The organism is Streptomyces sp. NPDC008150 (assembly GCF_042956945.1).
Taxonomy (GTDB): Bacteria; Actinomycetota; Actinomycetes; order Streptomycetales; family Streptomycetaceae; genus Streptomyces.
Window position 1 is genome coordinate 177,014 of the sequence record NZ_JBIBHJ010000010.1, and the last position, 55,610, is coordinate 232,623.

The following is a 55,610-nucleotide window of genomic DNA, read 5'->3' on the forward strand; positions in this document are numbered from 1 at the left end:
GGCCCTGCCGCCCCACGCTGCCGCGGCCCGCGAAACCCACACCCCCGAGGCGGCCGGGGTGTACGAGGCAGCCACCCGCGCCGTACGGCGCGCCACCGACTTCCTGCTCTCCAGGCAGGACGCCGAGGGCTGGTGGAAGGGCGATCTCGAAACCAACGTCACGATGGACGCGGAAGACCTGCTCCTGCGTCAGTTCATCGGCATCCATGACGAGGCCACCACCCGTGCCGCCGCGCTCTTCATCCGCGGCGAGCAGCGCGAGGACGGCACCTGGGCCAACTTCTACAACGGCCCCGGGGACCTGTCCGCCACCATCGAGGCGTACGTGGCGCTCCGACTGGCGGGCGACGCGCCGGACGAACCCCACATGGCCAGGGCGTCCGCGTGGATCAGGGACGAGGGCGGTATCGTCGCCGCCCGCGTCTTCACCAGGATCTGGCTGGCCCTGTTCGGCTGGTGGAAGTGGGAGGACCTGCCGGAACTCCCGCCGGAGATCATCTACTTCCCGACGTGGATGCCGCTGAACATCTACGACTTCGGGTGCTGGGCCCGGCAGACCGTCGTACCGCTGACGATCGTCTCGGCGATCCGCCCGGTGCGTCCCGCGCCGTTCCCGCTCGACGAACTGCACACCGACCCCGACAACCCCAACCCCGCCAAGCCCTTTGCCCCGGTGGCCAGTTGGGACGGCGCGTTCCAGCGCATCGACCGGGCGCTGCACGCGTTCCGCAAGGTGGTGCCGGGCAAGCTGCGCCGGTCCGCGATGAACTCGGCCGCACGCTGGATCATCGAACGCCAGGAGAACGACGGCTGCTGGGGCGGCATCCAGCCACCCGCCGTCTACTCGGTCATCGCCCTGCACCTGCTCGGCTACGACCTCGAACACCCGGTCATGCGCGCGGGACTTGAGTCCCTCGACCGGTTCGCCGTGTGGCGCGAGGACGGTGCCCGGATGATCGAGGCGTGCCAGTCGCCGGTGTGGGACACCTGCCTCGCCACCATCGCGCTCGCCGACGCGGGCGTGCCCGCCGACCACCCCCAACTGGTCAAGGCCGCCGACTGGATGCTCGGGGAGGAGATCGTCCGGCCCGGTGACTGGTCGGTGCGCAGACCCGAACTCCCGCCGGGCGGCTGGGCGTTCGAGTTCCACAACGACAACTACCCCGACATCGACGACACCGCCGAGGTCGCCCTCGCACTGCGCCGGGTCAAGCACCACGACCCGGAGCGGATCGAGAAGGCCATCGGACGGGGCGTGCGCTGGAACCTCGGCATGCAGTCCAAGAACGGCGGCTGGGGCGCCTTCGACGTCGACAACACCAGCCCGTTCCCCAACCGCCTGCCGTTCTGCGACTTCGGCGAGGTGATCGACCCGCCGTCCGCGGACGTCACCGCGCACGTCGTGGAGATGCTGGCGATCGAGGGCCTGGCCGACGACCCGCGCACCCGGCGCGGGGTCGACTGGCTCCTCGCCGAACAGGAGCCCGACGGCTCGTGGTTCGGACGCTGGGGCGTCAACTATGTCTACGGCACCGGTGCCGTGGTACCCGCACTGGTTGCGGCCGGACTGCCCGGCTCGCACCCCGCGGTGCGCCGCGCCGTCACCTGGCTGGAGAACGTCCAGAACAGCGACGGCGGCTGGGGCGAGGACCTGCGCTCCTACCAGGACGCCGCGAACTGGAGCGGGCGCGGTGCCTCGACCGCCTCGCAGACCGGCTGGGCGCTGCTGGCGCTGCTCGCGGCCGGCGACCGGGAGTCGAAGGCCGTCGAGCGCGCCGTCGAGTGGCTGGCCGAGACCCAGCGGGAGGACGGCTCGTGGGACGAGCCCTACTTCACCGGCACCGGTTTTCCCTGGGACTTCTCCATCAACTACAACCTCTACCGACAGGTCTTTCCCCTTACCGCTCTCGGCCGTTACGTGCACGGCGACCCGTTCGCCGAGCCCGCGGGACGCCGGTGAGCACCCGGCCCGCCGCGGCTCCGCTGCTGATCGCCTGCGCGCTCGGCATCGAGCACGCCGCCCTGCGTCTGGGCGACCGCGGCGGTGCGGCGGGACCGGTCACGGTCCTGCGGACCGGGATGGGGCCCGAGGCGGCGGAACGCGCCGTCGGCCGGGCCCTGGCCGATCCGGTGCTGGACGGCGCCGCCGTCCTCGCCACCGGGTTCTGCGCGGGACTGGCGCCCGGCATGCACCCCGGTGACCTGGTGGTCGCCGAGGAGACCCGGGACCCGCGCGGCACCACGCCGTGCGTGGGGACCGAGCTGCTGGTCAAGGAACTGACACGCGCCCTTCCGGGCCGTGCCGTGCACACGGGGCCGATGACCGGCTCCGACCACGTCGTCCGCGGACCCGAACGGTCCGCCCTGCGGGCCACCGGCGCCCTCGCGGTCGACATGGAGTCGGCGGCCACGCTGCTCGGCGCCGTCCGCACGGGCCCGCGCCCGGTTGCGGCCGTCCGGGTGGTCGTGGACGCTCCAGAACACGAACTCGTCCGGATCGGCACGGTGCGCGGTGGAATATCAGCTTTTCGCGTACTCCGTTCCGTACTGCCCGCTTTTTTTGAATGGCACCGAAATGTGCTTCTCCCCAGGAGGTGAGCCCCATGGCCATGCCGCTGCGTCAGACCATCAAGGTCGCTACGTACTTGGCTGAACAGAAGCTCCGCAAGCGCGACAAGTTCCCCCTCATCGTGGAGCTCGAGCCCCTCTTCGCCTGCAACCTGAAGTGTGAGGGATGCGGCAAGATCCAGCACCCGGCCGGGGTGCTCAAGCAGCGCATGCCGGTGGCGCAGGCCGTCGGAGCGGTCCTGGAGTCCGGTGCCCCGATGGTGTCCATCGCCGGTGGAGAACCGTTGATGCACCCGCAGATCCACGAGATCGTGCGGCAGTTGGTGGCCAAGCGCAAGTACGTCTTCCTGTGCACGAACGCCATGCTGCTGCGCAAGAAGATGGACAAGTTCACGCCCTCGCCGTACTTCGCCTTCGCCGTGCACATCGACGGTCTGCGCGAGCGTCACGACGAGTCCGTGGCGAAGGAGGGTGTCTTCGACGAGGCGGTCGAGGCCATCAAGGAGGCGAAGCGGCGCGGCTTCCGCGTCACCACCAACTCCACCTTCTTCAACACCGACACCCCCCAGACGATCATCGAGGTGCTCAACTACCTCAATGACGACCTGAAGGTGGACGAGATGATGATCTCGCCCGCCTACGCCTACGAGAAGGCGCCCGACCAGGAGCACTTCCTCGGCGTCGAGCAGACCCGCGAACTCTTCAAGAAGGCGTTCTCGGGCGGCAACCGGGCCAAGTGGCGCCTCAACCACTCGCCCCTGTTCCTCGACTTCCTGGAGGGCAAGGCCGACTTCCCGTGCACGGCCTGGGCGATCCCGAACTACTCGCTCTTCGGCTGGCAGCGCCCCTGCTACCTGATGAGCGACGGCTACGTGCCGACCTACCGGGAGCTCATCGAGGAGACCGACTGGGACAAGTACGGCCGCGGCAAGGACCCGCGCTGCGCCAACTGCATGGCGCACTGCGGCTACGAGCCCACCGCCGTCCTCGCCACCATGGGTTCCCTCAAGGAGTCCCTGCGCGCCATGCGCGAGACGGTCGCCGGGGGCTGACGCACCGACCGCCGGCGCCCCGGGCACTCCCCGGGGCGCCGGCGGGCCGCGAAGAGCGGTGCGCCGGGTGCCACGGGGCACCCGTGGTGAAGTCGGGACGAGACACGGCACGAACCGAGAGGGGGCCGGCGTGACCATCTTGGAGACCATTCGGGGACCACGCGACCTGAAAGCGTTGTCCGAGGCGGAACTCGGTGAACTCGCCGAGGAAATACGGGAGTTCCTGGTGCAGGCGGTCGCCAGGACCGGCGGCCACCTCGGCCCCAACCTGGGCGTGGTGGAACTCGCCGTCGCCCTGCACCGGGTGTTCGACTCCCCGGTGGACCGCATCCTGTGGGACACCGGCCACCAGAGCTACGTGCACAAGCTGCTGACGGGCCGTCAGGACTTCTCCAAACTCCGCAGCAAGGGCGGCCTCTCCGGCTACCCCTCGCGCGCGGAGTCCGAGCACGACGTCATCGAGAACAGCCACGCCTCCACGGTGCTCGGCTGGGCCGACGGCCTCGCCAAGGCCAACGAGGTGCGCGGCCTCGACGGCCACGTCGTCGCCGTCATCGGTGACGGGGCGCTCACCGGCGGCATGGCCTGGGAGGCGCTGAACAACATCGCCGCCGCCAAGGACCGCCCGCTCGTCATCGTCGTCAACGACAACGAACGCTCCTACTCGCCCACCATCGGCGGCCTCGCCGCGCACCTGTCGGTGCTGCGCACCACCGACGGCTACGAGAAGGTGCTCGCCTGGGGCAAGGACGTCCTCCAGCGCACCCCCGTCGTCGGCGGCACCCTCTACGACTCCCTGCACGGCGCCAAGAAGGGCTTCAAGGACGCCTTCGCGCCGCAGGGCATGTTCGAGGACCTCGGCCTCAAGTACGTCGGCCCCGTCGACGGCCACGACATCGCCGCCGTCGAGGCCGCGCTGCGCGGCGCCAAGCGCTTCCACGGGCCCGTCCTCATCCACTGCATCACCGAGAAGGGCCGCGGCTACGAGCCCGCCCTCGCCCACGACGAGGACCGCTTCCACACCGTCGGCGCCATGGACCCGCTCACCTGCGAGCCCCTCACCCCCGCCGGCGGACCGTCCTGGACCTCCGTGTTCGGCGACGAGATCGTCAGGATCGGCGAGGAGCGCGACGACGTCGTGGCCATCACCGCCGCGATGCTGCACCCCGTCGGACTCGGGCCCTTCGCCGAACGGTTCCCCGGGCGGGTGTGGGACGTCGGCATCGCGGAGCAGCACGCCACCGTATCCGCGGCCGGCCTCGCCACCGGCGGACTGCACCCCGTCGTCGCCGTGTACGCCACGTTCCTCAACCGCGCCTTCGACCAGCTCCTCATGGACGTCGCCCTGCACAGGTGCGGAGTCACCTTCGTCCTCGACCGGGCCGGCGTCACCGGCGTCGACGGCGCCTCGCACAACGGCATGTGGGACATGTCCGTGCTCCAGGTCGTGCCCGGCCTGCGCATCGCCGCCCCGCGCGACGCCGCCCAGCTGCGCGCGCAGCTCCGAGAGGCCGTCGACGTCGACGACGCCCCCACCCTCGTCCGCTTCCCCAAGGAGTCGGTCGGCCCCGAGATCCCCGCCGTCGACCGGATCGGCGGCCTCGACGTGCTGCGCCGCGGCGGCGCGCACCCCGACGTGCTGCTCGTCGCCGTCGGCGTCATGGCGCCCGTCTGCCTCCAGGCCGCCGAGCTGCTCGAAGCGCGCGGCATCGGCTGCACGGTCGTCGACCCCCGCTGGGTCAAGCCCGTCGACCCGGCGCTCGCGCCGCTCGCGGCGGACCACCGGCTGGTGGCCGTCGTGGAGGACAACAGCCGCGCGGCCGGCGTCGGCAGTGCCGTCGCACTGGCCCTCGGCGACGCCGAGGTCGACGTCCCCGTCAGGCGGTTCGGCATCCCCGAGCAGTTCCTGGAGCACGCGCGGCGTGGCGAACTGCTCGCGGACATCGGTCTCACCCCCGTCGAGGTGGCCGGCCGGATCAGCGCAAGTCTCGCAGGCAAGGAGAAACCCGAATGACCAAGGAGTTCGACCTCGGTGCGGTCCTGTCCGAGCGCGGAGCCGAGCGCTACGAACTGCACACCAAGTACCTGAACCACCAACTCCCGCGCATGCTCCACACCATCGGCTTCGACCGGGTCTACGAGCGGGCCGAGGGCGCGTACTTCTGGGACGCGGACGGCAACGACTACCTCGACATGCTCGCGGGCTTCGGCGTGATGGGCATCGGTCGCCACCACCCCGTCGTCCGCAAGGCGCTGCACGACGTCCTCGACGCCGGCCTCGCCGACCTCACCCGCTTCGACTGCCAGCCGCTGCCCGGCCTGCTCGCCGAGAAGCTGCTCACCCACAGTCCGCACCTGGACCGGGTGTTCTTCGGCAACAGCGGCACCGAGGCCGTCGAGACGGCCCTCAAGTTCGCCCGGTACGCCACCGGGAGGCCGAGGATCCTCTACTGCGAGCACGCCTTCCACGGGCTGACCACCGGCTCCCTCTCCGTCAACGGCGAGGACGGCTTCCGCGACGGCTTCGCACCGCTGCTGCCCGACACCGCCGTCCCCCTCGGTGATGTCGACGCGCTGGCACGGGAGTTGAAGAAGGGCGACGTCGCCGCCCTCGTCGTCGAGCCGATCCAGGGCAAGGGCGTGTACGAGGCGCCGCCCGGATACCTGCGCGCCGCCCAGGAGTTGCTGCACAAGCACAAGGCGCTGCTCATCGCGGACGAGGTGCAGACCGGCCTGGGCCGCACCGGCGACTTCTACGCCTACCAGCACGAGGAGGGCGTCGAACCCGACCTGGTGTGCGTGGCGAAGGCGCTGTCCGGCGGTTACGTGCCGGTCGGCGCGACCCTCGGCAAGGACTGGATCTTCAAGAAGGTCTACTCCTCCATGGACCGGGTGCTGGTGCACTCGGCGAGCTTCGGCGCCAACGCGCAGGCCATGGCGGCCGGCCTCGCCGTGCTGTCGGTCATGGAGAACGAGCAGATCGTCGCCAACGCCCGTGCCACCGGCGAGGTTTTGAAGAACAGGCTGGCCGCGCTCACCGACAAGTACGAACTCCTCGCCGACGTGCGCGGTCGCGGCCTGATGATCGGCATCGAGTTCGGCAGGCCCAAGTCGCTCAAGCTGCGCGGCCGTTGGACCATGCTCCAGGCCGCCCGCAAGGGCCTGTTCGCGCAGATGGTCGTCGTGCCGCTGCTCCAGCGGCACCGGATCCTCACCCAGGTCTCCGGCGACCACCTCGAAGTGATCAAGCTGATCCCGCCGCTGACCATCGGCGAGCGCGAGGTCGACCGGTTCGTCGACGCGTTCACCGCCGTGATGGACGACGCACACAGCGGCGGTGGACTCATGTGGGACTTCGGCAGGACACTGGTCAAGCAGGCGGTCGCGAACCGCTAGCCGACCCGGCTCCCGACAGTTTTTGCCTCTGAGGCAACAAATTTGCCTCAGAGGCAACGCCTGCGGCTCAATGGAGGCATGAGCTCCTCCGAGCACCCCGAACAGTCCGAGCGGCCCGAGCCCCCGGATCCGCCCGCGGACGGCACCGCAGGCGACCTCCCCGCCGTCGCGCCCCAGCTCCGGGCGCTGCGCCGGCGCGCCGCCCTCACGCTGGAGGCCGCCGCCCGCGCCGCCGGGCTCTCGCCGGCCCACCTCTCCCGCCTGGAGACCGGCCGCCGCCAGCCGTCGCTGCCCATGCTGCTCGCGCTGGCCCGCGTGTACGGAACCACCGTCTCCGAACTGCTCGGCGAGACCGTCGCCGACCGCGACTCCGTCGTGCGCGCCGCCGCCATGGAACCCACCCGGGCGGGCGGCTGGACGTACTGGCAGGCGGGCGCCCACGGCCGCGCCATGCAGGCGCTGCGGGTCCACGTCCCGCACGGCTCCCAGGGCGACATCGTGCGCGTCCATCCCGGCGAGGAGTGGCTGTACGTCCTCACCGGGCGGCTCCGGCTGCGGCTCGGCGACACCACGCACCTGCTCGCACCGGGGGACAGCTCCCACTTCGACTCGCTGACCCCGCACCGCATCGCCGCGGAGGACGCCGACGGGGTCGACCTCCTCTTCGTCCACACCCTGCTCCAGAGCCCCACCGCCGCCCTGTGCCTCGGCCCGGCCGCGGGGCACTCCCTCCCCGGAGAGACGTCATGACCGACATGGAAGAGAAGTTCCCCCGCGCCCTGTGGATCCGCCTGCTCATCTACATCGCGGTCGGCCACTTCTTCGCCGGGTTCATCTACCTGCTGTTCTCGGTCGGCGCGAAGTGACGGCGGAACCGGACCGCGGTACTCAGTCCAGCAGCCGCTCGCGCAGCCGCTCCCGGGCCGCCGCGTCCAGGCCGAGGCCCTCCTCCAGGTAGGCGTCGGTGCCGCCCCACGTCCGCTCCACCGTCTCCAGCGCCGCCGTCAGGTACTCGGCGCGCGCGTCGAACAGCGGGCTCAGCAGCTCCATCACCTCGGGCGAGTAGGCATCGGCGGACGTGCCGCTGCGGCGCACCTTGTAGCGCCTGTGCTTGGCGTTCGACTCCAGGTAGTCGGCGAGGATCGCGTCCCGCTCGACCCCGACCGCCAGCAGGGTCACCGCGACGGACAGGCCCGCGCGGTCCTTGCCCGCCGCGCAGTGCATCAGCACCGGCACGCTGTCCTCGGCGATCGCGCGCAGCACCCGGGAGTGCTCGGCCGTGCGGGTCGTCACGATCTCGCGGTAGGACGCGATCATGCGGTTCTCCGCCTTGCCGTCGCCCAGCAGCGAGCGGAGCTGGTCGACGTCGCCCTCGCGGATCATCTTCCAGAACCCGGAGCCGTCCGCCGGGTCGCTCAGCGGCAGGTTCACGTTGCGCACGCCCGGCAGCTCGACGTCCGGGCCCTCCAGGCGGCGGTCGGCCTCGTTGCGGAAGTCGAAGATCGTGTGCAGCCCCAGGGAGCCGAGGAACACCGCGTCCTCCCCGGTCGCGTGCGCCAGGTGACCGCTGCGGAACAGCACGCCGCGGCGCACCGTGCGTCCGTCCGTGGTGGGCAGTCCGCCCACGTCGCGGAAGTTGCGGACGCCTGTCAGCTCGGGTTCGGTCGACGGCACTCGCTGCGTCACGGGGACTCCCTCCATACGGCCCCGGCGGCGCGGCTCCACGTGTCGCCGACGGTGGCGCTCCGACCCTACGACACGGCCCGCCGCCCGCGGGACGGCCCGATTTCCGCACCGGTGCGCGACATCGCCGATGTGTCCGCAATGGTGCATTCGCCCCGAATGAGGCGCAGATAAAGAGGGGTTCACCGGGTCCTGGTGAGGAGCGTCATATTCGTGACCGTCCGTGGCGGGTTCCGCTCTCGGAATTCCGTTGAGTTCCGCGGCAATTGGAAATGCCGCATCCGGCGAAATTGCACACAGGGTCACCGGAATTCCGGGCAAAGGATCAAGAAAGGGCCATGGCGGACAAGGTCGTGCTTGTTTCCGTACGTTCGGTTCGCCTACGTTCACCTCCGATCCGGACGGACGCCCAATCCTGCCGCCGCCCGGAACTCCACACACCCACCCGTGCACGGCAGGAGCGGGGGACCCACAGGCACGACCGCCTGTTCCGGTTCCCGGAACGGCTCGGGGTGAAGCCGCTCTCTCGCGGCCGGGCATCTCCAGCCCGAACCCGACAGCTCGCCCCGCAGGCGCCGGAGAGGAAACAGCCATGCCCGCACAGGGTAAGCACCGCCGTTCGAAGGCCCAGCGCCTCACCCGCACCATCGCCGTCGCCGGCACCACCGGCGGCATGGCGCTCGCCCTGCCGCTGATCGGCGCCGCCGGAGCGCACGCGGCGACGCAGCAGAGCGCCCCCGCGCAGCAGTCCGCCGCGCACGGCGCCACGACCTACACGGTGAAGTCCGGCGACTGGCTCGCGCGGATCGCCGAGCAGCACCACGTCGACGGCGGCTGGAAGAAGCTCTACCAGGACAACCGCGCGGCCGTCGGCTCCGACCCATCGCTGATCCACGCCGGCCTGAAGCTCACGCTCGGCACCGGTTCCGCGACGGCGGGCGCCTCCACCACGGCGACGACCTCCTCGTCGACGGAGTCCAACTCCGCGGCCCAGAAGGCCACTTCCGGCTCGTCCGACGCCACCGCGGCCACGACCTCCACCGACTCCGGCGCGCATGCCGACTCGGCCTCCACGTCCACGGGCTACACCCTCCCCGTGACCGGAGCCACCATCGGCACCGGCTACCACGTCGCCGGCAGCATGTGGTCCAGCGGCTACCACACCGGTGTCGACTTCGTCGTCCCGACCGGCACCAGCGTCAAGGCCATCGCGGCCGGCACGGTCGTCTCCGCCGGCTACGACGGCGCGTACGGCAACGAGGTCGTCATCAAGCACGCCGACGGCAAGTACTCCCAGTACGCCCACATGTCGCAGCTCTCCGTCTCCACGGGGCAGACCGTGACCGAGGGGCAGCAGATCGGCCTGTCGGGCGCCACGGGCAACGTGACCGGCCCGCACATGCACTTCGAGATCCGGACCACGCCGTACTACGGCTCGGACGTCGACCCGGTCGCCTACCTGAGCGAGCACGGGGTCACCGTCGGCTGACGCCGCCGCGGACCGCAGAGGGCCGGACCCCGATCCCGGGGTCCGGCCCTCGGTGCGTCCGCCTTAAGGCAGTGCCCGCGAAGTGTTCGTCCCCGGTGCGCAAATCGTCGCTTCAACGCCCTTGGTGCGAAGGTTATTTCCGAGTTGGGAAACTGTTTACGAGTGGCTTATCTCACCGTTCGTCAACCCCTTCCTACGGTCGCGTAAGTCACATCGGGAGGTGAATCATGGTGCGACGTGGCAAACGATTCGAAGAGTGACAGCAGAGCGGTGATCGGGTCGTACGTGGCGGTGGGGGACAGCTTCACCGAGGGCGTCGGCGACCCCGGTCCCGACGGTTCGTACGTCGGCTGGGCCGACCGGTTCGCGGTGGTGCTCGCCGACCGGCGCCCCGAGGGCGACTTCAAGTACACGAACCTCGCGGTGCGCGGCAAACTGCTCGACCAGATCGTGGCGGACCAGGTGCCGCGGGCCGTCGAACTGGCCCCCGACCTCGTCACGTTCTGCGCGGGCGGCAACGACATCATCCGGCCCGGCACCGACCCGGACGAGGTGGCCGAGCGGTTCGAGGACGCCGTGGCGAAGCTGACCGCCGCCATCGGCACGGTCGTGGTGACGACTGGCTTCGACACCCGCGGTGTCCCGGTGCTCAAGCACCTGCGCGGCAAGATCGCCACGTACAACGGTCACGTCCGCGCGGTGGCCGACCGCTACGGCTGCCCCGTGCTCGACCTCTGGTCGCTCAAGGCGCTCCAGGACCGGCGGGCGTGGGGCGACGACCGGCTCCACCTCTCGCCCGAGGGGCACACCCGGGTGGCGCTGCGGGCCGGCCGGCTCCTCGGCATCGACCTCCCCGCCGACCCCGAGCAGCCCTGGCCGCCGCTGCCGCCGCGCGGCACGCTCGACATCCGCCGCGACGACGTGCAGTGGGCGCGCGAGTTCCTGGTGCCGTGGATCGGCCGCCGGCTGCGCGGGGAGTCCTCCGGGGACCACGTGACGGCCAAGGGCACGCTGTCGCCCGACGACATCAAGACGTGGATCACCAAGGTCGCCTGACGCCGCCGCGGTCTCCCGCCGGACCGTCCCCGTCGTGCCCGCCGCGTCCGCGCGGGCCGCGCACGGTGGGGGACGGCCCGGCGGGAGACCGCGCCCGTGCCGTAGCGTGCCGGTCGAGGGCCGGGCGACCCCTGGGCCGCCCGGCCATAATGGAATACCTGACCGATTCGACCTGGAGGCACCGTGGCCGGTTCCCGTTCATCGAGCTCCGGGCTCCGCGCGCTGCAGCCCGCAGCCTTCGGCGTGGACCCCAGCGGTGAGCGCCTGGCGCGCATCCGCAGATCCCCCCATTTCAAGGACGGCGTCTTCCAGAACCCCGGAGGACCCTCCAGCCTCGGCCCGACCGGGTCGAAGCTCGACCTCGCGAAGACCTACTTCGACCGGGACCTGAAGGCGCGCCGCGCCCCCCGCAGCACCGTCCCCGTGCACCCCACCACCCTCGCGGACCTGGAGAAGCCTCCGGTGAGCGGACTGCGGGTGACCTGGATGGGGCACTCCAGCGTCCTCGTGGAGATCGACGGGCAACGGGTGCTCTTCGACCCGGTGTGGGGCGAGCGGTGCTCCCCGTTCGCGTTCGCCGGCCCCAAGCGGCTGCACCCCGTCCCGGTGCCGCTGGCCTCCCTGGGACCCGTCGACGTCGTCGTGATCTCGCACGACCACTACGACCACCTCGACACCCCGACGATCCGTGAACTGGCGGGCACCGACACCCTGTTCGCGGTGCCGCTCGGTGTCGGCGCGCACCTGGAGCACTGGGGCGTGCCCGCCGACCGGCTGCGCGAACTCGACTGGCACGAGACGACCGAGGTCGGCGGACTCACCCTGACCGCGACGCCCGCGCGCCACTTCTGCGGACGCGGACTGCGCAACACCCAGCACACCCTGTGGGCGTCCTGGGTCGTCGCGGGCCCCGAGCACCGCGTTTACCACAGCGGCGACACCGGCTACTTCGAGGGCTTCCGGGACATCGGCGCCGCGCACGGGCCGTTCGACGCGACGATGATCCAGGTCGGCGCGTACTCCGAGTTCTGGCCCGACATCCACATGACCCCCGACGAGGGCGTCCGCACGCACGTCGACCTCCAGGGCGGCGACGCCGGGGCCGGCGTGCTGCTGCCGATCCACTGGGGGACCTTCAGCCTGGCGCCGCACGCGTGGGAGGAGCCGGGGGAGTGGATGCTCAGGGCGACCCGGGAGGCGGGCGTCACCCTGGCCGCACCCGAGCCCGGGGAGCCGTTCGAACCGGCCGTCGCACCGCCGTCGGCACCCTGGTGGCGCAGCGCGGCGGAGGCGCCCGCCGGCGGCTGGCCGGAGGTGCCGTTGCTGGTGGAGGCGGCCGTCGTGTCCGCGGTGGAGACGGCCGGCGCGCGTTCCGGCGGCGAGGACCCGGGTCCGGTGTCCTCCCGGGGCTCCGAGGAGAGCAGCACCCAGACGGCCGACCAGTAATACGCACCGCACCGCGTCGCCCCGTCCCGCGCCCAACCGCGCGGGACGGGGCGACGCGCGTTTTCGACGTCCGGTGCACGCCCGCGCACGACGTCCCGCGCACGGCATCCCGCGCACGACGCCCGGCGTTCGCAAGTGACCGCGTGTGATCGAAAACGCCTGAGCGGGTTGCGAGTTGGAGCGGTTGACCGAGACGTGCCCTCGCGCTGACGTACGAACTCTCATACCAGAGCGGGACGCTGTGCGGGGGAGTTCGTCAACTGCACATCGCACCTGACACGTCGGCGACTACTGTGAGTCGCCGTTGGTCCACAGAGGGCAGATTTTTCCGCTCCCGCGACCGGCGGCGCGCGATCGTCCGGACACGACGCGCGGACCGTGCTCGCAGCGAGGTTCACCGTTCACACCGAGGGGGTGTCGTCATGGACCGCACCGGGTCCGAACTCCCCGACGGCGCACGCCCCCCGGCGGACGGCGAACCGCCGCGCCGCGCGAAGGCGGCGCGGTCCGGACCCCGTCCGAAGGCGCGCCCCGGGCCGTCCCCACGGCCCCGCCCCGCACGACCCTCCCGCCCCGACGCACCAGCCTCCCGTACGAGGACACCGATGTCCCAGCTCCGCGCACCGGCCGCCCGCGCAGACCGCCGTGAGGGCGGACGGCACGGCCGGCCGGTCGACCGCAACGCCCCCGCGCTGCCCGAGGCCCATGTACGCCCCCAGCTTCTGCGGCTCGCGGTGCTGCCGCCCGTCGCGGTCGCCCTGGCCGCCGCGGCCGCCGTCCTCTTCATGGCCCGCTCCACCGGAGTGCGGCCGGGTCTCACCCTGTCCGCCGTGCTGGCCGGCGCCGTCTCCGTGACGCTCGCGGCCGTCGCGATCGCGGCGGTGGCCGCCGACCGGGCCGCCCGCTCCGTGCGCGACCGGGTCGACGCGCTGCGCTCCGGCAGCGTCCGCGGCGAGGCCGACCTGCGCACCCTCCTCGACGCGCTGCGCCAGGGCGAGGCGCCGCCCCGGCGCAAGGCGCGCGGCGGCGGCCCGCCGAGCGACGCCGACGACTTCGAGCTGCTCGCGGCCGACCTGGCGCGCGAGCGCGAGGGCGCCGTCACCGCCGTCGTCCAGGCCGCCCGGCTCTCCACCCGCGCGGGCCACGAACAGAAGGTCGAGGTCTTCGTCAACCTCGCCCGGCGGCTCCAGTCCCTGGTCCACCGCGAGATCGCCATCCTCGACGAGCTGGAGAACCGGATCGAGGACCCGGACCTCCTCAAGGGCCTGTTCCACGTCGACCACCTCGCCACCCGCATCCGCCGGCACGCCGAGAACCTCGCCGTGCTCGGCGGCGCGGTCTCCCGCCGCCAGTGGAGCAACCCGGTGCCGATGACCGAGGTGCTGCGGTCCGCCATCGCCGAGGTCGAGCAGTACTCCAGGGTCAAACTCGTCCCGCCCCTCGACGGCACCCTGCGCGGCCACGCGGTCGCCGACGTCATGCACCTGCTCGCCGAACTGGTCGAGAACGCCACGGTGTTCTCCGCCCCGAACACCCAGGTCCTGCTCCGCGCCAACGTGGTGACCGCCGGACTCGCCGTCGAGGTCGAGGACCGCGGACTGGGCATGCCGGTGGACGAGCAGCACAGCATGAACCAACTCCTCGCCGACCCCGACCAGGTGAACGTCGCGGGCCTGCTCGCGGACGGCCGCATCGGTCTCTACGTGGTCTCCCAGCTCGCCCGGCGGCACGGCATCAACGTCCGGCTCCAGAGCAACATCTACGGCGGCGTGCAGGCGGTGCTGGTCCTGCCTCCGGCGGTCCTCGGTGCCGGGGTGCCCGACGGGGCGGCGGCCGCACCCGCGGTCGGCGCGGACGACTCCCCGGCCGCGCTGCCCCCTGCCGCGCCCGCGCTCCAACGGGGTTCCGCCGTACCGCAGTTGCCGCCCGCCGCCGCCGACCGCGGCACCGGGGAGGACCGCCTCGCGCCGCCCCGGCGGACGGCACCGGCCGCCGCCGCGCCGCCGTCCCGGCCCGCCGCGGCACCCCCTGCCGAGCGGGGCCCGGCCACGGCTCCCGCCGCCCCCGCGGCCTCGGCGCCGCACGGCGGCGAGCCCTTCCCGGCGTCCCGGGACGGCGCCGCCCCCGCACCGCTGCCGCGGCGCAACTCCCAGGAGGGGCGGCACAATCCGGCCGACGCCGTGCCCGGCATCCGGCCCGACGACCGGGCCGCCGTCGCCGAACGGGCGGGCGAGGCGCCCGTACCGCGCGCGGAGGCCCTGCGCGGGACGATGCACAGGCCCCATCTGCCCCGGCGCCGCGCCCTTGAGCACCTCGCCCCGCAACTGCTCGAAGCCCCCGCCCCGCGCCCGGACGACGATGTGCCCGCCCTGCACGACCCGGGGCTCGTGGCCGCCTTCAGGCGCGGAGTCGGACTCGCGGAGACGCAGCAGGACCTGGAGAGGGCGGAGACGGAGGCCGAGGCCCCGGCGGCGGCCCCCGAACCCCTGCCGGTCCGGGTACCGGAGGCGCCCCGGCCACCGGCAGCCGTCCGCGACTCCGACGTGCGCGGGCGCGACGCGGTGGAGGAGGCGCCGGAGCCCCCGGCGCCGGTGCCCGTTGCCGCCCACCCGCTCGACGCCCCCGGTGGCTCCGCGCTCGCGGCCCTCCGGGCGGGCCGGCCCTGGCGCTCCAACCTCCAGCACCTGCCCGGCAGTTCACGCCCGTCTGTACCGGTCCCCGGCGAACCGCCCACCGTGCAGGCGCCCGTGTCCGCGTCCGTACCGGCCGAGGCGTACGACGGCCGCGGACCTGCCGCGTACCGCGCCGGCACCGGCCGCGGCGAACCCGCCCCGGCGGCACCGGAGTCGGCCGTCCGGCCGGAGAGGGCCGCCCGCCCCGACGCGGACGCCCGGAGCGACGGGAGCACCCCCGCCGGATGACCCCAGCCGCCCAGATGTCCGCCATCCGCCCGTCCACCCCCACAACCTGCGCCCGCCGCGCAGGACTTCGTACCCCAAGGAGTCGATCGACCATGGCGAGCGACGCGCCGACCGGCCGTGCATCCGACCTCGACTGGCTGCTCAGCGGCCTGGTGCAGCGCGTGCCCCACACCAGCAGCGCGGTGCTCCTGTCCTGCGACGGCCTGGTCAAGTCCGTCCACGGGCTTGACGCCGACAGCGCCGACCACATGGCGGCCCTGGCCTCCGGCCTCTACTCCCTGGGCCGCAGCGCCGGCATCCGCTTCGGCGACGGCGGCGACGTACGGCAGGTCGTCGTCGAACTGGACTCGACGCTGCTGTTCGTCACCACCGCCGGATCCGGCACCTGTCTCGCCGTGCTCGCCGAGCGCGAGGCGGACGCGGCGGTGCTCGGCTACGAAATGGCCATGCTGGTCAAGAGCGTTCGCCCCTACCTGGTGACCGCGCCCCGGCAGCAGGCCGTCGAACCCTCGGCGACGAGGCATTGAGCGTGGCGACGGCCGGCGACGGGCCGTGGCTCGACGACGCGGCCGGCCGCCTGGTCCGTCCGTACACCGTGAGCAACGGCCGGACCCGTCCGAGCACCGCGCTCGACCTCATGTCGCAGGTGATGGCGACCGGACGCGCACCGCGCGGCTACCTGGGTCCGGAGCACGCGCAGGCACTCGCCCTGTGCCGCGGCCCCCTCCCGGTGGCCGAGATCGCCGCCCATCTCCGGCTGCCGGCGGCGGTCACCAAGGTGCTGCTGTCGGACCTCGTCGACTGCGGGGCGCTGACCGCGAGGCCCCCCGCCCGCTACCACAACCCCACTGACCGGTCTCTGCTGGAGGCAGTGCTCGATGGATTACGACGACAGCTGTGACCCCTTCCCCACCGCCCTGAAGATCCTGGTGGCGGGCGGGTTCGGGGTGGGCAAGACGACCTTCGTGGGCGCGGTGAGCGAGATCGCGCCGCTGAGCACGGAGGAACTGCTCACCACGGTCAGCGCCGGCACGGACAGTCTCGACGGCATCGAGAACAAGGTCGAGACCACCGTGGCCATGGACTTCGGCCGCATCACCCTCGACCCGGAACACGTGCTCTACCTCTTCGGCACGCCCGGCCAGGAACGGTTCTGGTTCATGTGGGACGAGCTGTCCGAGGGCGCGCTCGGCGCCGTCATCCTCGCCGACACGCGCCGCCTGGAGGACTGCTTCGCCGCCGTCGACTTCTTCGAGCAGCGCGGCCTCGGATTCATCATCGCCGTCAACGAGTTCGACGGCGCCCACCGCTACGCGCCCGACGAGGTCCGCGCCGCGATCGACCTGCCGCCGGAGATCCCCGTCGTGCGGTGCGACGCGCGGATCTCCAGCTCCAGCGTGCAGACCCTGCTGACCCTCGTCCGCCACCTCATCGCCCACGCCCCGGCTCCCGCACCCAGCCACGGTGTGTCCCGGTGAGCCGCGAGCCCCGGCCCGCGGGCCCGCCCGCGAGGTCCGCCCCCGGCGAGGGAGCCCGCCCATGAGCTACGACCCGCCGCGTCCGGTCGGCCGTCTGCTGCTCACGCCCGACGACAAGGACGCGCCCGAACGCACCCTGCGGCTGCGCCGGATGGGGCTCGGCGAGCGGCCCGACCCCGACCTCGACGCGTTCGCCGACCGCCTCGCCGATCTCATCGGCGCGCCCTACGCGATGGTCAACTTCATCGACGTGGCAGGACAGTTCTTCGCCGGGCTGCATGCCCCGCCCCGTGCGCGCCACTCCTCCGAACGGCCGGTGCCCCGGCCCGAGTTCGGCCGCGCGATGGCCCGCGACCACGGCTTCTGCCCCCATGTGGTCGTCCGCCGGCGGGCGTTGGCGCTGGAGGACGTGCGCGACTTCCCGCGCTTCGCGGGCAACCCGGTCGTCGACGAGTTCGGCATCCGCTGCTACCTCGGTGCGCCCCTGATCGACAGTACGGGGATGACGCTCGGCACGGTGTGCGTCGCGGACGTGCGCCCGCGGCCCTGGGGCCCGGAGGACCTGGACACCATCAAGGCCGCCGCCGCCGACCTCTCCGTGCGCCTGGAGCGGCGGCACGCCGACGGGTTCGCGCTGTAGGGGGCCGGACCGCGGTCGGGGCGCCGCACGGGGACGCCCCGTGCCGGTGCCGCACGGGCGCTCCCCGGCACGACCGTTCCGGGCGTGTGAAGCAGAGCTGCTGCGCCGCTTAAGAAAACCTCGATGGACCCGGCGGCCCGGGTAGGGCAGATTGCTCCTGATCCCACCCCTGTCCCGGTCCGGGCGATTTCGTCATGCCCAGGACCCGGACCGCACGTACAGGAGCCGTCGTTGAAGGCGCTGGTCAAGCAGCACGCCGAGCCCGGACTCGACCTCGTCGACGTCCCGGAGCCCGAGGTCGGTCCCGGTGACGTCCTGATCAAGGTGCTGAGGACCGGCATCTGCGGCACCGACCTGCACATCCGTGCCTGGGACGGGTGGGCGCGGCAGGCCGTCCGGACCCCGCTCGTGGTCGGCCACGAGTTCGCCGGCGAGGTCGTGGCCACCGGCCGGGACGTCACCGAGATCTCCGTCGGCGACCGGGTCAGCGGCGAGGGGCACCTGGTGTGCGGCAAGTGCCGCAACTGCCTGGCCGGCCGCCGGCACCTGTGCCGTTCCACGGTCGGCCTCGGCGTCGGCCGCGATGGCGCGTTCGCCGAGTACGTGGCGCTGCCCGCCGGCAACGTGTGGGTGCACCGCGTGCCCGTCGACCTCGACGTCGCCGCGATCTTCGACCCGTTCGGCAACGCCGTGCACACCGCCCTGTCCTTCCCGCTCGTCGGCGAGGACGTGCTGATCACGGGCGCGGGCCCGATCGGCCTGATGGCGGCGGCGGTCGCCCGGCACGCCGGTGCGCGGCACGTCATGATCACCGACGTCAGCGAGGAACGCCTCGAACTGGCCCGGAAGATCGGCGTGAGCCTCGCGCTCGACGTGTCCGCGGCCACGATCGCCGACGGCCAGCGCTCCCTGGGCCTGCGCGAGGGCTTCGACGTCGGTCTGGAGATGTCCGGCCGGCCGGAGGCGATGCGGGACATGCTCGCCAACATGACGCACGGCGGCCGGATCGCGATGCTCGGCCTGCCCGCCGAGGAGTTCGCCGTCGACTGGTCCCGGATCGTCACCTCGATGATCACGGTCAAGGGCATCTACGGCCGGGAGATGTTCGAGACCTGGTACGCGATGTCGGTCCTGCTCGAAGGCGGCCTCGACCTCGCCCCCGTCATCACGGGACGGTACGACCACCGCGACCACGAGGCGGCGTTCGCGGACGCGGCCAGTGGCCGCAGCGGCAAGATCGTCCTCGACTGGACGGCCGCGGCCTGACGGCCCACGCCGCCGTCCGACGGATCCCGACCCCCGACGGATCCCGACCCCAGGGGTCGTTCCGTCTCCCCGACTTCTTTTCTGCGCGAGCCATTTCGAGGAGCCCCTCATGTTCGACTCCGTGCGCGACGACATCCGCGCCACCCTCGACGAGATCCGGGCCGCCGGACTGCACAAGCCCGAGCGCGTCATCGGCACACCGCAGTCCGCGACCGTGCGCGTCAGCTCGGGGGGCCGGCCCGGCGAGGTCCTCAACTTCTGCGCCAACAACTACCTCGGCCTCGCCGACCACCCCGACGTGGTCGCCGCCGCCCACGAGGCACTGGACCGCTGGGGCTACGGCATGGCGTCCGTGCGGTTCATCTGCGGAACGCAGGAGGTGCACAAGGAACTGGAGGCCCGGCTCTCGGCGTTCCTCGGCCAGGAGGACACGATCCTCTACTCGTCCTGCTTCGACGCCAACGGCGGCGTCTTCGAGACCCTTCTGGGCGAGCAGGACGCGGTGATATCCGACGCCCTCAACCATGCCTCCATCATCGACGGCATCCGCCTCTCCAAGGCCCGCCGCCTGCGCTACGCCAACCGCGACCTGGCCGAGCTGGAGGCCCGGCTCAAGGAGTCCCAGGACGCGCGCCGCCGACTGATCGTCACCGACGGCGTGTTCTCCATGGACGGCTACGTGGCGCCCCTGGCCGAGATCTGCGACCTCGCCGACCGCTACGACGCGATGGTGATGGTCGACGACTCGCACGCCGTGGGCTTCGTCGGCCCGAACGGCCGCGGCACTCCCGAGCTGCACGGCGTCATGGACCGCGTCGACATCCTCACCGGCACCCTGGGCAAGGCGCTCGGCGGCGCCTCCGGCGGTTACGTCGCGGCCCGCGCCGAGATCGTCGCACTGCTGCGCCAGCGCTCGCGCCCGTACCTGTTCTCGAACACCCTGGCACCGGTGATCGCCGCCGCGTCCCTGAAGGTCCTCGACCTGCTGGAGTCGGCGGGGGAGCTGCGCGGGCGGCTGACCGCGAACACCGAGCTGTTCCGCCGCCGGATGACCGAGGAGGGCTTCGACGTCCTGCCCGGCGACCATGCGATCGCCCCGGTGATGATCGGCGACGCGGCGGTGGCCGGCCGCATGGCGGAACTGCTCCTGGAGCGGGGCGTGTACGTGACGGGCTTCTCGTACCCGGTGGTGCCGCAGGGCAAGGCGCGCATCCGCGTGCAGCTCTCGGCGGCGCACTCCACCGAGGACGTGCACCGCGCCGTGGACGCCTTCGTGGCGGCGCGGGCGGCACTGGCGGCCTGAGCGGCGCCCCCACCGGTGGCTCCGGGGCCGACCGGCGTCGGAGCCGCCCCGCCGAGCTGAGAGAATCGGGCACGTGATCGAAGCACGGCGGCTCCACATTCTCCGGGCGGTCGCCGACCACCGTACGGTGACGGCGGCCGCGGCGGCGCTGTACCTCACGCCGTCCGCGGTCTCCCAGCAGCTCGCCGCGCTGGAGCAGGAGACCGGCCACCGGCTCGTCGAACGCGGCGCCAGGGGCGTCCGGCTCACCGCGGCCGGTGAGATCCTGCTCGCGCACACGAACGCCGTCCTCGCCCAGCTGGAGCGGGCCGAGGCCGAACTCGCCGCCTACGGTTCCGGCGCGGCGGGCACGGTCACCGTCGCCTCCTTCGCGACCGGCATCGGCCAGGTCGTCGCCCCCGCCCTGGCCGCGCTCGCGCGGACCTCGCCGGGCATCCGGGTCCGGGTGCGGGACGCCGAGGGCGACGCCAGCCTGCTCATGGTCCTCGACCGGCAGGTCGACGTCGCGGTCGCCGTCGAGTACCGGGGCGCCCCGCCCGCCGACGACCCCCGGCTGACCCATGTCCCGCTGTACGCCGAGCCGTTCGACGCCGTCGTGCCGCTCACGCATCGGCTCGCCGACGCCCCCGAGGTGCCGCTCGCCGAGCTGGCGAAGGACCCGTGGATCGGTCCGTACCCCGGCAACCCCTGTCACGACGTGGTCGTCCTGGCCTGCGAGAGCGCCGGTTTCCAGCCCGCCCTGGCGCACTCGTCGGACGACTTCCGCGCGGTCGTGGCCCTCGCCTCGGCCGACGCGGGGGTGGCCCTCGTGCCCCGTTCGGCGCTGCGCGGCATGGACCTCACGGGTGTCGTGGTCCGCCCCGTGGACGGCACCGCGCCCACCCGCCGCGTCTTCGCCGCCGTGCGCAGGGGAGCCGAGGAGCACCCGCTGATCCGTCCGGTCCTGGACGCGCTGGGAGAGGCGGCGGTCGAACAGGCGCGGTGACGGGCACGCGGTGCGGTCCGCGGTCGTGCCACGGTGAGCCGGGTGGGGCTTCCCTGCTGTCCCGCATTCGGGATACTGTCCCGGATATGAGAAGCCGGTCGGACGCGCCCCCGCCCCCTCCCGAGGCCTCGCCGGCCCCGGACCCCGTCGACGTCAGGCTGGCCGCGCGACTGGCCGAGCTGAGGGCCGAACAGGGCTGGTCCCTGGGCGAGTTGGCCGACCGCAGCGGTGTGAGCAGGTCCACGCTGTCGCGTGCCGAGCGCGCCGAGACCAGTCCGACCGCGTCCGTCCTCAACCGGCTGTGCCACGTCTACGGGCGGACGATGTCCAGGCTGCTCGGCGAGATCGAGACGGAACCGGCGCTCCTGGTCCGTGCCGCCGAGCAGACCCGCTGGGAGGACCGGAGGACCGGCTACGTACGGCGGTCCGTCTCGCCGCCGCACCCCGGCCTGCGCGGCGAACTCGTCGAGTGCCGCCTCGTCGCGGGCGCCGACGTCGCGTACGACCGCCCTTCCGTGCCGGGCCTCGAACAGCACCTCTGGGTGCTGGACGGCACCCTCGACCTGACCGCCGCGGACGTCGAACACCGCCTCACCGCCGGGGACTGCCTGCGGTGGCGGGTGTGGGGGCCGGTCCGGTTCCGCTGCCCGGGGCCGGACGACGTGCGGTACGTCCTGGCGGTGGTCCTGCCGTGAAAGTGACGCGCGAGGGCGGCGCCGCGGTGCGCTCCCTGGTTCCGGACCTGTCCCGACTGCTCGTCGCCACGGTCGGCGCGGGCGCCTCCGTGGGCTTTCTCGCGCCACTCACCGACGAGGACGCCACCGCGTGGTGGCGGGAACGGGCCGAGCTCGCCGCGGCCGGTCGCCTCGCCGTGTGGACGGCGCGGGACGGCGACCGGATCCTCGGCACCATCGGCCTGGTCCCGGCCGACAAGGCGAACAGCCGCCACCGCGCCGAGATCGTCAAGCTGATGGTCCACCCGGACGCGCGCGGCCGGGGCGTCGGACGCCTCCTGCTGTCGACCGCCGAACGGGACGCCGCCCGCGACGGCGTCACGCTGCTGCACCTGGACACCGAGACGGACAGCCCCGCCGAGCGCCTCTACCGCTCCTGCGGCTGGACCCGGGCCGGGGTCGTGCCCGACTACGCGGCGAACACCGACGGCGAACTGCGGCCCACGACGATCTACTACAAGCGGCTGCCCCCGCCCGGCGGCGACGGCGCCTGAGTGTCAGTGCCGTTGGCTACGGTGCGTTCCATGCCCGACGCCGAAGACGTACGCCGCCTCGCCCTCGCCCTGCCGGACACGACCGAGAAGACGGCCTGGAACATGCCCACGTTCCGGGTCGCGGGAAAGATGTTCGCGACCCTCCCCGAGGAGGAGACCTCGATCGCGGTGCGCTGCCCCAAGGAGGAGCGCGACGAACTCGTCCTCGCGGAGCCGGACAAGTTCTGGGTCGCGCACCACGAGGCCGGTTTCGCATGGATTCGCGTGCGCCTGAAGGCACTTGAGGACGACGGCGAACTGGACGACATCCTCGCCGACTCCTGGCGCCAGGCCGCACCGACCCGCCTCTGCGACGAACACCCGTACCTGGGAAGGCCGTTGACGGACTGACCCGAACCGGCGGCGGGGCGTGGGCGGTTCAGCCGGCGGCCGCTGCCGGTACGGGTGCCGCGGTCTCCGTTCCGCCGTTCCCGAGGAAGCCGTCGAGGCGCCGCCGCAGCGTTGCCGCGTCCAGGCCGTGGGCAATCGCGTGTTCCTGCGGGGTGCCGTAGCGGCGCAGTTCGCGCCGGCCGACGCCGAGCCCCAGTACGCGGTGCGGGAGGTCGTTGAGCGCGTCGTTCGCGGCGGCAGTCGAGGTCCCGGCGAGGTACGGCTCCACGAGGACGACGTCCGTCCCCGCGGTCCGGGTGGCGGCGCGCAGCGCCCCGGCGTCGAACGGGCGCACGGTGGTCGCGTACAGGACGGTCACGTCGAGTCCCCGGGTCGCGTCGAGCACCGGGTCGAGGGTCGGCCCGACGGCGACCACGGTCCCGCGACGCCCCTCGCGGACGGTGCGGAAACCGGCCCCGTCGACCGGGCGCCCCTCGCGGTTCGCCTGCGTCGACAGCCGCACGTACACCTTGTCGTCCCCGGCGCGGACGGCGTGCCGCAGCAGGGTCTCCGCCTCGTCGGGGTGACCCGGCACGTGCACGGTCCAGCCGTCGAGCGTGTCCAGCAGCGCGACGTCACCGGGGGCCATGTGCGTGTGGCCGCCGGCCGCCACGTCGTAGGAGGCCCCGGCGCTGACCAGGACGGCACCCGTGCCCTGGTGGCCGAGGTCCAGCTTGACCTGCTCGAAGGGCCGCTCCACGAGGAAGCTGGCGAAGGTGTGCACGACCGGCCGCAGCCCGGCCAGGGCCAGGCCCCCGCCCACCCCCACCAGGAGCTGTTCGCGGATGCCGACGTCGACGACCCGGTCCGGATGCCGGCGCGCGGCCTCGGCGAAACCGTCGGACCCGATGACGGCGAGGACGACGGCGACCCGGGGGTCCTCGTCGAGGAGCCGAGATACGACGGGGGCGAAACGGTCACGCATCGTGTCCATGGGAGGAGCCTGCTTTCTGGTTCGTGACGGTGAGGAGGTTGGCAACGGATGTGACGGGTGCGGCGGGGCGGGACCGGTGGCGTCGGCGCGCCGCCCGCGGGGCTCAGGAGTCCTGGGACTCCACGCGGGCCACGACCACGTGCGGCCGGCCCGGGTGCGCCGCGGTGAACGCCCCGTACAGCGCGTCGTGGTCACGGCCGTCGACGGTCGCCGTGGACCATCCGGCCGTGGCGAACCGCGCGGCGACACCGCCGGGCGGTGCGTACCGGGAGGACGCGTTGTCGACGACGACCGTGTGCAGCGTGTCGAGGCCGGTGGCGCCGGCGAAGTCGATCGCCTCGTGGTTGCTGCCCTCGTCCAGTTCCGCGTCGCCCGTCAGCACCCACACGCGCGGCCCGGTGAGCCCTCGCGCGCGCAGCCCCAGCGCGGTGCCGACGCCGAGCGGCAGCCCGTGCCCGAGGGAACCGCTGCCGATCTCGACGCCCGGCAGCAGCGTGCGGTCCGGGTGATGCCCGAGCGGCGAGTCGAACGTGCCGAAGCCGGGCAGCAGGCCGAGGGGCAGGAACCCCTTCGCGGCGAGCACCGCGTAGTACGCCGTGGGACCGTGCCCCTTGGACAGCAGGAACCGGTCCCGCGCGGGGTCGTCGACCAGTTCGGGGCCGACCCGCAGGACGCGGTCGTACAGGACCCAGAGGACGTCCAGGGTGGAGGTGGAGGCCGGACCGTGCTTCTCGTCGCCGGTCATCAGGCTCATGAGCGCGGGCAGGTCCGCGTACGTCCGGGCGTGGGTGTCGTCGGCCGTCGGGCTCTCGGTGGTGGTCATGCCTCCGAGTCTGAAACCTCAAGTCCGCTTGAGGTCAAGGCCCCGTCGCCGACGGCGCCGCCCACGACAAAGCCGTGCGCGACCACGGACCCGAGTGCGGTATGGTTGCTCTGCGCGTTCGGCCAGGGGAAACCCCAGGTCAGACGGGCACCGGGACGTGGCGCAGCTTGGTAGCGCACTTGACTGGGGGTCAAGGGGTCGCAGGTTCAAATCCTGTCGTCCCGACTCGCGAGAGTCGATTTCAGGCCGGTTTCGGAGTGATCCGAAACCGGCCTTTCGTTGTTGTCCGCGCTTGCCCGTCCCGGTCCGCGTCCTGCCCGCCGTGTCGTCCGGTGCCGACCGGCACGCCGACGGCACGCGTCGTATGTCCCTCGGGCGGCACCCGCCGGCCCGGCTGCGGCGCGGGGCGCCGCGGCCTCTTCGGCGGGTCGGTCAGACCAGGTGGCCCACGTGGGCCAGGGCCTGCTTCAGCAGGACGCCGTGGCCGCCCGGCATCTCGTTCTGGAGGGCCTGCGAGGCGGCCTCCTGGGGGCTGAACCAGACCAGGTCCAGGGCGTCCTGGCGCGGCCGGCAGTCGCCGGTCACCGGGACCACGTACGCCAGCGACACCGCGTGCTGACGGGGGTCGTGGTACGGCGTGATGCCCTGCGTCGGGAAGTACTCGGCGACGGTGAACGGCTGGAGCGAGGCCGGGACCCGCGGCAGTGCCACCGGGCCCAGGTCCTTCTCCAGGTGTCGCAGCAGCGCGTCGCGCACCCGCTCGTGGTGCAGCACCCGGCCGGAGACGAGGGTGCGGCTGACCGTGCCCTCCGGCCCCATGCGCAGCAGCAGGCCGATGCTGGTGACGTCACCGCTGTCGTCCACGCGTACCGGCACCGCCTCGACGTAGAGGATCGGCATGCGCGAGCGGGCCGAGTCGAGTTCGTCGGCGGACAGCCAACCGGGCGTGGTCTCCGTCATGTCAGACATTGCTTGATCATACTTTCAGTGATTCCGCTCCGGGTGAGCCGCTCCGGGCCAACTGTGACCGCCCTCGCCCCGCCGGGCAACCGCCGCGGGAGGGCCGTCGTGTCGTCGTGCGCGGGCGCGGCCCGTCCCGGTGTCGGCCGGCGGGTGGGGGCGCTGGAAGGGCTTCAGGGTTTCACGGCGACCGCGCCGTACTGGGGGACCGCCGGTGCGCCGTCCCCGGCGTGCCACCGGGAGCAGGGCACGAGGCCGGGGGCGAGCAGGTCCAGGCCGTCGAGAAAGGACGCGATCTCGGCGTGCGAGCGGGCGGTGATCGGCGGAGTGGCGTTCTCGTTCCAGAAGCGCATCGCCTCGACATTGCCCTCCCCGCCGACCTCGGCGTCGAACGTCGGATGCGTCAGTACGAGGTAACTGCCGGGCGGGACGGCGGCCATGACCCGTCGCGCGATGTCACGGGCCTCGGTGGTGTCCCGCACGAAGTTGAGGATGCCGAGCATCATCACCGCGACGGGCCGCTTCATGTCCAGGGTCTCCGCCGCCCGCGCGACGATCGCGTCCGGGTCGTGCACGTCGGCGTCGACGTAGGCGGTGACACCCTCGGGGGCGCTCGTCAGCAGCGACCGCGCGTGCAGGAGCACGACGGGGTCGTTGTCGACGTAGACGATCCGGGCGTCGGGGGCGATCGTCTGTGCGGTGTCGTGGGTGTTGTCGGCCGTGGGCAGGCCCGTGCCGATGTCCAGGAACTGCCGGACGCCGAGTTCCTCGGTGAGCAGCCGTACCGCCCGCTTCAGGAAGTCGCGGTCGGCGCGGGCCACTTCACGGATCACCGGGAACATGTCGGCGATGTGCTCGCCCACACGCTGGTCGATCTCGTAGTGGTCCTTGCCGCCGATCCAGTAGTTCCACACGCGCGCGTTGTGCGCAACGGCTGTGTTGAGCCGGGGAGTTCCGCCGGCCGGGGGGTGGCTCTCGGTCACGTCCGCTCCTCACGCACCCCAGCGGTGCCGCTCCAGAACCGCACGGCCGCCCGGTGGCGGCACGGTCGTTCCGCCATTGTGCCGTCCGGTGATCCACCTGTCCGGAGATCGCGCGGACCGGCTCCGGACGGGGGTGGGGGCCGGGCGGGAGCGGTGTGTCGCCGGGAGGTGGGGGACGCCGGGGGAGTGGACGGGTGTTCGGGCGCAGGGGTCAGGGCGCCTCGACCAGGGGCGGTTCGCCGCGCGGCAGGAGCAGCGCGTGGCGCAGCGCCCGAGCCGGGCCCGTGCCGATGCGGTCGGCGAGCACGTCCTCGACGACGGCGAGCGTGGCCTGCGCGCGGGCGTGCACCCGGTGCCCCTCCGCGGTCATCCGGACGAGCCGGCTGCGGGCCGAGGAGGGGTCGGCGATCTGTTCGAGCAGGCCCATGGATACCAGGCCGTGCACCGCCTGGTGGACGGTCTGCCGGGTCACGCCCAGTCGGCGCGCGACCTCCGAGACCGTGGTGCCGCCGTCGTCGAGACTGGCGAAGATCTGGCCCTGCGCGCTGGTCACCGGCTGTTCGCCGGCCGCCCGCATGCTCGCGGTGAGCGCGTCGTCGAACCAGCGCTTGGCGTCGGCCAGCAGCATCGGCATGTTGTGCGTGGGTTCGGCCATGGCTCCTCGTTTTCCCGGTCCACGAGCATACGGGCCGTTCGCGGTGCACAAGGGATTGCCTTCCGGGTGATGTCAGGTAGCCTGACATTAATGCCGGGTGCTCCCCGGCGCGCGACCGAACCGGAGGCCGGCCACATGACCATGGAGTTCGCCCGACGCACTCGTTCACTCATTCCCGCCGAACCCGGCAAGCCGTACTTCATCGAGAAGGGCATGGGCGACCGCGCCCATCTCTTCGGCGATCTGTTCACCGTCTACGCGGGCGGTCCGCAGACCGAGAACACCTTCAACTTCTTCACCTGCGAGGGCCCCCGGGGCGACATCATCCCGGCCCACTCGCACTCCGACACCTACGAGGTCTTCTTCGTCACCGACGGCGCGGTGCGCCTGTTCGTCGAGGACCTCGACGGCGAGCAGCACGAAAAGCTGCTCACCGAGGGCGACTTCGGCCTCGTCCCCAAGAACTGCCCGCACTCCTACCGCATCGAGCGCCACCACAGCCGCATCGTCGGCGTGGCCGCCGGGCCCGGCGGCACCTTCGAGCGCTTCTTCGAGAACCTCGGCACCCCCACCGACGAACAGGGCCTGCCGCAGCGCCCGTTCGTGCCCGAACCGCACAAGTTCGGTACCGTGCCGCAGAATTACGACGTCACGTTCCTGCCCGACCACCAGTGGCGCACCGGCGGCTGACCGCCGCGGGCGCGGGCGGGACCGCACGACACCGCACGGGAAGCCTCCCTCGGCACGACCGGGCCGACCGGACTCGTCGGCGCGCCCGCCCCCTTCATCACCGGCCCCTTCGCGCGGCGGCGAGCGCCGACCGCGGCCCGCGAGCTGCCCGCAGGGTCCCCGCACGCCTTCCGGTCCGGCGACGCGGTCGCCCGTCGCCGGCCGTCGTCGTCCGCCCGTGGCCTCGCCCGCGAGGTCGACGCGGCCGTCGTCGTCCGCCCCGGTCGCCGTCGCCCGCCCCGCCGCCGGGTCGGTGCGCCGCCCGGCAGCGGGCCCGTGCCCCGGTGTCCCGGAGCGGCAGTTTCGACCACCACCGCCGACGCGCGGCGCCCGCCGCCGCGCCCGGCCCCCGACCCCTCCGGAGGTTCCGCCGTGCCCCAGCCGTCCGCCGCCCTCGCCCCGTTCCTCGCGCTGCCCGACCTCGCCACGCTGCCTCTGCCGCCCGCTGCCCAACCGGCCGACGGGGTAAGGCTGTTGCGCGGGGTTCCCTGCTGCTTCCGGGACGGCAGCCGCCCCCTCGAACTGGACCTCTGGCTGCCCGAGGGACGTCCGGCCGGACCGCTTCCGGTGATCGTCTTCGTGCACGGCGGCGCCTGGCGCAAGGGGATGCGCGACGACCTTGGTCCGCGGTTCCGCGCCTGGCGGCCCGGACCCTTCGCCCGGTTGGCACGCGCGGGCTTCGCCGTGGCCTGCCCGGACTACCGGCTCAGCGGCGAGGCGCCCTTCCCCGCGCAGGAGGACGACCTCACGGAGGCGCTGCGCTGGCTGGACGGACGCGGTGACGAACTCGGCCTGGACATGCGGCGATTGGTCACCTGGGGCGAGTCGGCGGGTGCTCATCTCGCAGCCCTGCTCGCGCTCTCCACGGGGCCGCAGGCGTCGGGGTGCGTGGTCTGGTACGGGCCCACGGACCTCACCGCGGCCCCGGCGGGCACCCCCGAGGCGACCCTGCTCGGCGGGCCCGCCGCCGAGCGGCCCGAACTCGCCCGCGCGGCAAGCCCCGTGGCGCGGGTCACCGCGGGAGCCCCGCCGTTCCTCGTCCTGCACGGCACGGACGACTCGCTGATCCCGCCCGCGCAGGGCGAGGCGCTCGTCGCCGCACTGCAACAGGCGGGCGCGGAGGCCGAGTTCGTCCCCGTGCCCGGTGCCGACCACCTCTGGGTGGGGCCGGACGACTCGGTGGTGGAGGACTGCTTCGCACGCTCACTGGCCTTCGCGCTGGACGTCACCGGAGTGGAAGGGGACGACGGCCTGTAGGTCCCGTTCGCCCGGCGTCGCCCCTTCTCCGGCCGCGCGGGCCGCCGGGGCTGCTCGGTGACGATGGCGGACGTGCGCGTCCGGCGGGGCGTGTCCGTCACGCGGTGGCAGGGGTGCCGCCGGGCGGGGTGTGTCCGTCACGCGGTGGCGGAGGTGCAGCCGGAGGGGCGTGCCGGGGAGGCGTGTCCGTCACGCGGTGGCGGAGGCGCCTGCCGTGCCGGACGCCCGGTGCGGGTCGTGTCCGAGCGCCATGAGGTCCTGCCGCCGGGCGTCCGCCTCGGCCTCCGTGCCGGGCGCCGCCCGTGAGGTGATCTCCTCCACGGTGTCCACGACGCGGTACATCACCCGGGCGTCGTCGTCCGTGAGGTCCATGCGGCGCTTCTGGAGGATGGAGAGGATCTGCTCGCCCGTCTCCGTCTCCGCCCCTGTCCGCGCCCCGGCCCCGGCATCCGCCCCCGGCGCCGCCTCGCCCTCCGCCGGCCCGTGGCCGGCGCGCTCCTCGCGGACCTGGAGCCAGGCGGCCAGCTCCGGCGAGGTCATGTTCACCAGGCGGTGAAACTCCTCCCAGAGGGCGTCGAGCTCGAAGGCGTCCGTCATGGTGCTGCCGTCCTTCCCTGCGTACGGTCACGCCGTGCGTACGGTCAACCGGTGTCTGCCGGTGACCGATGCCGCGCGCGCCGCCCGTGCGGGCCTGTCGGCCCCTGGTCGCTTCCTTCGGTGCCGCTTCTCTGCTGCTGGTCCTGGTTCCGGTCCTGGTCCCGGTCCTGGTTCCGTTCCCGTCCTGCGGGCGCGGGTGCCCGTCGTGAAACTCGCGCAAACTCCGCCGACCGTGTCTCCAGCGTGTTCCATCGCTGCCGTCGCGGCCTCCCGGGCGAGGCCGTCCGGCGCCGCCCGCCCCTCCGGACGCCCTCCGTCCTCCGGCCCGGTGCCGCGAGGCGCCCCGTTCGGCTGCCGTGGTGCGGCCGTGGCACGTGGTCCTTCCCAGGAGACGGGACGGGGCCTATAGTCAAAAACTAGCAGTGCTAATTAATGGGCCGTGGGGCAACGCAGCCACCACACCACCGGTCAGGAGTCCTCCGTGCGTCCCGTTCACTTCGCGGCCGCCCGCCGCACCCCCATCGGCAGGCTCCGCGGGGCCCTGTCCACCGTCCGCCCGGACGATCTCGCCGCCGCCGTGATCCGTGGACTGGTCGCCGGGGTGCCCGCCCTCGACCCCGCCCGCATCGACGACGTCTACTGGGGCGCCGCCAATCAGGCGGGCGAGGACAACCGCAACGTCGCCCGCATGGCCGCGCTGCTCGCCGGGCTCCCCGAGACCGTGCCGGGCGCGACCGTCAACCGGCTGTGCGCCTCCGGCATGGAGGCCGTCACCGCGGCCGCCCGGACCGTCGCCGCCGGAGAGGCCGACATCGTGCTCGCGGGCGGATCCGAGTCGATGAGCCGCGCCCCGTTCGTCCTGGCCCGGCCCGACGAGGCGCTGCCGCACCGCATGGAGACGGTCGACACCCGGCTCGGCTGGCGACTGGTGAACCCCGCGATGAAGGACCTGCACGGACTGCTCGCCATGGGCGAGACCGCCGAGGAGGTCGCCGAACGCCACGGCATTTCCCGTGAGCGCCAGGACGAGTTCGCGCTGCGCAGCCACCAACTGGCGGCCAAGGCGCGGCAGAACGGCCACTTCGACGACGAACTCCTCGCTGTGGAGCGCCCCGACGGCGTCGTCGTCGACCGCGACGAGGGAATCCGTGAGGACACCTCCTACGAGAAGCTCTCCCGTCTCAAGCCGGCCTTCCGGCAGGGCGGTTCCGTCACCGCGGGCAACGCCTCACCGATGAACGACGGCGCCGCGGGCCTGCTCCTCGTCAGCGAGGACGCCCTGAACGAACTCGGCCTGGAGTCCCTGGGCCGCTACGTCGCGGGCGCCTCGGCGGGCGTCCACCCGGACGTCATGGGCATCGGCCCGGTACCGGCCACCCGCAAGGCCCTGGCGCGCGTCGGCTGGAGCGTCGACGACGTGCAGGAGGCGGAATTCAACGAGGCGTTCGCCGCCCAGGCTCTCGCGTGCGTGGATCAACTCGGCTTCGACCCGGGCCTGGTGAACCCGAGCGGCGGCGCCATCGCCCTCGGCCACCCGCTCGGCTGCTCCGGCGCCCGCATCCTCACCACCCTGCTGCACCGGATGCGCCGCACCCGGGCCACCCGGGGTCTCGCGACCATGTGCGTCGGCGTGGGACAGGGCAGCGCCGTACTCGTCGAGCGGTCCTGAGCCCCGGAACATCCGCACCCCACCACCGCAAGCCACACCTCCCCGAGCCGCAGCAAGAAACGGAGCGTCCCTCCATGGCAAGCCTCTCCCTCGCAGCCGTCCTGGCCGAGAACGCCCGGCGTCGTCCGGACAAGACAGCCCTCGTCGAGGGTGAATTGCGCCTGACCTTCGCCGAGATGTGGCAGCGCGCCCTCGACCGGGCCGGCGCGCTCGCGGGTCTCGGCGTGCGTCCGGGGGACCGGGTGGCCCTGATGGCGCCCAACACCGCGGAGTTCCCGCAGGCCTACTACGCCGCCCTCGCCGCCGGGGCCGTCGTCGTCCCCGTGCACCTCCTCCTCACCGGCACGGAGATCGAGCACGTCCTGCGCGACAGCGGCAGCACCCTCCTGCTCTGTCACCCCGCGCAGGCCGAGCAGGCCACCGCCGCCGCGCGGGCGGTGGGCATCCAAGTGGTCACCCTGGGCGCGGAGTTCGACGCGCTCGCGGCGGCCGCCGAGGCACCCCGGTCCTACGTCGGGCGCGACGCCGACGACCCGGCCGTCATCTTCTACACGAGCGGCACCACCGGTACCCCGAAGGGCGCCGTGCTCAGCCACTTCAACCTCGTGATGAACGCGACCGTCAACGCCTTCGACGCCAACGACCTGCACACCGACGACATCGCGCTCGGCGCCCTCCCGCTGTTCCACGCCTTCGGGCAGACCGTCTCCCTCAACTCCGTCTGGCGGGCCGGGGCGACACTCGTGCTGCTGCCGCGCTTCGACGCGGCGCGGGCGATCGAGCTGATGGTGCGGGAGAACGTCAACACGTTCCACGGGGTGCCGACGATGTACGTCGCCCTCGCCGCCGCTGCGGCCGACGCGGACGCGCTGCCCGAACTGCGCGTGTGCGTCTCGGGCGGCGCCTCCCTGCCCGTCGCCGTGCTGGAACGCTTCGAGAAGGCGTTCGGCGCGCCCGTCTACGAGGGGTACGGGCTCTCCGAGACCTCGCCCACCGCGACCGTCAACCAGCCGTGGTTCGGGACGAAGGCGGGCACCATCGGCCACCCGCTGTGGGGTGTCGAGGTGGAGATCGCGCGCGCCGAGACCGAGGAGCGCGTCGAGTTGCTGCCCACGGGGGAGTTGGGCGAGGTCGTCGTCCGCGGCCACAACGTGTTCTCCGGCTACCTCGGCCGCCCCGAAGCGACCGCCGAGGCCATGGTGGACGGCTGGTTCCGCACGGGCGACCTCGGCACCAAGGACGACGACGGTTTCCTGCGCATCGTGGACCGCAAGAAGGACGTCATCATCCGCGGCGGCTTCAACGTCTACCCCCGCGAGGTCGAGGAGGTCCTCGTACGCCACCCCGCCGTCGCGCAGGTCGCCGTGATCGGTCTGCCCGACGAACTGCACGGCGAGGAGGTGTGCGCGGTGATCGTCCCCGCGCCGGGCGCCGAGCGGGACGGGGCGGCCATAACGGAGTGGTCCAAGGAACTCCTGGGACGGCACAAGTACCCGCGGCGCGTCGAGTTCGCCGCCGAACTCCCCCTCGGCCCCAGCATGAAGGTGCTCAAGCGGGAGCTGCGCACCCGGTACGCGCAGGCGGGCTGAGCACGGACGCGAGCGAACACGGCCCGGACGGAAGCGAGTTGAGTCGTGGCGTTCGGGCCGCTGCCGCCCGCGTCGGACCGGGGGCCCGCTTACCCGGCACGGTTGCCCGCGCATAACATCGGTCACGGCATGAACACGATGACGCTCTGGCACATGTCCGGCTGGGGGTTCGCCGCACTCGCCGGCGCCGCCCTGCTCGTCGGCTTCTCCAAGACCGCAGTGAGCGGCGCCAACACGGTCAGCCTCGCGATCTTCGCGGCGGTACTGCCCGCCCGCGCGTCGACCGGCGTGCTGCTCCCGATCCTGATCGTCGGCGACGTCCTGGCGGTCCTCACCTACCGGCGGCACGCCCACTGGCCCACTCTGTGGCGGCTCTTCCCGGCCGTCGCGGCGGGGGTGGTGATCGGCACCCTGTTCCTGGTGTGGGCCGACGACGGCGTGGTCCGCACGTCCATCGGCGCGATCCTGCTGCTGATGGCGGGAGTGACGGTCTGGCGGCGGCGCACCGCCGGCACGTCGGACGGCCCGGACACCGTCAGCACCCGCGCGGGTCGGCTCAAGGCCCGGTCCTACGGTGTCACCGGCGGTTTCACCACCATGGTCGCCAACGCCGGGGGACCGGTGATGTCGATGTATCTCCTGTCGGCGGGCTTCCGGAAGCTGGGCTTCCTCGGTACCTCCGCCTTCTTCTTCCTGATCGTCAACATCTCGAAGGTCCCGTTCAGCGTGGGGCTCGGGCTGATCGACGGACGGTCGCTGCTGCTCGACGCCGCACTCGCGATCTTCGTCGTGCCCGGCGCGTTCATCGGCAAATGGGCTGTGAACCGGATCAACCAGCGACTCTTCGAACAACTCGTGATCGCGGCAACGATCGTGGGCGCCCTGGAACTGCTGCTCCGCTGAGCCGCCTCGACACACCCACGCCCACACGCCCGACACGCACGCGCCACGTCAGGCCGCCGCGGCCGCTGACGTCCGCGAGAGCCCCAGCACCCGACGCAACCAGCCGCGCAGATGCGGGCAGAGCGGGCCGCACGACGGGAAGTCGAGCGACGACTCCCCGGACATCGCCGCGAAGAAGCCCCGCCCCGCCGCCGACTGCTGCGTGGTGCTCCAGCGCAGACCGGGATGCCGGCCCAGCACCGACTGGAGCAGTTCCCGCCCCCGCCCCTCGCCCTGCCATCCGTCCCGTATCCAGACGTCGAGTATCCGCCCGGTACGGCAGTCCGCGCAGACCCGGTAATGCAGCAGCCCCACCACGCTTCCCCGCACGTCGAACAGGCGCAGCTCGCCCACCGCTCCCGCCCTGGCGGGAGGTCCCGCGCACCCCGCCTTCCCGCCCGCCCCGCGCGGCTCGTTCGTCCACGCGAGCCGGTGGCGGCGGGAGCCGTCGTCCCACGACCAAGCCATGCCAGACCGTCCGTTCCGCGCCGCGGCTCGGCGCACGATCCCCCGAACTATGGGCCATGCGGCCGTGGTTGGGGAGGCACCGGGAAGGGATTCGTCCGAGAGCGGACACCGCGGGGCCACCGCCCGACCGTCCCCGCCCTCCCCCCTCCGCCCGCCCACCTCGTACGCTCGACACCATGTCCCCGCACGTCCTGGTCCTCGGCGGCACCACCGAGTCGCGCACGCTGGCCGCCGACCTCTCCGCCCGCCCCGGTTTCCGGGTGACGACGTCCCTCGCCGGCCGGGTGGCCCGCCCCGGCGCCCTGCCCGGGGAAGTCCGCACCGGGGGCTTCGGTGGCGCGGAGGGACTCGCCGCCTGGATCCGGGACCGACAGGTGGACGCGGTCGTCGACGCCACCCACCCCTTCGCCGCCACGATCACGGCCAACGCGGCCCGCGCGGCCGACAGCACGGGCGTACCGGCGGTGGTACTGCGCCGCCCCGGCTGGCAGCCCGGCCCCGGCGACCGCTGGCACACCGTCGACTCGCTCGCCGAGGCAGCCGCCCTGCTGCCGAGCCTGGGCCGCGTCGTGTTCCTGACGACCGGCCGCCTCGGACTGGCGTCCTTCGCCCACGTGACGGACGTCCGCTTCGTCGTACGCTCCGTCGAACAGCCCGATCCTCCGCTGCCCCCGCTCACGGACGTCGTCCTGGCACGCGGCCCGTTCACCGTGTCCGACGAGGCCCAACTCCTGCGCAGGCACCGCGTCGACGTACTGGTGACCAAGGACAGCGGCGCGGCGGCGACAGCCGCCAAACTGACGGCGGCCAGGGAGGCGGGGCTACCGGTGGTGCTCGTCCGGCGCCCGCCGCTGCCGCCGGGTGTGCGGACGGTGCCGGACGTCGCGGGGGTCCTGGCGTGGCTGGGACTCGGCGCGGCGGGCGCGGGGGGTTTGGCAGGCGCGGGGGGTTTGGCTGGGGGAGGCGTCGGCACCGGGGGCGAGTGACCGGTAGGTGCGGCCGGCCTCCGGCCCGAGAGCGGTGATCAGCTTCGAGACGGGTGCTCCGCTTCGAGAGCACTGCTCACGGTGGTGACTGGCGCGCTGGTTCGAGAGCAGTGCTCTCGCATGAGAGCGCTGCACCTCTGCACGAGCGGCGCTCTCTCTGCGGACAGGTGCTCTCGTAGGAGATCAGTGCTCTCACGCGAGATCGATGCTCTCGTTCGTGATCGGCGCTCTCGCGCGATGGATGCCGACTGCCCGCCGGACCGATCGGCACCTACCCGCGCGCCGGGCGCCTCGGGAGGTGGTACGGGGACGGTTTTCGCGCGCGGCACTGAGGCGGATGACGGGTCGAGGTGGGTGTGGGGCGCACTCAGCCAGGCCGAAACGCGGGCTACTGAAAGGCCGTCAACTCCGTTCACACTCGGAGACATGGCGGACTTATCCGGTCGTGACCTTTCTGTATGTGATCGTTGCGGCAAGGCGGGTTCGAGCGTGGCCGAGCGCGGGCGAATCGCCTTCATGGTCCGCCTCTGCGACGGCTGCTGGAACGCGTACGCCAACGAGATGGCCGAGGCGGACGGGGCCACGGCTGCGCCGAGGCCCGAGTTCGACCCCGAGGACGTGTCCTGGGTCGAGCCGCCCACGTGTCCCGAATGCGGTGCGTCGGTTCGCATCTACCGGACGAACTACGGCCGTTGGGTAAGTCTCGCGATGGTGGAGCTTCCCGCGAAGGACGTCCCCGAGCCCTATCGCTGGCGTCTGACGCAGCTCCCGGAGCGGTCCCGCGTACCGACCGACATCGTGGCCGTACGGATTCGCGGGGTCGATCCGTCGCCCAGCGAGCCGGTGGTGCCGGCCCACCGCATGCTGTGTGTCGTCGACTGAGGCGGACGGCACCACCGCCCACGGACCGGGGCACCGGCTTGCCCCGCCCTCGGCAGGACCGCTGCCGGCCGTCGGGCCACCGCCGTTGGGCTGGCCGTGGTCCGGCAACCGGCACCGTGCCTGTTGTTGTGTGGCTTCCGGGCTTGCGGTTTCGGTGGGTTGGGCCACGGTTGTCGGGCCTGTCGCGGGCTCGGCTGTTGTCGGACTTTGGTCGCCGTCCGGCAACCGTCGTTGGGTCGGCCGTCGTTCGGCAGTCGCCGTCCTGCCGCTGACATCGGGCCTGTTGTCGTGGCGCTTCTGGGCTCGCGGTTTTCGGTGGGCGGGCCATCGTCGTCGGGCCTGTCGCGGCTGGGCCGTTGTCGGGCCTGCCGTCGTCCGGCCTACGGCTGGCCGCATTCGGCCGTCCGGCAACTGCCGCCGAGCCGACCGGAGTTCGGTCACCTGCGCCGGCCTGTCGCGGTCCGGCTGCCGCCCGGCCCGTCGCCGTCCGGGCTCCGGGCTCGGGGTCCGGTCCTGCGGCCTGCGACGGTCCCGCCGTCGCGGGGCCGTCGCGGGGGTTCCGGCCAGTGGCCCGCCGTTGTCGCTCCGTTCCCGAGGCTAGGCGTTGCCGCGGTCCGTGGCCGTTGCCCGTTCCAGGGTTCGGTCCGGGAGGCCGTTGTTCATGTCCTCGACCAGGAGGCGCTTCGCGATTGCGTCGACGGCGGTGCGGAGTTGCTGGTCGGAGGGGTGGCCGACGTCCGCCTGGACGCGTTCCTCCAGCCAGTTCCCCCACGCGCGGCTGATCACCCGGGCCTCACGTTCGCCCGCCTGCGTGTGGGAGAGGATCGAACCGTGGCGGGTCATGTAGCCCTCGTCGACCATGCGCTCGAACACGGGCAGCAGGACCTCCGGCGGCACCCTGCGACGGGCCGCGATCATGCGGAGGTTGGCGTGACCCACGAGGCGGGTGAGGAGTTCGACCTGCATGACGGCCCAGGCGCCGGCCACGTCGAGCCGTGTGTCGGACTCCTCGACGAGACGTCGGGCGGTGGCCACGTCCGTGCCCCCGATGATCCGCGCGACGGAGGTCTCCAGCAGTCGCTGCGAGTCGGCGCCGTGCGGTGAGGCGAACCCCTCGCCCATGTCGGACGTACCGACGCGCGCGCTGTCCCGCAACTGCACCTGCTTCAGGAACAGGGCCACGACGAAACCGATGGCGGCGACCGGGACGGTCCACAGGAAGACGGTCGAGATGGTGTCCGCGTAGGCATGGATGATTGGCGCGGCCACCGGCGCGGGCAGTCGGTGCAACCCCTCGGGGCTGGACGCGGCCCTGGTGATGGCGGCGGGCGACAGGACGCTGACGCGGTCGGCGGCGGCGATGCCGGCGGCCAGGTTGGGGGTGAGGGAGTTGGCGTAGATGGTGCCGAAGACGGCGGTGCCGAACGAACTGCCGAGCGTACGGAAGAAGGTGACACCGGAGGTCGCCGTGCCGAGGTCCGTGTACTCGACGGTGTTCTGCACGGCGATGGTCAGGACCTGCATGCTCAGACCGATCCCGGCGCCGAGCACGAACATGTACAGCGACTCCAGCCAGTTGCCGCTGTCCGGGCCCATCAGGGACATCAGCCACAGGCCCACGCCCATGACCACGGAGCCGACGATCGGGAAGAACCGGTACTTGCCCGTCTTGCTGACCACGTTGCCGCTGAAGACCGATGCGATGAGCAGTCCGATCACCATGGGCAGGGTGCGCACGCCGGAGATGGTGGCCGAGTTGCCGTCGACGTACTGGAGGTAGGTCGGGAGGTAGGTGAGGGCGCCGAGCATGGCGAAGCCCACGATGAAGCTGAGGATCGAGCAGACCGCGAAGACGGGGTTGCGGAACAGCCGCATGGGGAGCATCGGTTGCGCGGCCCGTGTCTCCACCCAGCAGAACAGGCCGAGCGCGATCACCCCGCCGATGAACAGGCCGATGATGACGCCGGAGCCCCAGGCGTACTGGTTGCCGCCCCAACTCGTCCCGAGGATGAGGGCGCTCGCGCCGATCGCGACGAGGGCGATGCCGAGGTAGTCGATGACGGGCCGCACCGCCGACTTGACCACCGGGATGGTGCGGGCGGCGGCGATGACGACGACGATCGCGATGGGGACGTTGATGTAGAACGCCCAGCGCCAGGTCAGGTGGTCGGTGAACAGGCCGCCGAGGAGCGGTCCGACGACGGTGGCCACACCGAACACCGCGCCGATGGCGCCCTGGTACTTGCCGCGTTCGCGCAGCGGGATCACGTCGGCGATCAGCGCCATCGCCGTCACCATCAGCCCGCCCGCGCCGACGCCCTGCATCGCCCGCCACAGGATCAGCAGCGTCATGTTGGAGGCGAGGCCGCAGAGGAAGGAGCCGGTGATGAACACGATCGCGGAGACCTGGAAGACGACCTTGCGGCCGAAGAGGTCGCCGAACTTGCCGACGAGGACGGTCGCGACCGTCTCCGCCAGCAGGTAGGCGGTCACCACCCAGGACATGTGCGCGGCGCCGCCCAGGTCCGAGACGATCGTCGGCAGCGCGGTGCCCACGATGGTCTGGTCGAGGGCCGCGAGCAGCATCCCGAGCACGATGGTGGCGAAGACGATGTTCCGCCGGCGCGGGTCGAGCACGGGCGGCTGCGCGGCGGCCGGCAGGGTTCCCTCGGCAACTGTCACGTGGCCACCCTCACACCGGCCCGTCGCCGCCGCACGTGGGAACGGTCCGGGCGGGTTCGCGGCGGAGAAGGCGCGGGCCGGGGCAATTCCCGCCGGGCCCCGATCCCGTTGGCTCCGGCTCGCCCCGGCGAACCTGCCGCCCCTGGCGAACCTGCCGCCTACGGCGAACCCCGCCGGTCCCGGGACACCCCGCCGCTCCCGGCGAACCCTGCGGCTCCCGGCTAACCCCGACAGCTCTGGCTCGACCCGGCCGCTGCCCTCGGCGAACCCCGCCGGTCCCGGGACACCCCGCCGCCCCGGGAAACCCTGCCGCTCCCGGCGAACCCCGCCCGCCCCGGGACACCCGCCGCCCTCGGCGACCCCCGCCGCCTCCGGCTCGACCCGGCCGCCCCCGCCGGACCCCGCCGGGCCTTCCCGGTCTCAGCCGCGGCCAAGGCCCAACCACGGTCAGGTCCCAACCGCGTCCAAGCCCCAGCCGCCGTCAGGCCTCAACCGCGGTCAAGCCCCAACCGCGGTCAAGCCCCAACCGCAGCCAAGTCCCAGCCGCTGCCAAGTCCCAACCCCGGCCCAGTCTCAGGCGTCGTCCGACGGGCGCCTGCGCAGCAGATACGTGTCCATGATCCAGCCCTTGCGCTCCCGGGCCTCGGCGCGCACCCGGACGATCTCGGGACCGGCCTCGGCTATCGGACCGGCCACGAGGATCTCGTCCGGCGTGCCGATGTAGGCGCCCCAGTAGATGTCGATGTCCTGGTCGGCGTAGCGCGTGAACGACTGGTGCGCGTCGAGCATCACGACCACGTCGTCCACCCCCTCGGGCAGTCCCTCGGCGAGCCGCCGGCCGGTGGTGATCTGCACCGGCCGGGCCACGCGGTTCAGCCCCGTGCGGTGTCTGGCCACCAGCGCGGAGACGCTGCTGATGCCGGGAACGACGTCGTACGTGAAGTCGACGGACCCGCCGGCGAGCACCTCCTCCAGGATGCCGAGGGTGCTGTCGTACAGCGCCGGATCGCCCCAGACCAGGAACGCCCCGGTCTCGTCCTCGCCCAGCTCGTCGGCGATCAGCCGTGCGTACAGGGCGGCGCGGGCGGTCCGCCAGTCCCCGACGGCGGGGGAGTACGCGGCCCCGCCGGCCTTCCGGTCGCGCTCGGGGTCGGACACCTCCGCGACCCGGTACGTGCCCGGCGGCACGTGTGCGTCCAGCATGTCCCGGCGCAACTGTGTGAGGTCGGACTTCGTCTCGCCCTTGTCGAGGACGAAGAACGCGTCCGTGCGCCGCAGCGCCTTGACCGCCTGGAGGGTGAGCTGGTCGGGGTCGCCCGCGCCGATACCGATGACCTGAATCTTTCGCACGGGCAGAGTCTGCCGCACGCCCCGGTGGGCCCGCGCACCCGTGCCCCCGGTACGGCGGCGCGGAGCGGTCGCGGCGGGCGCCGCTCCCGTCAGAGTTCGGGTTCCGGCCCGCGCAGCCGCGGTGCGCTCCGCGCCGCGTCGACAGGTCCCGCGCCGCTCTCCACGACGGCCGCGAGGTCGCGCGCCCAGGCGGTCACCCCGGCGAGGTCGATCCCGTACGGCTGCCGGCGCCCGGACCCGGACGCCCACTCCTCGACGGCCCGCGCGCCGCGCCGGAGCAGCCGGGCGCCGCCCGTGAGGTTGCCGCGCGCGGAGTGGGTCAGGCCCACCGCGAGCTGGGCCAGACCGCGCCACAGCTCGCGGTCGGCTTCGGGGCCGGCCTTCCAGGCGTCCTCGAACACCTCGTGCGCGTGGAACGGGCGGCCCGCGTCCAGCAGCGACTGCGCCTCCGCGACCGTCCGCCCGGGGGGGCGCACGATTCCCTCCGGCTGCCGCGCCACCCCGTCCGCGCCGTACGGCAACGGGCGGCCGAGGCCGTCCCGGGGGCGGGCGTTGCGGGCCCGCCCGTCGCCGTCCCGGTCCCGCGCGGCGGCCGTCCGGCCGGGGGAGGCGCTGCCCGTGCTGCCCGTACCGCGTGTGCTGTCGGTGCTGTCCGTGCTGCCCATGGACCCGATTGTCCCGCGCCCCGGCCGTCTTCGGAGCACCCGGGGCGGTGGGGTAGAGTTCTTCAGGCGTGATCACGCGGTTCACCGCGCACGAAACGCACCGGGACGTGGCGCAGCTTGGTAGCGCACTTGACTGGGGGTCAAGGGGTCGCAGGTTCAAATCCTGTCGTCCCGACTGGAGACAGTCGCAGATGAGGGCCGGTGTCGGAGGTGTCCGACACCGGCCCTCTTCCGTTTGCCGGGGCCGGTCGGGCCGGTTCCCCCAACTGTGCCGAGGGCGGTCGGCGGCGCCCGCGTACGCCGGGGACAGGCGCCGAACCTGACGTCCGCCGTCGCGGGACCGGAGGACGGGTGACGTTCCCGGCCGCCGGTTCTTCCGGCGCCGTGCGCGGCGGGTCAGCCCGGCCGGGCCCCGGAGTCCGCCGGGTCGGCCTCGCGGTCCCGGACCGCTCCGGCGGGCAGGCACCGGGCCGCCACGCACAGACATGTCGCGAGCCAGGCGCCCGCGAACAGCCATCCGCCGATCACGTCGCTGAACCAGTGCACGCGCAAGTACACACGTGTCAGTCCGACCAGCACACCCCAGACGCCCGCGAGCACGCAGACGGGACCGCGACCGCGCGGAGAGCGCAGGCAGGCCGCCACGACGACCAGGCCGGCTGTGGCGGCCGAGGTGGTGGTGTGACCGGAGGGGAACGACCAGCCCGACGCGTGTGTGGCCCAACTCCCCATCGGCGGGCGGGCCCTCGCGACCAGTGACATGACCGCGAGCCGCAGCGCCTGGCAGGCGCAGAGGCAGGAGAGCCAGAGGGCCGCCGCCGTGAGCCGCTGTCGCCGGGTTCGTCCCACGGAGAGGCCCGAGAGTGCCACGAGTACGTAGGGAACGGCGCCGGTGCCCGTGTACGTGATCCCCCGGGCCAGGGTCTGCGCGGCGCCGGGGTGGTGGCCCAGCGACCAGGACAGCAGCGCCCGGTCCGGGAACAGCGGGGCACCGCCGCGGCCGACGACCGCCAGGGTCAGCACGGTGAACGCGGCCCAGAGACCGAGGGCCGCACTGCCCGCGAACTCCACGACGGTTCTGCGCCTCATCGCAGCAACAGCCGCCGCAGGGGCGTGGTTTCCATGCGCGGGGCCAGCGTGTCCAGCCTCCGCCTGAGCAGGGCGACCGCGCCCGCGGCCACGAGGGCGCCCACCAGCAGACCGGCCACGACGTCGTGCGGGTAGTGGACGCCGACCCACACCCTCGACGCGGCCATCATCAGCGCGGCGGCGGTGGCGATCAGGCCGAGCCCGCGGGAGACGAAGAACAGGGCGACCGCCGACGCCGCGGCGATCGTCGCGTGGTTGCTGGGGAAGGACCAGTCACCGGCCGCCGGGCACGCCTCCAGAGTCGCGACGTGCGCCCCCTGGCACGGGCGGTTCTCGTGCGCGATCGATTTCAGGACGGAGTCCACCGCGTACGACAGCACCACGATCACCGGCACGGCCAGCGCGACGAGCGCCGCGCGGCTGCCGGTGCGGCGGGCGCGCCACCAGCCCAGGACCATGAGCACCGCGAACACGAGGAGTCCGTAGGCCGACCAGACCGCGATCGCGTCGTCCAGCCAGTCGGGCGCCTGGCTCGCCATGTGCACGACGTCCGTGTACGCGGGGCCGTCCGGGGGAGCGGCGAGGAACGCGGGCGTCATCGGCGTGCCTCCCCGGCCCTGGCCGCCCGGGACGCCGCGCGGGAGCGGAGCACTTCGAGGACGAGCGGCAGCAGCGACACGATCACGACGAGCGCGATCACCGGCAGCAGGTACGTGTCGATGTCGGGCACCGACGAGCCGAGCGCGTACCCGGCGAGGGTCAGACCCAGGCTCCACACGAGTCCGCCCGCGACCTGCCAGATCGTGAACGTCCGCACCGGGACGCCGAGCGCGCCGGCCATCGGGTTGAGGACGGTCCGGACCACCGGCACGAAGCGGGCCAGCATGATCGCCTTGGCGTACCCGTACCGCTCCAGCAGTTCCTCGGCGCGTTTCGCCCCCTCGGCCAGCCGGCCCGAGTCTCTGCGCGCGAGCAGGGCGCCGCCCGCCTTCCGGCCCAGCAGATACCCGGCCTGTGCGCCCGCGACGGCGCCCACCGCGGCCGCGGTCAGCAGCGGCGCGAGGGACAGGTGCACGCTGCGCCCGGAGCCGCCGGTGCACGGCAGGCCGGCCGTGAACAGCAGCGAGTCCCCGGGGAGGAAGAAGCCGACCAGCAGCCCCGTCTCGGCGAAGAGCACTGCGGCGACCCCCAGGACACCGAAGGCGGCGAGCAGGGACTGGGCGCTGAGTACGTTCACCGCCAGCTCTGACGAGGCGATGAAGGGTGGAGTCACCATGGGTGCGTGCCCTCTCCTTGGTGGATGAACGGGCACTGCGACGACGGCACCCGAGCGACTACAATGCTGTAGACGGTCTACAACACTGTAGACGAATGCGGACCGCGGAAGGTTCCTGTGGCGCGGGACATGGACGAGAGGCGTCCTTCCGGTCAGCTCGAAGCCGCAGTGATGGCGGCCCCGTGGGTCCGCCGGCGTACCGCTCACGCCGGGCCGCGCGCAGGAGCGGCTCGACGCCGACCTGGCGCGCACCACGGTCAGCGCGATCCTGTTCCGCCTCTTCGGGAAGGGGCTCGTCGGCCGGGGGACTGGTCTGGCCCGTTTCGTCGCCCGGTTGAGCACCGGTGACGAGGAAGTCCTGCGCAGGCTGCTGGAGATGGACCCATGGACCCGCAGTGACGTTGACGGCTCGGAGGTGCGGCGCTGCCCGGAGTCGTGCGGTCCCGCGGCCACGGGCGGTGCCGCCGCGGGCGGTTGATCGCCCTGGCTCCGGGGTCCCGCGGGCCGCGCTGCGCCGACGGCGGCCCTCGGGCCGCGGAAAACGGCGGGGGATCTCCCGGCGCGCGGTCGTCCGGCAGCTCACGTGAAGTCCCGTACCGGCTGTGCCATGCTCACGCTCGACGGCCCCAAGTGGCCGTCGGCGGCGGGCGGTTGTGCACCGGAACGGCCCGGTGGGGAAGCGGGGCGGGGGCCGGACCGGGGCTTCCGGTGCCGACGGGGCGGGCGCACCCGATAATGGGCGCGGAAGCGCCGTTGAGCTCCCGGGCGGAACGACCCTGCCATTCCGCGCCGCGACCTGGTGACGAGAGGGAGGGATCGTGGACGAGGGCGAGCGTCGGCCCGCGGGGGAACTGGAGGCCAGCGTGCTGGCCGCGCTCTGGGCGGCGGGGAAACCGCTGTCGACCGCCGAGATCAAGGCGTGGATGCCGCAACTGCTCGCCCGGACGACGGTGGCGACGCTGCTGGGCCGCCTCCACGACAAGGGCGTCGTCGGCCGCAGTCCCGCGAAGCGCGGCTTCGTCTACTTTCCCGTCGAGGACTCCCACGGGCTCACCGCCCGCCGTATGCACCGCGAGCTGGACCAGGACGCGGACCGGCACACGGTGCTGGCGCGGTTCGTCGAGGGTCTCAGCAGCGACGACGGTGCCGAGCTGCGGCGCCTGCTGGAGGAGAACGAGCGCTGACCGCACGGCGGGCGCCGGGCGACCGGCGCGGGCGGTCGTCCCGGGGACCGGCCGACGGCCGGGGGTCACTCGTCCTCGGGGTGCGGGGGCGGCTGCGCGGGATCGTTGAGCCGTACCAGGCGGTAGCCGTGCTCGCGTGCCGGCCGTCCCGCCGGTCCCGGCCGGCCGGACGCCGGGGCGGGGCCCCTCGGCAGCCGGGGCCGCGCCATCCGCGCGGTGTTCGCCAGCTGGACCAGGGACGGCGAGGTCCGCCACAGGCGGCGAAGCCGGTAGAGGGTGAAGCCCGCGGTGCGGGCGGCCGTCGGCCAGTCGGTGCCCCTGCTGAGCGCGACCAGCACGACGCGGATCATCGCGGGGGTCGGTTCGCCGCCGGGCGTGATCCCGTGCGCGTCCGCCAGGGCCGCCGCCGATCGCACGGCGGCGGCGAACGCGGGATCCTTGCGCAGCCAGCCCTCCAGGACCCGGTTCGGAACGCCCGCCCAGACCGCGGCCGCCTCCTGCCCGAGCCCCTGAGCCGTCGCCTGGAGCACGTCGGCCATCCGCGACAGGGTCTCGTCGCGCTGGCTCGGCTGCTCGCCCAGCGCCCTGCTCAGCTCGCGGTCGACCTCGTCGCGCCCGCCGAGCCAGGCCATGACACCGGCCGCCGGATCCGCGGGTCCCGGCCGAGGAGGAGGGGACTCCTTCGACTCGTACACCGCTCTCCAAGTTCTTCGGTCGTCCGCCGTCCGGCCCGACGGGGGCCACGGCCGCGCCCCGGTCCGCGCCGGCGGAGGTGACGGAGGAGGTGACGGCGTGACGGCGAGTCAGGCCCGGCCGCCGATGAGTCTACATAGCTGTAGACGTGCGAGGAAGGTCCCCCCGGTCGTGGGGCCGGGCGGCGTCAGCCGGAGTTGACCGCCTCCAGGGTGGTCCCTACCGTGGTCGGCATGGCGACATCCCGGCTGGCCGAGCTGCTCAAGGCGACGGAGGACGACGACCCGAGGGTCGCGCTGGAGGCGACCGCCGAGGCTGCCCGGCAGTTCGAACGGATCCAGGCCGGACTCGTGCGCTGCGCGCGTGCGCAGGGCGTGACGTGGGTGGAGATCGCGGCCGCCCTCGGTGTCAGCAAGCAGGCCGTGCACAAGAAGTACGGCGGACGCCGCCTGTTCGGCACCGAGGACTGACGGCGCCGCACCGCCCCGGCGCGGAGGCGTCGCCGGGCCCGCACTCGCACGAAGGGACGACCGAGATGACCGAGGCGACCGACGTTCCCGCTCTCGACCGCATCCGGGTCGGTTCCGCCCCCGACTCCTGGGGGGTGTGGTTCCCCGACGACCCCCGGCAGGTGCCGTGGGACCGCTTCCTCGACGAGGTGGCGCGGGCCGGTTACTCCTGGATCGAACTCGGGCCGTACGGCTACCTGCCCACCGATCCGGTGCGGCTGGCCGACGAGCTGGCCCGGCGCGAGCTGTCGGTGTCGGCCGGCACCGTCTTCACCGGGCTGCACCGCGGGCCCGGCATGTGGGACGAGACCTGGCGCCACGTCGACCGGGTCGCCTCCCTCGCGCGGGCGACCGGCGCCGGACACCTCGTCGTCATCCCCTCCTTCTGGCGCGACGACAAGACCGCCGAGATCCTCGAACCGCCGGAGCTGACCGGGGAGCAGTGGGACCACCTCGCCCGCGGCATGGAACGGCTGGGGCACATGGTCGCGGAGACCCACGGCCTCGACATCGTGGTGCACCCGCACGCCGACACGCACATCGACACCGAGGAGCACGTCACCCGCTTCCTCGACGCCACCGACCCCGACCTGGTGTCCCTGTGCCTGGACACGGGGCACTACGCCTACTGCGGCGGCGACAGCGTCAAGTTGATCGAGACGTACGGCGAGAGGATCGGCTACCTGCACCTCAAGCAGGTCGACCCGGAGGTCCTCGCGGACGTCGTCGCCCGCCAACTGCCCTTCGGGCCCGCGGTCGCACGCGGCGTCATGTGCGAACCACCGCACGGCGTACCGGAGCTGCAGCCGGTGCTGGCGGCGGCGCAGGGGCTCGGGGTGGACCTGTTCGCCATCGTCGAGCAGGACATGTACCCCTGCCCGCCGGACCGCCCGCTGCCCGTCGCCACCCGCACCCGCGCCTTCCTGCGCTCCTGCGGCGCCTGACCGGCCGCGCCCCCGCGGGCACCGCTACCCCGGCACCCGTACGTCCACCCAGGTGCCCTCCGCCGCCGAGCGTGCCATCGCGTCCAGTGCGGCGGCGCTGTGCACGGCGTCGGTGAGCGTGGCCCCGTGCGGGACGCCCTCAGCGACCGAGCGCAGGAAGCGGTACGCCTCGACCACCTTCAGGTCGTCGTACCCCATGGCGTTCGCGGCCCCCGGCTGGAACGCCCCGTACACGCCGTGCCCCGGTCCGGTGAAGACGCGGGCGACCGGCTGGTCCTGGCGGGAGGGGCCGCCGCTGACGCCCAGTTCGTTCATCCGGCGGAAGTCCCAGAAGACCGAGCCCCGGGTGCCGTGGACCGCGAAGCCGTAGTTGTTCTGCTCGCCCACCGAGACCCGGCACGCCTCCAGCACCCCGCGTGCCCCCGAGGCGAAGCGCAGCAGGCAGCCGACGTAGTCCTCGTTCTCGACGGGACCGGGCTCGCCCCCCGCGGACCGGGCGTGCCCGGCGGTCGCACCCGGGGGACGGGACCGCAGCGGCACGAACACCGCGGTGTCGGCGGTCAGCCGGTCGATGTCGCCGAGCAGGTGCCTGGCCAGGTCGACACCGTGCGAGGCGAGGTCGCCGAGCACTCCGCTGCCGCCGCGCTCACGCTCGTAGCGCCAGGTGAGAGCGGCGTCCGGGTCGGCCGCGTAGTCGCTGAACAGGCGGAAGCGGGCGTGCGTGACGGTGCCGAGGGAGCCGCTCGCGATGAGGTCGCGGGCGGCCTCGACGGCGGGCGCGCAGCGGTAGTTGAAGCCGACCGCGCCCTGTACGCCGGCGGCGGCGACCGCGTCGGCGACAGCGCGGGCGTCCGCGCAGGTCAGTCCGACCGGCTTCTCCATCCACACGTGCTTGCCGGCCGCCGCGAGCGCGGTGCCGATCTCGCGGTGCAGGAAGTTCGGCACCGTGACGCTCACCGCGCGTACGCGCGGGTCGGCGACGACCGCCCGCCAGTCGTGGACCGCCGACGCGAAACCGAACCGGGCCGCGGCCTCCTCGGCGCGGCCCGGCACCTCGTCGGCGACCGCCACCAGCCGGGGCCGTACGGTCAGCCCGGGGAAGTGGTGCAGCACGCGCGCGTACGCCTGCGTGTGCACGCGCCCCATCCAGCCGAAGCCGATCACCGCCACGCCCAGCGGTTCCCGGGAATCGTCCCGGCGGTCTTCCTGCACGGTGTGGTCCTCCATACGGGACCTGTCCCTCAGAGGCTGACCTCGTACACCTTGCGCAGGGTCTCGTGGACCGTCCAGACGGTGCGGTCGCCCGCGCGCAGGACGGCCATGTCGCCCGGTCCGACCTCCAGTGTCGCGCCGCCCTCGACCTCGACGGTGGCCGATCCGCCGATCACGACGAACAGTTCGTCGGCCTCGGTGTCGGTGACCACGCCCGGTGTCATCTGCCAGATCCCGCGCACGCGGCGGCCGTCGGCCGACTCCCACACCACCTTTCCGGTGACCTCGGGGGTGCCGGAGACGATCTGTGCCGGGTCGAGCGGTTCGGGTTCGAGGTCGGCGTCGGGTACGTGGAGCGCGAAGCTGTGCGTGGTCATGGGAGCGACCCTAGCCAGGGCCGGCCGGGCGGGGCGGCGACACAGTGTGCGGATTCCGGGGGGCCGCACGGACACATCGTCGCGCGGGACCCGGCGGTAGGTTGTCGCCGGAGAAGGCGGGCGGGAGCGAGGACGGGGGGAACCGGGGGACGCCCGGCGGCGCGCGTTTCGCCGTGCCGACGGGCTCCGACAGTGGATCGTTGCGTCCCCGACCCATGCCCGCAATATGGGGGACAAAATTGTTGACAATCTTGTTTGGCTAGCTTTAGGTTCGACACGCACTCACTCAGGGAGAGCACGATGCTGAAAGAAGCCCGGCCGAGCACCGGAGAGCAGGCCAAGCAGCACGCGTTGACGCAGCTGCGGCAGGCGATCCTGCTCGGTGAGATGGCGCCGGCCCAACGGCTCGTGGAGAACGAACTCGCCGAGCAGTTCGGGGTGACACGGGCGAGCATCAGGGCGGCGCTGATCGACCTGGCGGCGGAAGGCCTCGTGGAACGCATCCGCAACCGCGGTTCGCGGGTACGGGTGGTGACGGTCGAGGAGGCCGTCGCCATCACCGAGTGCCGCATGGTCCTCGAAGGGCTGTGCGCCGCGAAGGCGGCCCTCTCGGCCACCGAGCAGGAACTGGACGAACTCGCGGGTCTGGGGGCGGCCATGACCAAGGCCGTCGCCGACGGCGAGCCCGTGACGTACTCCGAACTGAACCACGTCCTGCACGACCGGATCCGTGAGATCTCCGGCCAGCAGACCGCGGTGGAGCTGCTGGAGCGTCTCAACGCCCAACTGGTGCGTCACCGCTTCCAGTTGGCTCTGAGGCCGGGACGTCCCCAGCAGTCCCTGAACGAGCATCTGGCCATGATCGAGGCGATCAGGGCCAGGGATCCGCAGGCGGCCGACGCGGCCGTCCGCGCCCACCTCACGAGCGTGATGGACGCGTACCGCGACTGACGCGTGCCCGGACCGGCACGGGCCGGGCGGGCCGCACCGCGCGGTCCGCGGTCCCGGTCCGGCACGCGGCGACGCGGCGCGCCGCCGGCCCCCGGGCCGTGCGGCCGCGGACATCCGCGGCGCGTGGGCGGGCGCCCGTCCACAAGGAGATTTCACCCATGACGCAGGGCAACGGGAGCCGCTCCACGACGAGTTACGAGGAGGTGCGCTGCATGCTGATGCGCGGCGGCACCTCCAAGGGCGCCTACTTCCTCGCCGACGAGCTGCCCGCCGACCCGGCGGACCGGGACGACCTGCTGCTGCGCGTCATGGGCAGTCCCGACCCCGCCCAGATCGACGGCCTCGGCGGGGCGCACCCGCTCACCAGCAAGGTCGGCGTGATCTCCGTGTCCGAGGACCCGGAGGCCGACGTCGACTATCTGTTCCTCCAGGTCGTCGTCGACCGGCCGGAGGTGTCGGACCGCCAGAACTGCGGCAACATCCTGGCCGGCGTGGGACCGTTCGCCGTGGAACGCGGTCTGGTCACCGCCGGGGACACCGAGACCACCGTCCGCATCCGCATGGTCAACACGGCGGAACTGGCCGTCGCCACGTTCCCCACGCCGGGCGGGCGCGTCGAGTACACCGGCTCGGCGGAGATCTCCGGGGTGCCGGGCACGGCCGCCGCCGTGGAGATCGAATTCCCGCAGGGCGACAGCCCGTTGCTGCCCACCGGCAACGTCCGCGACACCGTCGCCGGGGTCGAGGTGACCTGCGTCGACAACGGCATGCCCACGGTCCTGATCCCCGCCACCGCCCTCAAGGTCACCGGCTACGAGGAACCCCGGGACCTGGAGGAGGACGTCGCCCTCGCCGACCGGCTGCACGAAATCCGCCTGGAGGCGGGCCTGTTGATGGGACTCGGCGACGTCGAGCGGGCCACCGTGCCCAAGCTCAGCCTGCTCGCGGCACCGCGCGACGGCGGCGCGGTCACGACCCGCACCTTCATACCCGTCCGCTGCCACACCTCGATCGGCGTGCTCGGCGCCGCGAGCGTGGCCGCGGGCCTGCGTCTGCCCGGCAACGTGGGCGAGGACGTCGCGCGGCTGCCCGCGACCGGCGACCGCACCCGTGTCGAGCACCCCACCGGCTTCCTGGACGTCGACGTCAGCGTCGACCCCGGGGAGGGGGGCACGCCCCCCGTCGCGCGCCGCACCGCCGTGGTGCGCACCGCGCGCAAGATCTTCGACGGCACCGTCTTCCCGCGGGCCGCCGATTCCGCACCGACATCCGCACAAGGCCGTTAGGAGGAGTTGACGATGACTCCGCCCCTTGGGGACATCGCCCATCTCGGGCATGTCGAACTGCTCACCCCCGACCTCGACAACAGTCTGAGGTTCTTCACCGAGTACCTGGGTCTGACGGTCAACGGCCGCAGCGGCGACTCGGTCTATCTGCGGACCTGGGACGACTACGAGCACCACAGTCTCGTCCTCACCGCAAACGCCACCGCCGGCATACGCAGGACCGCGCTGCGCACCTCGGGGGAGGAGGCGCTCCAGCGCCGGGTCGCGGCGCTGGAGGCGGCGGGCCGGCCGGGCCGCTGGACAGAGGACGAGCCGGGCATCGGCAAGCTGTACGTCACCACGGACCCCGACGGGCACGAACTCGCCCTGTACTGGGAGAGCGAGTGGTACCAGGCCCCCGAGGAACTGCGGCCGGGCCTGAAGAACCAGCCGCAGGCCAAGCCCGGCCACGGCGTCGGCGTGCGGCGGCTCGACCACGTCAACTACCTCGCCGCCGACGTCGCCGCCAACGCGGACTTCCACCAGGACGTCCTGGGCGCGCGGCCCACCGAGCAGATCCGGCTCAACTCCGGCCGCGTCGCGGGCAAGTGGCTGACCTTCACCAACAAGTCCTACGACATCGTCTACACCGAGGACTGGACCGGTTCCCAAGGGCGCCTGCACCACATCGCGTTCGCGACGGACAACCGCGAGGACATCCTGCGTGCCGCCGATCTCGCCCTGGACACAGGGGTGTTCATCGAGACGGGCCCGCACAAGCACGCCATCCAGCAGACGTTCTTCCTCTACGTCTACGAACCCGGCGGCAACCGGATCGAGCTGTGCAACCCGCAGACCCGGCTGGTGCTCGCCCCGGACTGGCCGCTGATCACCTGGACCGAGGACGAACGGGCCAAGGGGCAGGCGTGGGGCCTGAAGACCATCGAGTCCTTCCACACCCACGGCACGCCGCCCGTCGCCTAGACCTGCGCGTTCGCCGCAACTTCCGCGCGCGGCAGCCTACTTGGGGGTGGGTCGTACACGAACCGTGTGCGGCCCGCCCCTTCGCGCATCCGGCCCCGATGGATCGTTGATGAGATTGTTGACAAAGGTGTTGACACTCTCCCGAGGTGATCTTAGGTTCTAGCGCACCGGGCCCGCCGACCGGCCGCTCACGCCGATCGGGTCCGCCTCACCGGTCCCCTCCAGGGAACGACTCCTGGACGAGAGGAAAACAACGATGTCCTCCTCACCCTCGCTCTCCCGCGGGAGCAGACTGGCCGTTCTGGTCGTCGTGCTGTGCTGGTTCGCCGTGCTCTTCGACGGACTGGACATGTTCATCTACGGCTCGGTGCTGCCGCACATGCTGGAGGAGCACGCCCTCGGGCTCACCTCCGGTCAGGCCGGCGACCTCGGCAGCTACGCCACCTTCGGCATGCTGATCGGCGCGCTCGCGGCGGGAACGGTCTCCGACCGGATCGGCCGCCGGAAGCTGATGCTCTCCTGCGTCACGCTGTTCTCGCTGGCCTCGGGCCTGTGCGCGCTCGCCCCGAACGTCATGGTCTTCGGCCTCGGCCGTACCCTCGCCGGTGTCGGCCTGGGCGGGCTGCTGCCCACCGCGATCACCCTGGTCTCCGACTACGCGCCCCGGGGCCGCGGCGCCCTCACCATCGGCATGCTGATGACCGCCCACCACGCGGGCGGCATCCTCTCCGCCTACGTGGCCCTCTGGGTGGTCGAACCCCTCGGCTGGCGTGCCGCGTTCTGGGTCTGCGTGGTGCCGCTGCTGTTCCTGCCGGTGCTGTTCCGGTTCATGCCGGAGTCGCTCAGCTTCCTGCTCGCCAAGGGCCGGGCCGACGAGGCGGCCGACCTGTCCCGGCGCTACGGCGTCGAACTGCCCGCCGCGGCCGGTGCGGGACGCCAGGCCGTCGCCGACCGCTGGAACGCGCTGCGCGCCCTGTTCGACGGCCGCGAGTGGATACAGACGCTGCTGTACTGGCTGGCCTCCTTCGGCGGACTCCTCCTCGTCTACGGCGTCGCGACCTGGCTGCCGACCCTCATGCGCGGCGAGGGCTACGAACTGGGCTCCGCCCTCACCTTCGTGGTCGTCTTCAACCTCGGCGGCATCGTGGGCATGCTGGTCGCCGGCCGGGCCGCCGACCGCTTCGGCGCCCCGCGGATCTCGGCGGTCTGGTTCGCGCTGACCGCCGCGGGAGTGTTCCTGCTCAGCGTGCACATGCCGCTGGCCCTCACGTTCGTCGTGGTGTTCCTGACGGGTGTGTTCCTCAACAGCGCGCAGGTCATGATCTACGCGACGGTCTCCATCCGCTCCTCGCCCGAGAACCGGGCCACGGCGGTCGGCTGGACCTCCGGCATGGGGCGGTTCGGCGCCGTGTTCGGGCCGTGGCTCGGCGGCCAGCTCCTCGCGAACGGCAACGGCGACTGGGGTTTCACGGCGTTCGCCATCGCGGGCGTGTTCTCCATGGTCCTCATCGGCATCAGCAGCCTGCGCGGCGCGAACAGGCCCGTGGAGGGCGCCCCGCGACAGGAGTTGACGGCCACGCACTGACGCGGACCACGACGTGCCGGCCGGGGCCGGACCGGGCGCACCGCCCGGTCCGGCCCCGGCTTCCGTCACCCCCTCGAACTGTCGACAACTTTGGTCACAACCCTTGTGGCAGGTCACGCACCGCGGTTAGCGTCGCCATGACAACGACGAACCGGAACGCGCGGCCACCGCGTCCGTGCCGGGCGCGGGCCCCGTCCGCCGCCGGCCGCTGTCCGGGCGCCGACCCGCGCCGCTCGCCCGAGGGGCGCCGCGCCCTCGGCGCCACAGGGCGGTCGCCCGCCGGAGGGAACCCGGCGGGGCACCGCACGCCCCGGCGGTCGCACCCGCGACCTCACCCACTCAAACGTGTTCCGTTCACACCCGCCCTTCCCGGCACACCTCAAGTCCGCGTCGGCGGGGACGACTTCAGATATGTCATGTCCCTGCCCGACGTGTGTCCGCATGTCCGTCCGCACGTCCGGAGAAAGCAGGGAGCGATGACTCGGTCGAGAACCCGCGGCAAACTTGCCGCCGCCCTCGTGAGCGCAGGCCTGGTCTGTCTCGGACTCGTGTCACCCGTGGTGGCGCAGTCGCAGAGCGGCCCGACGGCCCAGCGGTCGGCGGCGCCCACGTCAACGGTCGTGAAGACCACCGGGGGCAAGGTCCGGGGCCGCAGCCTGACCGGCTACGACGCATGGCTCGGCATCCCCTACGCCGCCGACCCCACCGGCGCCGACCGCTGGACCGCGCCGCGCGCCGCCGCCGCGTGGACCGGGGTGCGCGACGCCACCGGGTTCGGCGACCGCTGCGCCCAGGCGAGCGGCTGGGACCCCGGCTACGAACGGACCACCCTCACCGAGGACTGCCTCTCGCTCAACGTGTACACACCGCACGGCACCAGGGGCGGCCTGCCCGTGGTCGTGTGGATCCACGGCGGCGGCTTCACCGGCGGAGCCGGCCAGGACACCGACCCGCGCAAGTTCGCCCAGCAGGCCGGCGCGGTCGTCGTGACCGTCAACTACCGCCTCGGCGCCCTGGGTTACCTCAACCTTCCGGAACTGGCGAAGGAGAGCGCGAACGGCGCGGGCAACTACGGCCTCCTCGACCAGCAGGCCGCGCTGCGCTGGGTGCGCTCCAACGTCGCCGGCTTCGGCGGAAACGCGGACGACGTCACCATCGCCGGCCAGTCGGCGGGCGGCACCTCGGTCTGCGCCCAGCTCGCCTCGCCCACCGCGAAGGGCCTGTTCGACCGCGCGATCATCATGAGCGGAAGCTGCGCCCTCACCTCGGTCACCGCCGCGCGCACCGCGAGCGAGGCCTTCGTGCGGCAGATCGGCTGCGCCGGCGCCGCCGGGGTCCTGGCCTGCCTGCGCGGAAAGTCCACCGCCGACATCGTCGCCGCCCAGCAGAAGGCCGGTGTGCGGCCCTCGGTGGGCGGCGCGGCGTTCCCGGCCGACCCGGCGACCGCCGTCCCGGCCGGGAAGTTCAACCGCGTCCCGGTCATGCTGGGCCAAGTGACCAATGAAAGGGCGCTGTTCACGTTCCAGAACTACGACTACGCCGGCAAGCCGCTGACCGCCGCGCAGTACGAGGCGCTGGTGGCCTCCTCGTACGGGGCGGACGCGGGCAAGGTGCTCGCCGAGTACCCGGTGGCGGACTACGCGACCCCCGGCCAGGCGTGGACCGCCGTGCAGAACGACGACACCGCCACCGTGCGGCGCACCCTCATGGGTTCGCTCTCGCGGTACGTCCCCACGTACTCCTACGAGTTCGCGGAGAACGACACCCCGCAGTTCGCGTCGATCTACCTGCTCCAGCAGAAGAGCGACACGGCCAGGGCGTTCCCGTTCGGGGCGACCCACGTCGACGACCTCGGCTACCTCTGGGACTACCTCGGGCAGACACTCCCGTACGACGACGACGAGTTGGAACTGTCGAACCAGATGATCGCGTACTGGGGGACGTTCGCCGCCACGGGTGACCCCAACGGCCCGCACACCCCCCGCTGGCCCGCGTACGGCACCCGCACCGACACGATGATGCGGCTCGTGGCGTGCGACACCTCGCCGGCCTCCGGTGCGCCCCCGGCCGCCTGCTCCGCGGCGGGCACCGGCTTCGCGGCCGAGCACCGCACGGCGTTCTGGGAGGGCCTGGGCGCCTGAACCACCTTCGGCCGGGGGCCTGTTGGGCTACTTGCCCATCTGGTCCTCGGCCGACAGGTGCTCCACCGTCACCCCGGTCTCGGTGAACGTCCGGGTCACGTGGCCCGACGAGTACACCCACAGGATGCGCAGCGGCACGTCACCGGTGTTGCGGAACAGGTGGGGGACGGGCGAGGGCACGTACGTGGTGTCGTACTGCTCCAGCTTCGTCACCTCGCCGTCGACCACCACCTCCGCGCTGCCCTCCAGGACGGTGACGTGCTCGTCGCAGTTGTGCGAGTGCAGCGGG

At 72.8% G+C, this 55,610-nt stretch carries 54 protein-coding genes, 2 tRNA genes, 1 pseudogene and 1 riboswitch (2 of these 58 running past the window's edge); of the genes and pseudogenes, 39 read left to right on the forward strand and 18 right to left on the reverse strand.

All coding sequences use genetic code 11. The features are described 5' to 3' along the window. The 7 genes from shc to ACFZA0_RS24275 all read left to right on the forward strand — a co-directional run. Positions 1-1,960, forward strand: the 3' portion of a protein-coding gene (gene shc, locus ACFZA0_RS24245; RefSeq protein WP_391020571.1) for a squalene--hopene cyclase. Its footprint begins 29 nt before the window's first position; only the last 1,960 of its 1,989 coding nucleotides appear in the window; the start codon falls outside the window, past its left edge; it ends in the stop codon at positions 1,958-1,960. Further along, a complete protein-coding gene (locus ACFZA0_RS24250; RefSeq protein WP_391020573.1) occupies positions 1,957-2,598 on the forward strand; it encodes a 1-hydroxy-2-methyl-2-butenyl 4-diphosphate reductase in 642 nt (213 codons plus the stop codon). The genes shc and ACFZA0_RS24250 overlap by 4 nt, the downstream gene beginning before the upstream one ends. A 5-nt stretch (positions 2,599-2,603) precedes the next feature. Next, positions 2,604-3,620, forward strand: a complete 1,017-nt coding sequence (hpnH, locus tag ACFZA0_RS24255) for an adenosyl-hopene transferase HpnH (RefSeq protein WP_391020574.1) — start codon at positions 2,604-2,606, stop codon at positions 3,618-3,620. Positions 3,621-3,750: 130 nt separating this feature from the next. Continuing rightward, entirely contained in the window at positions 3,751-5,634 is a 1,884-nt protein-coding gene (dxs, locus tag ACFZA0_RS24260; RefSeq protein WP_391020576.1) for a 1-deoxy-D-xylulose-5-phosphate synthase, read from the forward strand. Further along, positions 5,631-7,016: an aminotransferase class III-fold pyridoxal phosphate-dependent enzyme gene (locus tag ACFZA0_RS24265; protein ID WP_391020578.1), complete on the forward strand. Its 1,386-nt coding sequence runs from the start codon at positions 5,631-5,633 to the stop codon at positions 7,014-7,016. Before dxs ends, ACFZA0_RS24265 begins: the two co-directional genes overlap by 4 nt. A 78-nt stretch (positions 7,017-7,094) precedes the next feature. Further along, positions 7,095-7,766, forward strand: coding sequence for a helix-turn-helix domain-containing protein (locus ACFZA0_RS24270; protein ID WP_391020580.1), 672 nt, complete (start codon positions 7,095-7,097; stop codon positions 7,764-7,766). Further along, a complete protein-coding gene (locus ACFZA0_RS24275; RefSeq protein WP_391020582.1) occupies positions 7,763-7,882 on the forward strand; it encodes a DUF6126 family protein in 120 nt (39 codons plus the stop codon). The genes ACFZA0_RS24270 and ACFZA0_RS24275 overlap by 4 nt, the downstream gene beginning before the upstream one ends. Positions 7,883-7,904: 22 nt before the next feature. On the opposite strand, the gene ACFZA0_RS24280 is transcribed toward ACFZA0_RS24275, so the two are convergent. Then, positions 7,905-8,702: a tyrosine-protein phosphatase gene (locus ACFZA0_RS24280; protein ID WP_391020584.1), complete on the reverse strand. Its 798-nt coding sequence runs from the start codon at positions 8,700-8,702 to the stop codon at positions 7,905-7,907. A gap of 425 nt (positions 8,703-9,127) precedes the next feature. After that, a riboswitch (cyclic di-AMP (ydaO/yuaA leader) is annotated at positions 9,128-9,289 on the forward strand. Between the two features lie 2 nt (positions 9,290-9,291). On the opposite strand from ACFZA0_RS24280, the gene ACFZA0_RS24285 reads away from it, so the two are divergent. From ACFZA0_RS24285 to ACFZA0_RS24350, 14 genes are all read left to right on the forward strand, one after another. Continuing rightward, entirely contained in the window at positions 9,292-10,188 is an 897-nt protein-coding gene (locus ACFZA0_RS24285; RefSeq protein ID WP_391020586.1) for a peptidoglycan DD-metalloendopeptidase family protein, read from the forward strand. A gap of 270 nt (positions 10,189-10,458) precedes the next feature. Beyond that, positions 10,459-11,244 carry a GDSL-type esterase/lipase family protein gene (locus tag ACFZA0_RS24290; protein WP_391020841.1) on the forward strand — a complete coding sequence of 262 codons (786 nt, stop codon included), beginning with the start codon at positions 10,459-10,461 and terminating at the stop codon, positions 11,242-11,244. Between the two features lie 183 nt (positions 11,245-11,427). After that, positions 11,428-12,690 carry an MBL fold metallo-hydrolase gene (locus ACFZA0_RS24295; protein ID WP_391020588.1) on the forward strand — a complete coding sequence of 421 codons (1,263 nt, stop codon included), beginning with the start codon at positions 11,428-11,430 and terminating at the stop codon, positions 12,688-12,690. Between the two features lie 605 nt (positions 12,691-13,295). Next, the gene (locus ACFZA0_RS24300) at positions 13,296-15,611 is read left to right on the forward strand and encodes an ATP-binding protein (RefSeq protein ID WP_391020590.1); all 2,316 of its coding nucleotides are present in this window, start codon (positions 13,296-13,298) and stop codon (positions 15,609-15,611) included. Between the two features lie 92 nt (positions 15,612-15,703). After that, the gene (locus ACFZA0_RS24305) at positions 15,704-16,138 is read left to right on the forward strand and encodes a roadblock/LC7 domain-containing protein (protein ID WP_391020592.1); all 435 of its coding nucleotides are present in this window, start codon (positions 15,704-15,706) and stop codon (positions 16,136-16,138) included. Between the two features lie 2 nt (positions 16,139-16,140). After that, the gene (locus ACFZA0_RS24310) at positions 16,141-16,512 is read left to right on the forward strand and encodes a DUF742 domain-containing protein (protein ID WP_391020594.1); all 372 of its coding nucleotides are present in this window, start codon (positions 16,141-16,143) and stop codon (positions 16,510-16,512) included. Next, positions 16,490-17,089: an ATP/GTP-binding protein gene (locus ACFZA0_RS24315; protein WP_391020596.1), complete on the forward strand. Its 600-nt coding sequence runs from the start codon at positions 16,490-16,492 to the stop codon at positions 17,087-17,089. The genes ACFZA0_RS24310 and ACFZA0_RS24315 overlap by 23 nt, the downstream gene beginning before the upstream one ends. 61 nt (positions 17,090-17,150) lie before the next feature. Then, positions 17,151-17,729: a GAF domain-containing protein gene (locus ACFZA0_RS24320; RefSeq protein ID WP_391020598.1), complete on the forward strand. Its 579-nt coding sequence runs from the start codon at positions 17,151-17,153 to the stop codon at positions 17,727-17,729. Positions 17,730-17,960: 231 nt separating this feature from the next. After that, positions 17,961-18,995, forward strand: coding sequence for an L-threonine 3-dehydrogenase (gene tdh, locus ACFZA0_RS24325; protein ID WP_391020600.1), 1,035 nt, complete (start codon positions 17,961-17,963; stop codon positions 18,993-18,995). Positions 18,996-19,104: 109 nt separating this feature from the next. Continuing rightward, the gene (locus ACFZA0_RS24330; RefSeq protein WP_391020602.1) at positions 19,105-20,298 is read left to right on the forward strand and encodes a glycine C-acetyltransferase; all 1,194 of its coding nucleotides are present in this window, start codon (positions 19,105-19,107) and stop codon (positions 20,296-20,298) included. Between the two features lie 73 nt (positions 20,299-20,371). After that, a complete protein-coding gene (locus ACFZA0_RS24335; protein ID WP_391020604.1) occupies positions 20,372-21,283 on the forward strand; it encodes a LysR substrate-binding domain-containing protein in 912 nt (303 codons plus the stop codon). An 86-nt stretch (positions 21,284-21,369) separates the two neighbouring features. Next, the gene (locus tag ACFZA0_RS24340) at positions 21,370-21,978 is read left to right on the forward strand and encodes a helix-turn-helix domain-containing protein (protein WP_391020606.1); all 609 of its coding nucleotides are present in this window, start codon (positions 21,370-21,372) and stop codon (positions 21,976-21,978) included. Continuing rightward, positions 21,975-22,511 (forward strand): GNAT family N-acetyltransferase, encoded by a 537-nt coding sequence (locus ACFZA0_RS24345; RefSeq protein WP_391020608.1) that lies wholly within the window; start codon positions 21,975-21,977, stop codon positions 22,509-22,511. The genes ACFZA0_RS24340 and ACFZA0_RS24345 overlap by 4 nt, the downstream gene beginning before the upstream one ends. Positions 22,512-22,541: 30 nt before the next feature. Then, positions 22,542-22,901 (forward strand): MmcQ/YjbR family DNA-binding protein, encoded by a 360-nt coding sequence (locus tag ACFZA0_RS24350; RefSeq protein WP_391020611.1) that lies wholly within the window; start codon positions 22,542-22,544, stop codon positions 22,899-22,901. 28 nt (positions 22,902-22,929) lie between these two features. Here ACFZA0_RS24350 and ACFZA0_RS24355 read toward each other — a convergent pair whose 3' ends face one another. Together ACFZA0_RS24355 and ACFZA0_RS24360 are read right to left on the reverse strand one after the other, a co-directional pair. Beyond that, positions 22,930-23,874, reverse strand: a complete 945-nt coding sequence (locus ACFZA0_RS24355; RefSeq protein ID WP_391020613.1) for a transketolase family protein — start codon at positions 23,872-23,874, stop codon at positions 22,930-22,932. A gap of 103 nt (positions 23,875-23,977) precedes the next feature. Next, complete coding sequence (locus ACFZA0_RS24360) at positions 23,978-24,697, reverse strand: transketolase (RefSeq protein ID WP_391020615.1); 720 nt, start codon at positions 24,695-24,697, stop codon at positions 23,978-23,980. Positions 24,698-24,848: 151 nt separating this feature from the next. On the opposite strand from ACFZA0_RS24360, the gene ACFZA0_RS24365 reads away from it, so the two are divergent. Next, positions 24,849-24,922: transfer RNA gene (locus tag ACFZA0_RS24365), tRNA-Pro, on the forward strand. A gap of 207 nt (positions 24,923-25,129) precedes the next feature. Here the strand turns inward: ACFZA0_RS24365 and ACFZA0_RS24370 are convergent. The 3 genes from ACFZA0_RS24370 to ACFZA0_RS24380 all read right to left on the reverse strand — a co-directional run bounded on the left by ACFZA0_RS24370 (position 25,130) and on the right by ACFZA0_RS24380 (position 27,295). Next, positions 25,130-25,666 carry a DUF4916 domain-containing protein gene (locus ACFZA0_RS24370; protein WP_391020617.1) on the reverse strand — a complete coding sequence of 179 codons (537 nt, stop codon included), beginning with the start codon at positions 25,664-25,666 and terminating at the stop codon, positions 25,130-25,132. Between the two features lie 164 nt (positions 25,667-25,830). Then, complete coding sequence (locus ACFZA0_RS24375; protein WP_391020619.1) at positions 25,831-26,640, reverse strand: SAM-dependent methyltransferase; 810 nt, start codon at positions 26,638-26,640, stop codon at positions 25,831-25,833. Between the two features lie 211 nt (positions 26,641-26,851). Next, the gene (locus ACFZA0_RS24380) at positions 26,852-27,295 is read right to left on the reverse strand and encodes a MarR family transcriptional regulator (RefSeq protein WP_391020621.1); all 444 of its coding nucleotides are present in this window, start codon (positions 27,293-27,295) and stop codon (positions 26,852-26,854) included. 135 nt (positions 27,296-27,430) lie between these two features. On the opposite strand from ACFZA0_RS24380, the gene ACFZA0_RS24385 reads away from it, so the two are divergent. Continuing rightward, positions 27,431-27,985, forward strand: a complete 555-nt coding sequence (locus ACFZA0_RS24385; protein WP_391020843.1) for a cupin domain-containing protein — start codon at positions 27,431-27,433, stop codon at positions 27,983-27,985. Between the two features lie 411 nt (positions 27,986-28,396). Then, positions 28,397-29,281 carry an alpha/beta hydrolase fold domain-containing protein gene (locus ACFZA0_RS24390; RefSeq protein ID WP_391020623.1) on the forward strand — a complete coding sequence of 295 codons (885 nt, stop codon included), beginning with the start codon at positions 28,397-28,399 and terminating at the stop codon, positions 29,279-29,281. 189 nt (positions 29,282-29,470) lie between these two features. Here ACFZA0_RS24390 and ACFZA0_RS24395 read toward each other — a convergent pair whose 3' ends face one another. Continuing rightward, positions 29,471-29,878, reverse strand: coding sequence for a DUF3140 domain-containing protein (locus ACFZA0_RS24395; RefSeq protein WP_391020625.1), 408 nt, complete (start codon positions 29,876-29,878; stop codon positions 29,471-29,473). Between the two features lie 481 nt (positions 29,879-30,359). Between ACFZA0_RS24395 and ACFZA0_RS24400 the strand changes: the two genes are divergently transcribed. From ACFZA0_RS24400 to ACFZA0_RS24410, 3 genes are all read left to right on the forward strand, one after another. Beyond that, positions 30,360-31,547, forward strand: coding sequence for an acetyl-CoA C-acyltransferase (locus tag ACFZA0_RS24400; protein WP_391020627.1), 1,188 nt, complete (start codon positions 30,360-30,362; stop codon positions 31,545-31,547). 74 nt (positions 31,548-31,621) lie between these two features. Next, a complete protein-coding gene (locus ACFZA0_RS24405) occupies positions 31,622-33,136 on the forward strand; it encodes an AMP-binding protein (protein ID WP_391020629.1) in 1,515 nt (504 codons plus the stop codon). A gap of 129 nt (positions 33,137-33,265) precedes the next feature. Beyond that, entirely contained in the window at positions 33,266-34,039 is a 774-nt protein-coding gene (locus tag ACFZA0_RS24410; protein WP_391020631.1) for a TSUP family transporter, read from the forward strand. A gap of 48 nt (positions 34,040-34,087) precedes the next feature. Here ACFZA0_RS24410 and ACFZA0_RS24415 read toward each other — a convergent pair whose 3' ends face one another. After that, complete coding sequence (locus ACFZA0_RS24415; protein ID WP_391020633.1) at positions 34,088-34,546, reverse strand: hypothetical protein; 459 nt, start codon at positions 34,544-34,546, stop codon at positions 34,088-34,090. Between the two features lie 176 nt (positions 34,547-34,722). Here ACFZA0_RS24415 and ACFZA0_RS24420 point away from each other — a divergent pair, with 176 nt between their 5' ends. Together ACFZA0_RS24420 and ACFZA0_RS24425 are read left to right on the forward strand one after the other, a co-directional pair. Further along, positions 34,723-35,532 (forward strand): cobalt-precorrin-6A reductase, encoded by an 810-nt coding sequence (locus ACFZA0_RS24420; RefSeq protein ID WP_391020634.1) that lies wholly within the window; start codon positions 34,723-34,725, stop codon positions 35,530-35,532. A gap of 489 nt (positions 35,533-36,021) precedes the next feature. Then, entirely contained in the window at positions 36,022-36,414 is a 393-nt protein-coding gene (locus ACFZA0_RS24425) for a DUF6083 domain-containing protein (RefSeq protein ID WP_391020636.1), read from the forward strand. A gap of 597 nt (positions 36,415-37,011) precedes the next feature. Here ACFZA0_RS24425 and ACFZA0_RS24430 read toward each other — a convergent pair. From ACFZA0_RS24430 to ACFZA0_RS24440, 3 genes are all read right to left on the reverse strand, one after another. Beyond that, on the reverse strand, positions 37,012-39,096 hold the full coding sequence (locus tag ACFZA0_RS24430) for a DHA2 family efflux MFS transporter permease subunit (protein ID WP_391020638.1): 2,085 nt from the start codon (positions 39,094-39,096) through the stop codon (positions 37,012-37,014). A 573-nt stretch (positions 39,097-39,669) separates the two neighbouring features. Beyond that, positions 39,670-40,446 (reverse strand): precorrin-6A synthase (deacetylating), encoded by a 777-nt coding sequence (gene cobF, locus ACFZA0_RS24435; RefSeq protein WP_391020640.1) that lies wholly within the window; start codon positions 40,444-40,446, stop codon positions 39,670-39,672. Positions 40,447-40,535: 89 nt separating this feature from the next. Continuing rightward, positions 40,536-41,111, reverse strand: a complete 576-nt coding sequence (locus ACFZA0_RS24440) for a DUF309 domain-containing protein (RefSeq protein ID WP_391020642.1) — start codon at positions 41,109-41,111, stop codon at positions 40,536-40,538. 101 nt (positions 41,112-41,212) lie between these two features. On the opposite strand from ACFZA0_RS24440, the gene ACFZA0_RS24445 reads away from it, so the two are divergent. Further along, a tRNA-Pro gene (locus tag ACFZA0_RS24445) sits at positions 41,213-41,286 on the forward strand. Positions 41,287-41,507: 221 nt separating this feature from the next. Here ACFZA0_RS24445 and ACFZA0_RS24450 read toward each other — a convergent pair. Genes ACFZA0_RS24450 through ACFZA0_RS24460 form a run of 3 tightly spaced genes read right to left on the reverse strand, consistent with a single transcriptional unit; the run spans position 41,508 to position 43,476 of the window. Further along, entirely contained in the window at positions 41,508-42,200 is a 693-nt protein-coding gene (locus ACFZA0_RS24450) for a phosphatase PAP2 family protein (protein WP_391020644.1), read from the reverse strand. After that, complete coding sequence (locus ACFZA0_RS24455) at positions 42,197-42,799, reverse strand: phosphatase PAP2 family protein (RefSeq protein ID WP_391020646.1); 603 nt, start codon at positions 42,797-42,799, stop codon at positions 42,197-42,199. The genes ACFZA0_RS24450 and ACFZA0_RS24455 overlap by 4 nt, the downstream gene beginning before the upstream one ends. Beyond that, positions 42,796-43,476 (reverse strand): VTT domain-containing protein, encoded by a 681-nt coding sequence (locus ACFZA0_RS24460; RefSeq protein ID WP_391020648.1) that lies wholly within the window; start codon positions 43,474-43,476, stop codon positions 42,796-42,798. The genes ACFZA0_RS24455 and ACFZA0_RS24460 overlap by 4 nt, the downstream gene beginning before the upstream one ends. Positions 43,477-43,605: 129 nt before the next feature. Between ACFZA0_RS24460 and ACFZA0_RS24465 the strand changes: the two are divergent. Together ACFZA0_RS24465 and ACFZA0_RS24470 are read left to right on the forward strand one after the other, a co-directional pair. Continuing rightward, positions 43,606-43,858: pseudogene (locus tag ACFZA0_RS24465) on the forward strand (BlaI/MecI/CopY family transcriptional regulator); the annotation flags it as partial. Positions 43,859-44,291: 433 nt separating this feature from the next. Beyond that, positions 44,292-44,660 carry a BlaI/MecI/CopY family transcriptional regulator gene (locus ACFZA0_RS24470; RefSeq protein ID WP_391020845.1) on the forward strand — a complete coding sequence of 123 codons (369 nt, stop codon included), beginning with the start codon at positions 44,292-44,294 and terminating at the stop codon, positions 44,658-44,660. 65 nt (positions 44,661-44,725) lie between these two features. Here ACFZA0_RS24470 and ACFZA0_RS24475 read toward each other — a convergent pair whose 3' ends face one another. After that, a complete protein-coding gene (locus ACFZA0_RS24475) occupies positions 44,726-45,292 on the reverse strand; it encodes a hypothetical protein (RefSeq protein ID WP_391020650.1) in 567 nt (188 codons plus the stop codon). A 294-nt stretch (positions 45,293-45,586) separates the two neighbouring features. On the opposite strand from ACFZA0_RS24475, the gene ACFZA0_RS24480 reads away from it, so the two are divergent. Together ACFZA0_RS24480 and ACFZA0_RS24485 are read left to right on the forward strand one after the other, a co-directional pair. After that, entirely contained in the window at positions 45,587-45,823 is a 237-nt protein-coding gene (locus tag ACFZA0_RS24480) for a hypothetical protein (RefSeq protein ID WP_391020652.1), read from the forward strand. A gap of 65 nt (positions 45,824-45,888) precedes the next feature. Continuing rightward, on the forward strand, positions 45,889-46,806 hold the full coding sequence (locus tag ACFZA0_RS24485) for a TIM barrel protein (protein WP_391020654.1): 918 nt from the start codon (positions 45,889-45,891) through the stop codon (positions 46,804-46,806). 24 nt (positions 46,807-46,830) lie between these two features. On the opposite strand, the gene ACFZA0_RS24490 is transcribed toward ACFZA0_RS24485, so the two are convergent. Both ACFZA0_RS24490 and ACFZA0_RS24495 read right to left on the reverse strand, forming a co-directional pair. Continuing rightward, on the reverse strand, positions 46,831-48,033 hold the full coding sequence (locus tag ACFZA0_RS24490) for a Gfo/Idh/MocA family oxidoreductase (protein WP_391020656.1): 1,203 nt from the start codon (positions 48,031-48,033) through the stop codon (positions 46,831-46,833). Positions 48,034-48,047: 14 nt separating this feature from the next. Then, the gene (locus ACFZA0_RS24495; protein ID WP_391020658.1) at positions 48,048-48,395 is read right to left on the reverse strand and encodes a cupin domain-containing protein; all 348 of its coding nucleotides are present in this window, start codon (positions 48,393-48,395) and stop codon (positions 48,048-48,050) included. A gap of 300 nt (positions 48,396-48,695) precedes the next feature. Here ACFZA0_RS24495 and ACFZA0_RS24500 point away from each other — a divergent pair, with 300 nt between their 5' ends. From ACFZA0_RS24500 to ACFZA0_RS24520, 5 genes are all read left to right on the forward strand, one after another. Further along, positions 48,696-49,346, forward strand: coding sequence for an FCD domain-containing protein (locus ACFZA0_RS24500; RefSeq protein ID WP_391020660.1), 651 nt, complete (start codon positions 48,696-48,698; stop codon positions 49,344-49,346). 158 nt (positions 49,347-49,504) lie between these two features. Next, positions 49,505-50,632: a 4-oxalomesaconate tautomerase gene (locus tag ACFZA0_RS24505; protein WP_391020662.1), complete on the forward strand. Its 1,128-nt coding sequence runs from the start codon at positions 49,505-49,507 to the stop codon at positions 50,630-50,632. A 12-nt stretch (positions 50,633-50,644) separates the two neighbouring features. Continuing rightward, positions 50,645-51,595: a catechol 2,3-dioxygenase gene (locus ACFZA0_RS24510; RefSeq protein ID WP_391020664.1), complete on the forward strand. Its 951-nt coding sequence runs from the start codon at positions 50,645-50,647 to the stop codon at positions 51,593-51,595. 256 nt (positions 51,596-51,851) lie between these two features. Then, the gene (locus tag ACFZA0_RS24515; protein WP_391020666.1) at positions 51,852-53,180 is read left to right on the forward strand and encodes an MFS transporter; all 1,329 of its coding nucleotides are present in this window, start codon (positions 51,852-51,854) and stop codon (positions 53,178-53,180) included. A gap of 518 nt (positions 53,181-53,698) precedes the next feature. Then, positions 53,699-55,321, forward strand: coding sequence for a carboxylesterase family protein (locus tag ACFZA0_RS24520; protein WP_391020668.1), 1,623 nt, complete (start codon positions 53,699-53,701; stop codon positions 55,319-55,321). 27 nt (positions 55,322-55,348) lie between these two features. Here ACFZA0_RS24520 and ACFZA0_RS24525 read toward each other — a convergent pair whose 3' ends face one another. Continuing rightward, a protein-coding gene (locus tag ACFZA0_RS24525; RefSeq protein WP_391020670.1) for a cupin domain-containing protein crosses the window boundary here: on the reverse strand, positions 55,349-55,610 show its 3' portion. It continues 146 nt past the right edge of the window; only the last 262 of its 408 coding nucleotides appear in the window; the start codon falls outside the window, past its right edge; its stop codon occupies positions 55,349-55,351.

Coding starts and splice junctions, on each gene's coding strand:
- hpnH (WP_391020574.1), top strand. CDS start 2,604: ATGGCCATGCCGCTGCGTCAGACCATCAAGGTCGCTACGTACTTGGCT.
- ACFZA0_RS24265 (WP_391020578.1), top strand. CDS start 5,631: ATGACCAAGGAGTTCGACCTCGGTGCGGTCCTGTCCGAGCGCGGAGCC.
- ACFZA0_RS24270 (WP_391020580.1), top strand. CDS start 7,095: ATGAGCTCCTCCGAGCACCCCGAACAGTCCGAGCGGCCCGAGCCCCCG.
- ACFZA0_RS24275 (WP_391020582.1), top strand. CDS start 7,763: ATGACCGACATGGAAGAGAAGTTCCCCCGCGCCCTGTGGATCCGCCTG.
- ACFZA0_RS24285 (WP_391020586.1), top strand. CDS start 9,292: ATGCCCGCACAGGGTAAGCACCGCCGTTCGAAGGCCCAGCGCCTCACC.
- ACFZA0_RS24300 (WP_391020590.1), top strand. CDS start 13,296: ATGTCCCAGCTCCGCGCACCGGCCGCCCGCGCAGACCGCCGTGAGGGC.
- ACFZA0_RS24305 (WP_391020592.1), top strand. CDS start 15,704: ATGGCGAGCGACGCGCCGACCGGCCGTGCATCCGACCTCGACTGGCTG.
- ACFZA0_RS24315 (WP_391020596.1), top strand. CDS start 16,490: ATGGATTACGACGACAGCTGTGACCCCTTCCCCACCGCCCTGAAGATC.
- ACFZA0_RS24320 (WP_391020598.1), top strand. CDS start 17,151: ATGAGCTACGACCCGCCGCGTCCGGTCGGCCGTCTGCTGCTCACGCCC.
- ACFZA0_RS24330 (WP_391020602.1), top strand. CDS start 19,105: ATGTTCGACTCCGTGCGCGACGACATCCGCGCCACCCTCGACGAGATC.
- ACFZA0_RS24340 (WP_391020606.1), top strand. CDS start 21,370: ATGAGAAGCCGGTCGGACGCGCCCCCGCCCCCTCCCGAGGCCTCGCCG.
- ACFZA0_RS24350 (WP_391020611.1), top strand. CDS start 22,542: ATGCCCGACGCCGAAGACGTACGCCGCCTCGCCCTCGCCCTGCCGGAC.
- ACFZA0_RS24355 (WP_391020613.1), bottom strand. CDS start 23,874: ATGGACACGATGCGTGACCGTTTCGCCCCCGTCGTATCTCGGCTCCTC.
- ACFZA0_RS24360 (WP_391020615.1), bottom strand. CDS start 24,697: ATGACCACCACCGAGAGCCCGACGGCCGACGACACCCACGCCCGGACG.
- ACFZA0_RS24370 (WP_391020617.1), bottom strand. CDS start 25,666: ATGTCTGACATGACGGAGACCACGCCCGGTTGGCTGTCCGCCGACGAA.
- ACFZA0_RS24380 (WP_391020621.1), bottom strand. CDS start 27,295: ATGGCCGAACCCACGCACAACATGCCGATGCTGCTGGCCGACGCCAAG.
- ACFZA0_RS24385 (WP_391020843.1), top strand. CDS start 27,431: ATGACCATGGAGTTCGCCCGACGCACTCGTTCACTCATTCCCGCCGAA.
- ACFZA0_RS24395 (WP_391020625.1), bottom strand. CDS start 29,878: ATGACGGACGCCTTCGAGCTCGACGCCCTCTGGGAGGAGTTTCACCGC.
- ACFZA0_RS24405 (WP_391020629.1), top strand. CDS start 31,622: ATGGCAAGCCTCTCCCTCGCAGCCGTCCTGGCCGAGAACGCCCGGCGT.
- ACFZA0_RS24410 (WP_391020631.1), top strand. CDS start 33,266: ATGAACACGATGACGCTCTGGCACATGTCCGGCTGGGGGTTCGCCGCA.
- ACFZA0_RS24415 (WP_391020633.1), bottom strand. CDS start 34,546: ATGGCTTGGTCGTGGGACGACGGCTCCCGCCGCCACCGGCTCGCGTGG.
- ACFZA0_RS24420 (WP_391020634.1), top strand. CDS start 34,723: ATGTCCCCGCACGTCCTGGTCCTCGGCGGCACCACCGAGTCGCGCACG.
- ACFZA0_RS24440 (WP_391020642.1), bottom strand. CDS start 41,111: ATGGGCAGCACGGACAGCACCGACAGCACACGCGGTACGGGCAGCACG.
- ACFZA0_RS24450 (WP_391020644.1), bottom strand. CDS start 42,200: ATGAGGCGCAGAACCGTCGTGGAGTTCGCGGGCAGTGCGGCCCTCGGT.
- ACFZA0_RS24455 (WP_391020646.1), bottom strand. CDS start 42,799: ATGACGCCCGCGTTCCTCGCCGCTCCCCCGGACGGCCCCGCGTACACG.
- ACFZA0_RS24460 (WP_391020648.1), bottom strand. CDS start 43,476: ATGGTGACTCCACCCTTCATCGCCTCGTCAGAGCTGGCGGTGAACGTA.
- ACFZA0_RS24475 (WP_391020650.1), bottom strand. CDS start 45,292: ATGGCCTGGCTCGGCGGGCGCGACGAGGTCGACCGCGAGCTGAGCAGG.
- ACFZA0_RS24480 (WP_391020652.1), top strand. CDS start 45,587: ATGGCGACATCCCGGCTGGCCGAGCTGCTCAAGGCGACGGAGGACGAC.
- ACFZA0_RS24485 (WP_391020654.1), top strand. CDS start 45,889: ATGACCGAGGCGACCGACGTTCCCGCTCTCGACCGCATCCGGGTCGGT.
- ACFZA0_RS24490 (WP_391020656.1), bottom strand. CDS start 48,033: ATGGAGGACCACACCGTGCAGGAAGACCGCCGGGACGATTCCCGGGAA.
- ACFZA0_RS24495 (WP_391020658.1), bottom strand. CDS start 48,395: ATGACCACGCACAGCTTCGCGCTCCACGTACCCGACGCCGACCTCGAA.
- ACFZA0_RS24500 (WP_391020660.1), top strand. CDS start 48,696: ATGCTGAAAGAAGCCCGGCCGAGCACCGGAGAGCAGGCCAAGCAGCAC.
- ACFZA0_RS24505 (WP_391020662.1), top strand. CDS start 49,505: ATGACGCAGGGCAACGGGAGCCGCTCCACGACGAGTTACGAGGAGGTG.
- ACFZA0_RS24510 (WP_391020664.1), top strand. CDS start 50,645: ATGACTCCGCCCCTTGGGGACATCGCCCATCTCGGGCATGTCGAACTG.
- ACFZA0_RS24515 (WP_391020666.1), top strand. CDS start 51,852: ATGTCCTCCTCACCCTCGCTCTCCCGCGGGAGCAGACTGGCCGTTCTG.